Genomic DNA, 57,671 nt, shown 5'->3' with positions numbered 1-57,671 from the left:
GCGCACTTTATTTAAGGTGTTGCCTGAGTCGATTAAGTCTTCAACAATTAACACGTCACGGCCAGAGATATCAGACTGCACGTCTTTAAGCACTTTAACGTCGCGTGAGCTAGTGGTTGAATTACCATAACTTGATACTGCCATAAAGTCGATTTCAACATGGCCTTTGATGCGGCGACATAAATCGGCCATAAACACTACAGAACCTTTTAATAGGCCAACCATTAATAAGCGTTCACTGTCAGCGTAATGAGCATTAATGCGTTCAGCTAACTGGTCTAAAGTTTTATTGATTTCTTGCTCAGAAATCATCATTTCAATGGTGTGCTTCATAAATCTCTCAATTGTCGATGTCGTGTGACTGAGTACGTCCGTATCCCCAGCGACTCGTTAAGTCGTGTTCAATACCCAAATGATCAAGTATTCGGGAAACCATGAAGTTTACCAGATCTTGAACCGATTTGGGATTATGATAAAAACCTGGTGCCGCTGGCATGATGGTCGCACCATTGCGTGTAAGGCTTAACATATGCTCTAAGTGTATGGCACTAAAAGGAGTTTCACGCGGAACAAGGATTAACTGCCCACGCTCTTTTAATACTACGTCTGCTGCTCTTTCGAGCAAATTATTACTCATTCCAGTGGCGACAGCAGCTAATGTGCCGGTTGAACACGGACAAATCACCATTTGTTTTGGTGCCGCACTGCCTGATGCTGGCGGCGAAAACCATTCATCTTTACCTAACACCACTAATTCGCCTTTTAATGGCTCATCAGAATTATGCAGTTGTTCAAGTAATTGAGCCTTGGCTTTATCTGGATTTGCGCTCAGTTGTAACCCATGCTCGGTGGCTAACACCACACGTGCTGCGCTGGATACCATTAAAAAAACTTGGTAATCAGCCGCGAGCAAGCATTCAAGCAACTTAATACCATATGGTGCGCCAGATGCGCCAGTCCAGGCGAGACTAATTGCTTTGGCTTTTTTGGCATAGGCCATGTTGTACCCTCTATCGGCTAAAGCCGTTACGCTAGAGCCTTAATTATTTTCTGGTGAATACCATTAAAGCCACCATTACTCATAATGACCACGGTATCACCTTTATTGGCGGTGGTGGCTACTGTGTTAATAATGTCTTCTATATTGTTAAACACAGTCACAGGAAGTGGCGCATTAGCCATACTGGCATGAATGTCCCAACCAATATTGTCCGCTTGATATAAGTAGCCAACATCAGCCAATACCATCGAATTGGCCAGCGTATCTTTATGTACACCGCTTTTCATGGTGTTCGATCGCGGCTCTAGCACTACAATAATCTTGCCATTGGCATGATCACTGGAAGCCACTTTGGCCCTTAGCCCTTGCAAGGTGGTGGCAATAGCGGTTGGATGATGAGCAAAATCGTCATACACAGACACCCCATTGACGGTAGCCAATAATTCTAAACGACGCTTAGGTGGACTGAACTGTGTCAATGCCTCTATAGCATGGCTTGGTGCTACGCCAACATGACGTGCCGCAGCGATAGCCATAATTGCGTTTTCGATATTGTGCTGACCTATCAATGCCCAGTGTAATATCCCTTGTGACTCGCCCTTAAACAGCACTTCAAACACATGGCCGTCGTCGGCAATAGTACGCGACTGCCAGGCACTTGGTTCACCTTGGCTTGCTAAAGGACTGTCTGAATGATTAGCTATATCTGTGGCTAAGGTTGGCGATTTAGAATAAATTTCTTGTTCGCTCCAACAGCCCATATCAATCACTTGCTGCACAGCTTCAACATCGCTAGGCCAAATAACCTTACCTTCGCCCGGCACAGTGCGGATAACATGATTAAATTGACGTTGAATGGCTGCGAGATCGGCAAAAATATCGGCATGATCAAATTCAAGATTATTGATCACTAACGTGCGTGGATGGTAATGCACAAACTTAGAGCGTTTATCAAAAAAGGCACTGTCGTATTCGTCGGCTTCAACCACAAAAAACACTGAGTTACCTAAACGGGCTGACACGCCAAAGTTTTGCGGCACACCACCAATTAAAAATCCCGGCTCGTAGCCGCAGTATTCTAAAACCCACGCGAGCATGCTGGAGGTAGAGGTTTTGCCGTGAGTACCCGCTACCGCTAATACCCAACGGTCTTGCAAAATATGTTCAGACAAAAACTGCGGCCCAGAAGTGTATTTAATACCACGGTTTAATACCGCTTCTACACATGGATTACCGCGACTCATGGCATTACCAATAACCACTAAATCAGGTTGATTATCGCCTTCTTTGCCTAATTGAATGGGATCAAAACCTTGGATTAGCTCAATACCTTGTTGCTCAAGCTGGGTGCTCATCGGCGGGTAAACGTTAGCATCACTGCCGGTTACTTTGTGGCCCATTGCGCGGGCTAGTAGGGCTAAACCGCCCATAAAAGTGCCACAAATACCTAATATGTGTACGTGCATATTCAACTCTAATTGGTCCGTAATATGGCGGTTATTCTAATCTATTGCGCAACAGAATGTCAGTTAACAATGATTGAAATTAATCTAGGATCTGTTGCTAATACAAAATAAAAAACAGTCCCATACTGAGTACGGTTGTGAGTAAGGTGTTGCGGGTAACGTAAGCCAGCACTGTGGCCACCAGAGCACACGTTAAATAGGGGTTATATACACTAATAGCAAGTTGGCCTTCGGGCACAAACACAATTGGCGCTAAGATAGCGGTTAATACCGCTGGGGCTGAATAGCTTAAAAACGTTAAGGTATTTTTACTTAAACGAATAGGCAATTTAGGTTCTAACAACAAGTGTCGACTGATAAACACCACCGCCGCCATGGATAAAATAATCAGCCAGATCATAGCTTGTGATCCTTATTTGCGGTCACTGAAGAAGTAGATTCAGCGGTATTCGAATTAGCGATAACAGAATCAATGTTACTCGAATCAACTCTAGCCGAAACCACAACGTCTTCGTTAGTCAATTTGGCGTAAGTCATGCCTGCTGCCATGCCCGATATAGCCGCAATTAATAGCCCGGCTTGAATCGCAAATACTGCGCACACGACAGCTAAGGTAAGCGACACCAGGACACACACTAATATTGATGGCTTTTTTACTGTGGGGACTACGATGGCGATAAAGGTGGCAGCGATGGCAAAGTCGAGTCCGAGTTCGCCTAAGTTGTCGATAGACTGCCCTGCGACAATGCCAAGCAAAGTAGCAATATTCCAACCAAGATAAAAGGTTAAGCCGCCGCCCAAAGCATACCAGCGATCAAACTGATGTTGCACTGGCGAGTCGCCTTTATGAGCTTGATTGGCGATAGCAAACAGTTCATCTGTGAGTAAAAAACCTAAGCCTAAACGCCATTTAAGGGGTAAAGGGCTTATATGAGTGCGCATCGCCATGGCATACAGCAAATGTCGAGAGGTGATCAGTAAGGTGGTGATCAAAATGCTGCTAATACCAATACCGGCTTTTATCATACCGAGTGCAACCAACTGGGCACTACCCGCAAAGATAATTGCCGACATCGCTTGGCTTTCAACTGGCGTTAGGCCCACTTCCAGTGCAAACGATCCGGCGAGTATCCCCCAAGGGATCACCGCAATCGTCAGCGGCATAACGGCAAGCGCACCAGCTAAAAACGATTTAGTTTTGGTGGGGGTAACAGAAGTTAACTCAAGGGTGTCCACGTTATATCCTTATTGACTGATATTGTTATTCCCTCAAATACAGCTTGATAGGAAACAAGAAGATTAGCTTAACGTGAATAAGTTAGTAAAGCCCTTGAAATATGATCATGAATCTTACCAGGGTATCAGTTGATCTATAACGTTTTTAGCTGTGATTAATCGCTCGATGAAATATACAAGTATGAGCGTTATTCACTGGTTCAAAACATAGTATGTAGCATAGGTTTTAAATGCTAAATGCAGCAATACCCAACTCACTAACGCAGGCACTCATGTGTAACCACAAGCTTAACCACAACCAAGCAATAAAAAACCAATATTTAAATTAAAATCAATTACTTATAAAAAAATGACGACAAAAGAAGATTGCTAACAAATTTCCAAGATTGGTGGCAAGTAATTGATGCTTTAATACTGATTTAACCTGTTTTTAAGCGGTAATTATCACACCACTACATTAGCTCAGCCTTAAGTAACGTTTATGATAAAATGACTCACCTCATATTTTTTGCTATAAAAAACATTAAATATAGTATGTAGATTTTTATATTCATCATTTACATTTATCAAATAGTATTAGTCGCGACGATATTACCCAAAAACGTTTTGCACTTCTAAGTTGCAAAAAAACATATATTTTATATTCAAATTTAGTATCGAGAAAAAACAAACGCCAAATTATACATTTATGCAATTAACTAAAAGTCTCGCATGAACGACTTTTAAACAAGTAAAAAATATACACAAAAAGGAATTACATTAAATGTAATTCCGATACGTATTAAATTCGAGTATATAAATCGAAAAGTGAAAAACACATGTTGGATTAAATAACTAACAAAGCAACCTAGGCTATCGTGAACAATGTGATTGAAAATATCATTTATTAAAAAACACCAATAACCGCCTACACCAAAGCCAATTTTTACTCAATAAGCATTAAGAAGTAAAACTATCAAGAAAACTCATACTAAGGTCTAGATACAACACCCAAGTTCATATCAAAACATATATTTATAATGCTCATATAACTAAAACAACATCTGTATAGACTTTATTGTTAAACAAGCTCACTGGTTAACTCGCGTATCTGCTGTTTTAACCAAGTAGCATCTTCATTATCTGCATTGGGATGCGTCACCAATACTAACTTTAATGGTTCTACAACGTTAAAAAGACGATTCACTTCGTATTCAGATATCTGACAAGCATGTAAACCTGACTCCTCATCTACCATGTCGTAAACGGCCTTGTAAGGTGTTAATGCCAACGACTTACAATCAGAAAGGTAATCAAATAAAGAAGATACATTTGTAATAGTCATTTCAGTTTCAAGAGGTAGATTGTTGAGTTGACAATACTCTTGAAACGGATTGATTATTGGCGCTTGGGCTCCCATAAGCGTATTGATGTATGGATACTCGGCAATACTTTCTAAAGTGATTTCTTGCTTTAAAATGCGATGATTTTTACAACTTAACAAGTACTGTGACCCCATTTCGGCAAGCACTTCAACGTGTAACTTTTGATCAAAGCAATGAATTTCCTCAGGGCTTTTACAGCCACACAAGACAATACTATTAGGGTCGTTAGAAACGCTTTCTAGAGCATGTTTATCCCAATTGTTCACATTGATATGAATATCTTTATGATGCTCTTTAATTGAATGCATTAATGCACGTGGGTAAGCATGAGCAATCATTCCTGGCATCACTAATTCAAAATGTCGACTATGTGGCAATGAGGTACTATTCAGCCGATTGAAGTTTTTAGCACAGTCCACAATTTCTTTTGCAATAGGATAGATCCTCCCTGCATAATCGTTCGGTACCAATCCATATTTACGTCTAATAAAAAGCTCATCACCGAATAGCAATCTTGCTGAATGTAAACAACGACTAATCTTTGATGCTGGTACATCCAGTATTCTAGACACATGAGTAGCCGATTTGTTTTCGTACAAACTTACTAATATAGAAAGTGTTAATAAGTCTAATTTATCTAAGTCAATCTTCTTCATCACAGATACTCCCTTAGAGGTATTTAACATATCATATTATCGATTTATATAATATTTCATAACTTTATTTTAAGTATTTGATGATTACTTAATCCAGATCATAAAAATCAGTTATCAAAAACAACTCATTTTACAAAAACACTTTAAAGAGGGAATAGCTTAAGTATGATTACTACCGAGGTGACGATTAAGCTTGCACAAAAATTATAAAGAAAAATGTCAAAATGAGCATTTCAACTTCTGCAATATTCAATTCAGCATTTTAAAAAACTCTATTGTAAACTTAAATATTAATATAGTTAAATAAATACTTTTCTTAATTTAACATGCGAAAAATAACAATAAGATCCAAATCATAACTACAATCAAATAAATAATAATCACCTCACTTAATTGATTACGATCAATTAAAAATGAAAATACAAGGATAGTATTAATCGTACGTCGACGACGTACAGTTAATAAAACAATAAGTGTTTGGAGGTTGGTATGTTCACTTCAGTCTTTTTAAGTTATGTATTTATATACTCAGTTTTATTTATCGTTGTTCCATTTATATTAGTTGTTTTCATTATGACTTGTATAAAGTTCTTCAAAACTAATACAGAGGACCACACAGTTAAATTTAAAAAAATGCTTTTTGATACTCAAAGTTTTGACTTTTTAAAATCACTAAAAACCATGATTGGCGAAAAATATGACGTTTGTTGTAACGTTCCAATCGATACCGTGTTTGAAATGGATTCACAAACTGCTGCCGAAAATCATACACGACTCGATTATGTCGTCATTGACCATGATTCGTCAGAAGTGAAGTTAGTTATCTCTGATTTTAGTAATCAAGATGATGCTAACTCAAAAAGTTTGTTCGAAAAATTCAACATTAAATTAGTTGAAATGGCTCGAGGCAAACCTTGTGACATGCAAATGTTAAAACTATCCCTACCTGTATGAAGACCTTATCGGGTGACGACAAGCTGTTTTCACTCGATATTTTATCTTTTTAAATTCTGATCGCGAGGATTCATTATGTCCGTGAATAAATGGCTATTGCCACTCGGCATAGGATTGCTATCACTGTTTCTTAGCCAAGGCGCTCTCAGCGATGAACTTACTGGCAAAATTAACAATGATTCATGCATGAAATGCCATAAACGAAATGGAGCAATGCAGGGATATCATAGCCATGACTCATTAAAAATGAGTTGTAGCTCTTGCCATGGTGAAAAAGGCAATCATCCTAGAAAACCTAATGATTTGATGATGTTTTCTTCGGACAATGACATCCCTGTTACGGCTAAAAATGCTGTATGCCTTAAATGTCATACGCCAACAAAGTTAGCTGACGCAGAATGGACACACAACGTACATGCGCAAAAAACCAGCTGTACATCTTGTCATCAATTGCATCCTAAATTAGATCCGATGTTGGGGTTAAGTGCCTCAGATCGCAGCAATAAATGCCAAAATTGTCACTCGGTGCGAGGTAAGTAATCATGGAAAACTCAAGAAGGCATTTTCTTAAAAGCACCTGTGCATTGGTTGCAGGCGTGTCGGTATATCCACTCAGTGGCAAAAATGCCAATGCAGAAATGGAAGCCGATATAAACAACATAAAGTACGCTTTGTTACATGATGAAACCAAATGCATTGGCTGTAATGCCTGTGTTGAAGCATGTCGAGAAGTGAATCATGTCCCCGAAGGCGTTACACGACTAAGCATTGAAAGAACTGGACCATTTGGAGAATACCCAAATCAATTTTATCATTTCTCTCGACATTCTTGCGAACATTGCGAAGAGGCACCCTGCGTTTCTGTTTGTCCCACCGGTGCCGCCTTTATTAATAAAGAAACCGGTATTGTTGCAGTCAATGCAGATAAATGTGTCGGTTGCCAATACTGTATTGCAGCCTGCCCTTATGAAGTACGCTTTATTAATCCTGTGACTAAAGCTGCCGACAAATGTGATTTTTGCCGCGAAACGAATCTCAAACAGGGTAAACAACCTGCCTGTGTAGAAATATGTCCGACAAAAGCATTAGTGTTTGGCAATCTTAAAGATCCCGAGTCCGAACTGGTTGCACTATTGAAGGCTAATCCGACTGAGCGCTTTAAGCAACGTTTAGGTACCCGGCCTAAAATATTTCGCATTAAAGCGAAACTAGGGGAGATTATATTATGAGTGCTTTTCATTTTGATACCTTGGTTTGGCACTGGCCCATTGCAATATACCTCTTTTTAGCGGGGGTATCCGCAGGCGCCATGTTCTTCTCTGTTTTATTGAAACATTTTTGCCTAAAGGATAAAGCACATCAGTCTGGATTTATTATCGCTGCGTGTATTATTGCGGCAATTTCCGTGGTAGCAGGCTTGGGGGTGTTGGTATTAGATTTAACCAAACCTTTGGACTTTTGGAAGATCCTAGTGTTTTACAACCCTACATCGGTAATGTCGATGGGTGTGCTTATATTAATGCTTTATCAAGTATTTATGTATGCCTGGATTGTAATTACATTCAGAAAAATCATTGATGATTTTTGTGAACAACGTTTTCCGATTGTTTGTAAGCTAACACGCATTATCGCGCATTATGAAGCAGGTATAACCGGCTTACTGGTTATCTTCTGTGTATCGTTAGGTGCCTATACCGGCTTTTTATTATCCGCTCAACCTCACTTCCCTATGTGGAATACTGGCGTGTTACCTTTGCTGTTTTTGGTTTCAGGCTTATCTTCAGGTGCTGCGGCAACGTTATTAGGTGGTGTGTTACTCAAAGGCAACCCCAATGGTGCAGAAGTTCGTTTCATTCATAAAATAGAGATCCCACTGATTTTAGGCGAGATACTACTTATGTTCACCTTCTTCCTGGGTTTAGTCTTCAGTGGTGGCCAAAGCAAGGTGGCGGCATTCAATGCTGTCGGAGTAGGTTTTTGGGGCTTTATATTTTGGTTTGGGATTATGGGATTAGGATTATCGGCCCCATTAGCGATGAACTTATTTATGACCGCCACTTCAAAACGCAAGTTTGCCTATGTTGCCGGAACCGCATGTTTAAGCTTATTGGGGGTTATATTGTTGCGTAACTTCATCCTTTACACTGGTCAAATGGTAGTAAACTAGTCGCACTCTTAACGGTGATAGCACGCATTAGCAACCGTACTGTCACCGTATATCTAACAGAGACTAACTCGCTTGGCGTTACACCTATTTCATCACTTGCCATTACCGCCTAACTATTTTCGACCAAGTGAACATCAGCAATCATTAGAACAAAGTGATTAAAACAGCGTCGTTCAAACTCAGTCATATAAGCTAAGTCATTTAAGCTTCGCAATACTCCCTACCCCTTAGATCCGATATGAGTATTTTCAATTACAGCTGAGTAAATTGTCTAATTAAATTATGATACACATTATGCAAGTTATCTAATTCAGCACGATCGGTATGTTCAGCTTTAATCAAATTTTGAATGCTTTGATCGAGCTGATACAAGGTTTGACGTAAAGTCACATCGGCAACCATACTTTGCATCCATGTAATAGCTGCAATCCGCTGCCCTCGAGTTACCGCAGTCACTTTATGCAAACTACTCGACGGATATACTACAGCGTATCCTGCCGGTAATTTAATGTGTTGCTGGCCAAATTCGGTGGCAATAACTAACTCACCACCGTCATACTCTTCGGGTTCACTCAAAAATACCGTCATTGAGACATCACTGCGGATGACTTCTGCGGTATTAGGGATCCGCATAATGGCTGCATCAACATGATAGCCATACTCTTCGGTTTCGCTATAACGATTAAAGCACGGCGGAAATATCTTGTGCGGTAACGCCGCCGATACAATTTTAGGCGTTTCGCCAATACGCGCCAGTAGCTGATTAGCGAGTTGGCGCACATTAGCGTGTTGTGCATCTGCTTGATTGTTATTTTTAACCGACGCCGCCATCCCCATTGCGGTTTTACGACCGTCGCCCCACGGACATTCAGCCAATTGCTGACGATAAGCGCTGACGTCCTGTTTCGAGAGAATTTGTTCAATAACAATCATGCAAACACCTTTAATTAAAACTCATATGTCATCGATAATTTAGCATTACGGGCATCACCTAAGTACATAAATGAGCCAGAACGATAAGCTGCAGTCCAGTATTCTTCATTGAGTATGTTGCCCACGTTTATACGGAAAGTTAAATCCTCGGAGGCATTGTAACTGGCAAATAAATCAACTACTTGATAGTTAGGTACTACAATACTGTAACGGCTATTGTCGCTATCATATCCTGCAGCAGTGTCTGGTTGTCCACCATACATTTCACTTTGATAAGTGTAACTACCACCAAATACGAATGACTCTGTTAGCTCATAACGCAGCTGTAAATAAGCGCTTTCGTCTGCAAAATTACTCAGTACTAAACCAATGTTAGCTGGATTGTAAGACTCTAAAATTTCTGAATCCATTTTAGCTGCCGAGAATTGTATGCTGAGTTTGTCAGTAATATTGCCGACCATACCAAACTCGATACCTTTAACGCGGTTTTTACCTGTATTAAGTGTCCCCAAAGTTGAGTAGCTGTCGCCAACACTTTCCATTACATCACTTTTCGTGATTTGGAAAATCGATGCCGAAAACATCATTTTGTCGTCGAACAACATCCACTTGGTACCAAGCTCCAAGTTTTCAACCAATTCAGCGTCAGCTTCAGTTGCCTGATCTGGCGTACCACAAATACCACCATAACCACAGTTAGCCCCTAAGTCAGACTCCCCGCCATTGATGTTTGTAGCAGTACTGTAATTAGCGTAAATATTAGCATCTTCAGATAAGTCATAAACTAAGCCAATATTACCGTTGTACATGGTATCTGAATAGGCATAATCCACTTCGCCACCACGACCCGTTGTGTCGTTACTGTAATCAAAGCTGTCTTGTCTAAAACCAAAGAACAAGGCTAGCTGATCGGTTAATTCGACCGTATCCATTACGTATGCCGATACGGTTTCGATGTCGTATACAGCATCTGAGCCACCATCAACATAGCTGCGATTCATTAATTGGCCAATATTATCGACAGCATTTCCGTTAGCATCAATAATACAATATGACTCTGATACGCCACCGCGACCATTGGTTAAACAATTACCCTGATTGTTGTTGGTGATGCTATATACGCCGTTGTCGACATTTTCATCTGTATATTCAAGGCCAAATACTAACTTGTGATTAAAACCAAGTGCTTGGGTATTCCAAAATAGATTGAACTGAGTACTGACATAATCAACATCTTGATTACCTTGATGAGTACTCAACGTTAGAGTGCTAGCACCTGGTGCTGTTGGATCGGTAGCTGCACGCGTCGAGCCGCCCATACCTGTTGTAATGTAGCCGTTTTCGGTATGACCAACACGTGTCGCATTGTACAAAGTAATGCTGTCATTTAACTCATATTCGGTACGTAAGGTGAACGTGGATACTTTTGAATTTAAAAAGTCACCATCTTGAGCGTACACAGGAATATCTTTAATCGGCTCACGGGTTTCACGATCAAAATAACTGCCTAAATCTGGTACATCTTTCGCGTCTAGGTAGTAACCGTCGGCAGTAAATGACAATGCATCGGTGGCTTCGTACACACCTGATAACTGCACACCTTGACGTTCGCTCGTAATACCTTCGCGACCGGGCTTGTCTTCTTCAGCCGTTAATCCGTTAAGTCGCACTGCCACTTTTTCAGATATCGGTAAGTTATAGTCAACCGTTAAACGAGTATGATCGTCAGTGCCAACACCAAGATCGACGCGGCCAAAATCGTAAGCTACTGAGGCTTTTTTAGTCACACTGTTAATGGCACCGCCTGATGAACCACGGCCAGCAAATGTTGAACTAGGACCTTTGGTTATTTCAACACGCTCGGTAGCAAAACTTTCACGAGTGGTCATGCCAGGATCGCGTAGTCCATCAACAAACACGTCACTACGAGCTTCGTGGCCACGAATAATATAGCGATCACCGAACGCATTACCGTTTTCACCGGTACCTAGGGTCACACCGGCTTGGGCTGACAAAATGTCTTTTAAATCAGTATTACCTGACTCTTGAATTTGATCTTGAGTTAACACGGTAATCACTTGCGGCGTATCGACAAGTGCAGCCATCCGACGTTTATCGGCAGAGTTATTAAACATGTAAACCGAGTTTTGCACGCCATGAACACGAATTCGCTCTATAGATTCGTCCGTTTGCGCTGGTTTACATTTCGCCAATATATCCTTATCGCAAGTTTCATTTTTAGTATCTGCAGCATATAGCGCTGGGCTACTGAATACTAATGCTGCAGCTACCGCTTGAGCACCTAATGATAACTTACTGTAATTATTAGACTTCATGTTTAACATCATCCTGTTATTAATAAGCATTAACTAAATTTCATTTATGTGCTGCACTTTACATAAATGAAACAAAGATCGCAAATACAAATCATTATCATTTATGTAAATATTCGTGCGGAGTGCAATTTAATTAACAAAATATAGAAATAAACACACAGGTAGGCGTTATTAGTAACCGTTTGAATACCGCTCAGAAAGAGCGGCCTGGTCGAAATAAGTTAACTGACTTGATAAAGCTCTAACGGAAGTCCATCTGGATCGCTAAAAAAGGTATATTGTTTGCCGGTATATTCGTCAATACGTACAGGCTCAACCGAAATATTATTCTGCTGCAAATGAGTAACTACAACATCGATGTCATCAACTTTGAACGCTAAATGGCGCAAACCTTGAGCCTCTGGATAACTGGGTCTTGGCGGTGCGCCATTAAATGAAAACAGCTCAATTTGACTGCCATCGGGCAAACTTAAATCGAGTTTGTAAGAATCACGTGCTTGGCGATAATGTTCCGCAATAACTTTTAAGCCTAATATTTGGCTGTAAAACGCTTTTGAGCGTGGGTAATCGGCACAAATAATCGCGACGTGATGAATTCCATTTAGCATGGTTGTCCTTATAAACCTATTCTTTAAAAAACCTTTTAAACTAAACACTTAATGAAATGAATTATCAATAGTATAAAGGTAAAAAAATCCTGATAGCATAAGTCTATCAGGATTTTTATCTACTTGAAAAGTAGTCAGAAATCAGTCTAAATCTAATCGATTATCTTTAACGATAATCACTCAGACTAGATACCCACTTCACCACCATCGTTTTTACGGATCATCACAGTTGCCGCACGCGGACGCACTGTAATCCCTGCAGGTGTTATCTCGTCAGCTTTGTCTGAATATGGCCAGTTGCCAGGATGCTGAATATTAGCAAATACCGTTTTATAATCTGGCGTAATCGCAAAACCAGTAACCTCACAGCCATTAGGACCAACAAAGAAACGCTTAAGCTGAGTTTGGTTGTCTGCGGTCAACACTTGTTGTTTACCATCGGCATCAAGCATGCTTGATGGCACAATTGCCAACATTTGATCGTTGGTTTCTTCGGTGACTTCCGAGGCTCCATTATCAGTTTGTACCCACAAAATACCGCGCTGGTCGAACGATAAACCATCTGGGCTAGCAAACTGGTTTAAATCCGTTAAGCCAGATAAGTTGGTCTCGGCATCACCATCAGCTGGTGAACCAAACACAAAGATATCCCAAGTAAACTCTGTTGCAGTCTCACCATCATCCCAACGGATAATATGACCAAAGTTGTTATTTAATCGTGGGTTAGCAGGGTTAGTGCTGTCGGTACGTTTACTGTTGTTCGTTAAGGTTAAATATACAGTACCAGTAAATGGGTCTACGGTTGTCCACTCTGGACGATCCATTGGTGTTGCGCCCACTAAGTCTGCTGCGCCAGCTGTATTGATGATAATGGCTTCGAGTGAATCAAAGCTGTCTGCAAGAGTTTTGCCGTCAGTCGTCATGCCATCTAATGTCAATGGTAACCATTCACCGATGCCATCTTCACTGAACTTAGCTGCATATAAAGTCCCAGCATTCATGTATTTGTCGCCTACAGTTAGGCGATTAGTGCTATTTGCATCTGCAGGATCCCATGGAGCATCAGAAACAAACTTATACAAATATTCAAAACGTGAATCGTGGCCTGAATAAAATGAGATTGGTTTGCCTTCTTCAAGCTTACCAAACACACAACCTTCATGGCGGAAGCGACCTAATGCAGTGCGCTTAATCGCACGAGAATTGGGATTGTATGGATCAATTTCAACAATATAACCATAACCATTGGCTTCGTTACGATAATCGTTTGTGGCACTTGAACCTGTTGGCGTTATATCAAAACGAGAAAATTCATCTAAACGTTCCTCGTCATCACCAGCTAAATGGGTCCAACCATAACGAGTATCAGATGTTGAAATACCAATGCGGGTTTGATCTTCCGTTAAGGTGCCGTTATTAACAAAATAACCAGGCCAGTTTTCTTCACACGTTAAGTAAGTTCCCCAAGGCGTATAACCATTACCACAGTTATTTAACGTACCGCGCGTTTGGCTACCATCTGGTGAATAGCGGGTTTCAAGGTATGAGCTGTACGCTAATGGCCCTGCTATATCCATCACAGTTGCTGCAGTAAAACGGCGATTGTGGCGGTCATTTTCAACCACTTGCCAAATACCGCTAACTAATTTAATTCGTACAACAGAAACACCATGAGCATTGATTTCTTTACGTATTTCATCAATTACTGTGCGTTTGCCATCAGTGCTATACGTCGGACCATTTGGATGTAGAGCATCTTCATCTATGTATTCGTGGTTGATACACAATAAACCATCATCTGCGGCATCGTTAAGCGGAAAGAAATGCATGCCATCATGGTGCATCCCGACTGAGTTTTCTTGATCTACCGCGGTATTGCTGCCATCGGCTTTCCAGGCTGCGGCTTTGGTATTTAACGGCGTTCCCCAAGGTGCTAATACATAAGCTGAATACCCTGCAGGAATTGCTACTGCATCAGTTTTAGAACCCGCAATAGACTCAAAACCTAATACTGCTGAGCTTTTAAGCGGTGGAGTTGGCGTAACTGGTGCGGTAGGCGTTGTTGGCGTTTCTGCTGCGGAATTATTATCAGAACCACAAGCACTTAACCCGAACCCACCAAACGCAGTCATCGCACTAAGGCCTAAACCACGCTTAACAAAATTACGACGCGATAAATGATTTTCCATCACTTCATTGAAAGGTGTATTTTTGCTGTTGTTAAAACGAGTTGGATCAAATGTCGCCTTGCTCATAAATAGTCCTTAGATATGCTCTGAAAATAACTGATTAAATGTAGGTATAATTATTTGTCAGTTAAGATAAGCGTCTAATGTGACAACAAGGTACAAACTGGATGACAAAAATGTGGCAATAAAAAGACAATCACCACATCGCCAAATGTGATGATTTTCAGATACTCATTTTAATATTAAATAGGCGGCTAAATAACACATCACGATCCAGCGAATAAAATAGATTTTTAACGCTTTTTACCGTGAGATGCTGCCAACGCCTTTTTACGCGCTTGTTGTTTTAATGAAGACTTAGTGGTTTTACGGGTTAGCGGAGCAATCACATCAAGATCAGGCTCAAATCCCGCCAACCATTGTTGTGGTAAACGTCGATCTAAAAAGACTTCAAGTTTGATCAATAACGGTTCGTCATCAACACTGAGTAAAGTAATGGCTTGCCCAGGCTTACCTGCTCTGCCCGTTCGGCCGATACGGTGGACATAATCTTCAACTTGAAACGGCAATTCCATATTAACTACATAATTTAATTCGTTAATATCGAGTCCTCTGGCCGCAACATCAGTGGCAACTAACGCGGTGACATCGCCGGCTTTAAAGGCGGCCAATACTTGCTCGCGCACCGCTTGTGATAAGTCTGCGTGAAATGCTTCTGCTGCAACTCCCGCTTGTTTCATTTGCTTTACCAGTGCGTCGGTGCCTTGTTTGGTGCGACAAAATATTAAACTTTGTTGCCAACCTTCTTGGGCAATTAAATGACACAAGATGGCGCACTTTCGTTTGGCATCAACATTAAATACTCGCTCAACAATACCGCTGGCTGTAACATTGCGTTGGGCCACTTCAATCACTTGTGGCGATCGTAATAAACGGCGACTAAAACTGAGCATACGGTCATCTAACGTGGCTGAAAACAACAGAGTTTGCCGGGCACTTGGTAAACGCTTAAGTACTTCGACTATTTCATCTTTAAAACCCATGTCCAACATGCGATCAGCTTCATCAAATACTAAGTGAGTTAACTGCGACAACGACAATGCGCGCTTTCGTAATAAGTCCAATAAACGTCCTGGTGTTGCCACTAAAATATCAGTACCTGCAGCTAACTGTTGTATTTGCGCACCAATACTCACCCCGCCATAAACCATCACACAGCCAATATCACTGCCTTTAGCATATTGCTCGATACTCGACTGAACCTGTTGGGCCAGTTCACGCGTTGGTACTAACACTAAACAGCTAATGACGGCCTTGGTATTGGGGGGTTCTGGTGTTGTTGGTACTGTGCGCTTGCTTAAAATGTGGTGCAGTAAAGGCAAAGCAAAAGCGGCCGTTTTCCCCGTACCAGTTTGTGCCCCCGCCATCACATCTTTACCGCTTAAAATAATCGGAATAGCACGTAACTGGATCGGTGTAGGCTGCTGATAATTAAGCTCAACTAAACGATCGATCAAGATGGGATGTAGCGACAAATCTGCAAAAGACATAAAAACTCCAAACAGGTGGATGCGCAGTTTATCACGCTCATTCTGGTGAAAACAAAGGCTCTATGTTTTGATTATATGGATTGTGGTTAATGAAACTAGCCGTTTGATACGATGCTAAACACATCTTCAGTACAATGAACCTATTGTGACAGAAAATACTGAGTGAAATGAATCTGACATATACAGCTGAAGACATTAAAATAATCAGCAGCTTTATTCATTACAACGATGTTTTCACTAAATGTTGCAATGAGCTCGCGAAACGTTAAACTTCTTGCTAATGAGCGGTATTTTCAAGCCTGCCAAGCAAACTGAACTGGTTAACAATGTAGCATCTAAAATCAATGACACTGATGCAACAGAGACTAAAACATCTCAGGCTGAAAATACTGCCAAAAAGCATGCTAATAAGTGGCAGTTGAAGCGGTGGATCAGGTGATAAGTATTAAACTGCTAGCATATTAAACATTACCACGCCTAAATAAACGTAAATTATCTTTGCTAATTAGCTTGGGATATTGGGCGGTGACGTCGAAAAATCCATTTGAATACGCTAGTGCTAGTGACGCTTGGTTTTGCTTATCGATGTAAGCAAATACAGGGGTCGATATAAATTGCTTTAAAAACATTTCTAACGCTTTGGTAGCAATACCTTGGCCCCAATATTCACGGCCAATCCAATAGCCAACTAAACGCATTTGAGGATCAGATTTTGCTGCCGGGTCAGTATTAATCCATGATAGAACATTACCCACTAGCACATCATCTAGCCAAATACCTTGGGCGGTGGCTTTCTCATTGGCCAATATTTTTTGCTGCCAATGTGCATTAAAAGCCTTGCGTTTACGCGCTGGAAAATCAGCCATTTTATTCGCAATAGGGTCGTTCTCAAATTCAAACAATATATCTAAATCTGCTTCAGTAATGGGATGAAGAGAAATATTCATTTCGGGTTCGCCTTTTCTATGTTGTGTCACCAAGATCATTTATATTATAGATAACCTCAACTCTGAATAAGAGATGGGATAAATCGTTAAAAAACGGTTTTATTTCAAGTTTGTAATAACAAACTGGCCGCGTATTGCACTAACAAGGCATATTGACACATCAATAACTTGCCTATTATAAGTCGATACAGGGTAGATAGTGGCTCAAAGGGTAATTTGATAACCGTTTATTATCCAGCGCTGAGGTTATGTTTATTCATCGACGCACTATGACGATGAGTTGTCGTATCAACATGCATTTAAGGAACACAGGATGAACAGCATTAAAACATGGCAATGGTTAGGCTTTGCAGGCCTATTACCTTTTATTATTCTCAGTGTATTGGCATTCAATCATAGCCTATTAGCACCCGAAATGACTATGTTAGGGTTTGTTAGCTATAGTGCTGTAATTTTAAGCTTTGTTGCCGGTACACTTTGGGGCAAGGCAGTCATATTAACCTTAGATGACAATATAGCCAAATTACTGATTATTAGTAACATAATCGCTCTTGGATGCTGGATTGCACTATTAACCCCCTTTGTATTGTCCGCACTTATTCTGCTCGTCAGTGGTTATCTGTACTTACTTTATGTTGAATTTAAAGCTAAACAATTATCAACCACCACCAGCTATATCACATTACGCACAATATTAACCAGTGTCGCGGTAGTATGTCATATTGTGGTGATGCTGAGCCTCTTTAGTGTTTAATGCCATTGAATTAATTAAAAAGCTCATGCTTAATCGCATGAGCTTTTTTCTAGCTGACTCAAAGACACCTTATAAACCCACTATAAGCCAGTTTGACACTGCTCAGTTTGATTTATCATTGGCGCTAAAATAGGCATCATACCTTTAAGCACTTGTAATGGCAGTGCGGAAGTAAAGCTGAAATCGTCGGCTTTCTCTCCTGGCACAAACGCCGTTAGAGTTCCGAAATGATGATCGCCCAAATAAAACACAAATGTCGCAGTACGGTTTATTGCCGTTGAAGACACTTTACGACCATTACGAATTTCAGTCGCAATACGGTTATCACCTGTCCCGGTTTTACCGCCCATAACCACAGGTTGGCCGTTGTTATCTAGCAAGCTGCCTTTAAGCCTTCTGGCAGTTCCATTTTCAACCACATTAGCCAACGCCCGTTTAAGGGCGCGAGCGACTTCTTGATGCATCACTCTGGATACTGTTTGCTTGTTATTAGCCAATGTCACTTCATAGGGTGTATTTTCTGCAAACTGTAATTGGTCAATTCTCACAGTGGGATAACGATAGCCATCATTTTGAATAATACCCATTAGCTCCGCCAAGGCTGCAGGCCTATCACCGGAACTCCCTAAAGCCGAGCCTAATGATGGCACCATATAATCAAATGGATAACCCATTCTCACCCAGCGCTGATGAATACTTAAAAATGCTTCGACTTCTAGCATCACTTGAATTCGAACATCACGTGCATTTTGATGACGAGTTCTAAACAACCAACGATACACTTCTTGTAATTGTGGCTGCGCGTCATCTAATACTTGAGTCAATTCGGTTTGTGGGTAGTCATTTAAATAACGTAACACCCACAGCTCCAATGGATGAACCCGAGCAATATAACCTTGATCAGCTAAATTAAACTTTTCTTCGCCGTACTTGCTGTATAACAGATTAATTTGTTTATCGGTAAATTTTTGGCTCGGTAAACGCTCAGTTAAAAAGGCTGTTAACTCACGGACCCCGTCATAGGGTTTTAAATAACGATAAACGGCAGTTAGCTTTTGTTCCTGTTGCTGAATACCATCAAAAAACATATCAAGACGCTGTTCTGGCGTTAAGTGACGATACTTACGATAAAAACGTTTTACAAACGAACTGCCTTCCCGTTTAGCAAATGCTTTGAGGTATTCTTCTCGACGAGGATCTTTATCATTACGCAGTAACTGTGACACACTGCCTTCACTGTTATAACTACTGCTGTAATTAACAATATCTTGCATTAAGCGCACAAAGGGTAAGTTTATCGACTCTTGTAACGCTTGATATAAGGTTGGTACGCGGCTGTCTTCTTTCTTATTAAAATTGTTAAACACATGCAAACCGCCACCAGTGAAGAATCGTTCTTCTGGTGAGGCCGAATATTCGCGCTCAAGAGCGGCATCTAACATCCGGGTTAAATTACGGTCACGGGTAGTAATTAAATAATCGACCACCCAACGGGTAATTTTGTCTTTGCGCTCCACATCCACTTGGCGTAAATCAACCACTGTCATGGCTGAAAATCGCTGTTGTAACTCTGCAATTATATCTAAATATGTGGCTAGTACTCGCAGTTTCGCTGTCGAACCTAACTCTAATTTACTGCCCTCATTAATATCAAACGGCTGATCAATGCTGTCGGTTTGAATGCGGACGCGATTAGCACTATCGGTGCTTTCATATAAAGTAAAACTGTAGAGCACTTTGTCTAACTGCGGTACCGACAGTAGACGTTCTCCCAATAATCCTATGCGCTGTGCATTTGGCTCAAAAGCTAAGCTGCGTAAGTAATCACTAACTTGCTGCTGTAAGTCACCATGAAATGTACTCTTAATCGATAAGTCGTAGCGATCAAGATCAAACAAACTTAAGTCGAGCATGCCCGCGGTGCGGATTCTTACTGCATTAACCCCTTTATTGCTAGGCAAGTTAGTGACTGCCAACTTACTATTATTAAATGTTAGTTTTTGCTCAAGAGCAGACACCATCAATTGCGTTTCAATCAAGCCATCGCCACCCAATAAACGCAAATAACTGTCTACAAGCGACTCTAAATCATCATGACCTTGGCGTAAGTAATATGACGGCCGACGTTGAGCGATCATCAGCGCCACAATTTGACGAAACACCTCGCCACGCTGAGCACCATTTTGTGGTGTATGACGGCTCAATAGTAATTGGTTGGCCTGATTAAAATCAGTTTTAAACCAAGCCCATAAACCATCCCCAATACCATGGACTTCACCAAAACCGGGAGCCGATGATAATGGTACTGTGTTGAGATAATCTTGTACTATGCGATGCCGAGCGCCAACGGTGCTCTCGCCTTGCTGATACACTCGTACAATGGCCGAACCAATTTGCAATAATTTGTCTTTAATACTTAAGGTTAAGCCATGATTTGAATGCCTAAATTTTTCAATTTGGGTGGCTAAGGTACTACCACCAGCTTTAGACATATCAGCACCAAAAATATCCGCAACCTGGCTTGCTGCAGCCAACACAAATCGAGGCCAATCAACGACAGGATTATAGTTAGCTTCAGGGCTTAACATTTCTCGATTTTCAATAAACAACAAAGTGTTAACCACTTGATCTGGAATTTTATCTTGATCTCGATAAACACGTTTAGGGTACAAGAAGTCGAATACCGTCATGTCACGACAATCTTTTATACTTAACCCTGATTGGGCTTTTTCATGATACGGCGGGAAAAAACCTTTTTGGGTATAATCCATCAACATCGGCGAAAACGCGACTTGCTGAGTAATTTGGTAATTGCGCTCAATTAATCGAGCAATTTTCTTCGGTAATTGACTGTAACCATGGCGCTCATCAAACGGACCATATTGCGGATAGATGACCGCATCACTGCGATAATCTCGGGTTTTGTAGGTTAACTTACTGGCATATTGGTGCAAAAAATAAGATTGATAATACGATGTTCTTACCTCAAACTCGACCAAATAAGCGGTTGCTAATAATAACACTATCAACAGCCAACCCGCTTTACTGCGACGAACCGGTAGCGGTTTGGCGGGAGACGTTTTGGGCCGATAATTGTCAAACTGACTGTCTGTATTTGGACTAGACACGAACTCTCCATCTAACGCATAAGATCACAATAACGCACCATTTTATTTGTCGTTGATATGTTAAACACATCGCGGATGTATATTGTGTTAATTTTATCAGATGGGTAAAGCCATTAGATATAGACAAAATAACTAAATATTGTTTTTTAAACGTTTATTACCACAATATCGCTGTTTTGGCACAAGAAGCATTTATCAAGTCTAAGGATTGTTTTGGATAACAACATATCGCACACACAGTATCCTCCATTGCGACTAGGTTTGGCCATGTGGTCACAAAATCAGTGGCAACAAACTATCTACGGTAATAGCCAAGCTCACCGGCTAGCACGCTATGCAGAAATATTTAATAGTGTCGAAGGCAACACCACTTTTTATGCCATACCATCGTTACAAAACGTGCAAAATTGGTACGCAGCAACCCATGACAATTTTAGTTTTACCTTTAAACTGCCCAAGCAGATTACGCACGAATTACAGCTACAACATACAGGTCCTGCCTTGAAACATTTTTTCAACGTCATGGAACCTCTGATTACTCGCACTGGGATATGGAAAATCCAACTTCCCGCCAGCTTTGGGCCGCAATCGTTACCGCAATTAGCACAATTTTTAACTCAAGTTCCTCAAGGGTTAACTTATGGCGTAGAGGTACGTAACAGTGCTTTTTTTGCCAAAGGAGAAGCGGAACAAGCATTAAACCGTTTGCTTATCACCCATCATTGTAATCGAATTATTATGGACACTCGGCCGGTTTTTGCCGCCGCACCAACTACACCTGCCGTCATTGATGCTCATAAAAAAAAGCCCCGAGTACCTGTACACGCTATTGCTACCGCCAACAATCCAGTGGTGCGCTTTATTGGTCACCCACAAGATGAAGCCAACGTACATTTTTTCCAAAACTGGCTTAAACAGTTACCACTTTGGATAGCTCAAGGTAAGCAGCCTTATTTGTTTGTCCACACTCCAGATAATCATGCGGCACCGCAACTTGCGGTAGATTTATACCGCTTACTCCAACAGCAACTAACACACAGTGCATCGCCGCTGCCAGATATCAATTTATTACCGCAGCATCAGCACAGCACAACGCAAATGGGCTTTGATTTGTAACATTCACTTTTATCCAACACCAACAGCATACTAAGGCACAAATAGCGGTGAACAGAATATTGTATTTTATGATATTATTTGCGCCGATCTAGCTTAGCCATACCGCCCGTTTATATTGTTAAAGGAACCACTATGAGTGAATCTGCAACCCGTCTAAATAAGTACATTAGTGAGAGTGGTATTTGCTCACGTCGTGAAGCAGACCGCTATATTGAACAAGGTAATGTATTTATCAATGGTAAGCGTGCCAAAATTGGTGACGGTGTCGAATTCGGCGATAAAGTAAAAGTGAATGGCCATGATATCGCCCCTCGAGATGAAGCGGACTTAGTGTTTATTGCACTCAACAAACCTGTGGGTATTGTGAGCACTACTGAAAACTCCGAGCGTGATAACATTGTCGATTTTGTTAACCACAGCGAACGTGTATTTCCAATTGGTCGTTTAGACAAAGATTCGCAAGGATTAATTTTTCTTACCAGCAATGGTGATTTAGTTAATAAAATCCTCCGAGCCGGTAATAATCACGACAAAGAATATGTGGTCACCGTTAATAAGCCTATCACAGAAGCCTTCTTACAAGGAATGCGAGCGGGTGTGCCCATGCTAGGGGTCATCACTAAAAAGTGCAAAGTTGAACAAGTTTCAACATTTGTATTTAAAATTATATTAGTCCAAGGCCTTAATCGTCAGATCCGCAGGATGTGTGAACACTTCAACTTTGAAGTCACTAAACTTGAACGCCAATCGATTATGAACGTGTCGCTTAAAGGGTTGCCAGTGGGAGAATGGCGCGATTTAGATGAGCAAGAGCTCAGTACCTTAATGAAATTAATTGAGCATTCCTCGTCAGAGGTCAAAAACGCCCCAAAAAAAGCCAAGAAAAAGCCCACCCAAAGCTTACGAGATAAAATTGAAGGCCCTGAGCATTTTATGCAAAATAGAGGAGCTAAGCCTAAAAAGCCGACAGCAAACAAAGGTAAAGTTAGCCACTCAAGAAAACCGAAACGCTAAACTCAAGGGCTTGCAAAACTCACATTTACTACAGCATAAATGACATATCACTTAAGATATCTTCAGTCTGTAAATTAATCATTTTACAGTATTCAAAGAGGTTGTAATGCTGTAGAATTGAGATTGTACCAAATTTAAAAAAGCCAGTTTTATATAAAAAACAATTAATATAAGCACTTAGTGTTTGATTATGTATTTATAGAGATAAACATTTGATATGCATAATGTTGATCAAAATTAATACAGAATGGTTTTTTTATTTATGTTAGATATGCTAGAATTTTACCCGCTTTATTACGATAAAGACTGATAGATGACAGCAACAGGACGCTGTGTTTTTAAACAAGGAATGTGACATGTTCAACAATAACCTTCTAATTGTAGATTTCCCTGTCCTTCTTCATGGGCAATTTCAGCACCTTGCGAATCTGATCCAATTTAACTTAATTCCGACTAGTGCTAGTGATGCATTATCAGAATTATCCAACGCGTCTAGTCTGGAAAATGACACCAATATTATGGTTCATTATCTTGAAAATCCATTACAAGATATTGGCTATTTATGCGTCGAATTATTTAAAAATGATTTGCATATCGCATTTTGTCCTGCATTAAATGCGGAATTAGAAGTCATTCTTATTTCATCAGGATTTCATGGTGCAATCAGTGTCGATGACGATATAGCCCACCAAATACAAAGTATCAAAAAAGTACAAGATGGAGAAATCAGCTTCCATCCCAAAGCGGTATCCAAATATATCTTGCAAAGAAAGCGTATTCCATCATCAGGTAATCGCGCCAAAATACTTGCGGTCACCACCAAAAAAGAACAACAAGTCTTGTCACTCATACTGCATGGATTAACCAACGAAGAAATGGCCAAAGAGCTCAACATTTCGGTTAACACAGTCAAAATGCACGTCCAAAATATTTATAAAAAGACCAAGATTAAAAACCGCGGCCAATTATTTGCCTTCGCTGCTGGTTAGCTTTTTATAAATACTCAATAATATCAGCCTCATTGTATGAAAACCCCCATAGGTTCCGCTTATGGGGATTATCTATTTAGCCGCGACCCTATCTAGCTTAATCATATTGCCTTGTTTATCTTTAATGCTACTAACAGCAATAATGATAAAATCGATAAGTGATCAAACGCAAAAGAACCCACATACAAACATTAGACAATAGATCTACACTATCAGTTTTACTGCTCGTCTTCTTCCGCTTGCATGCGCTCAACATCTTGCTTGGTATAACCCATGGCTTCGGTTATATAACACATCTTCACCAGCTGAAACATTTGCACAAAAGAGCTAACCCGCCCAGCGTGCATTTGTACATTTAATAATGCCATAGTGGCACCTACTTCATCGCCGGGGGACACTGTAGCACTCAATTCAGATAACGACTGGTTATTAGCAGAGACCTCATCAATGAGGCTATTATATTCTGTGACGTTTTCTGGCGTATAACAGGTAGAGGTTTCAGGTAATTGCGATAGAAACTGCTGATACTCTTTGACAAACAACCTAGCCTGCACCAACGTCTGCTCAACGAGTGCTTGTAATTCTTGCACCTTGCCACTTTGGAATACAGCCGACGCATTGCCAGAATCCATGAGCTGATTAAACTCTTGCATCAAGACTAGCTGCTTATCGGATAGCACTTTTGCATCTTGTGCTATGGGTTTGGTTTTAGCTTCAAATGCATCAATAGCAGCTTGGTTACTAGCCAATGCAGCAAAACTCATTGTGGTAATGGCAGTAGTAATAGCCACCAGTAAGCTGGCTTTTTTCATCATATTCATCGATAACATCCTGTTAGTTGTTCGTTAAATAAGCCATTAAAATCGGTCCATTACAGCACTTAAAGTACAACATTAACCTGCTGTGAATGGTATAGCTGTAAGTTATAATTTATCTACCAATCACGGTTCATCGTAATAAAAGCTTTTGACATTAAAGCTGACTAACCCGGTAGCTCATAGAAACCAAATATCAATGCAACGGTGCCAAGTACAAGCAATGGAATGGCCAAAAGCAAAATCGCCGCGTTGAGTTGGTGATACGCTCTGACAATAAATAACCGACATATAAACCTTACATAGTAAACAATTGTAAGTTCCCCCAAAAAGGTAGCCTTGGCTACCTTTTTGCTCTTTGTATTTCTCATCCATTGATAAAATACATTTATAGACATTATTACTCAGCATATTAATACGGTGCAGACACACGTTAGGAAAGATAATCATATTAAGTAGATATTTTTTTTATTGGTAGATTTGGACTAAAGTAAAACAAGGCAATGCGATTTTGTGCGGAGAAGCAATGGATAGTTTTTTCAGTTTGATGAGCAACGCCGTGTTATTACTGGCTCTTGTGGTTATTTATGATGCAATTACGCTACAAAACATCGTTTCCCCAAAATATAAAGATGTCTTAAGTGGCATTTTTATCGGCATGATTACGGTGAGTTTAATGATCAATCCTTGGGAATTTCGTCAAGGAATTTTTTTTGATGCTCGCTGGATTTTATTGAGTTTAAGTGGTCTGTTTTTTGGTTTTATTCCGACATTGATTGGCTCTTTACTCGCTGCATGGTTTCGTATTTATCAAGGTGGTGCGGGGGTATTTGCTGGTACATTAATTATTTTCATCAGTTCTGCCATTGGCTTAGGTTGGCGATACTGGATTCAATCATCAAACAAGCAGATAAACTGGAAAAACTTACTACTAATGAGCCTGGTAGTAGAATTAGCCGCGTTATTCAATGTATTATTAATACCTGTTGCAGATAAATACGACATCATCCTCACTATCAGCCCTACCATACTTACAGTGTATACCTGTGGCTCCATGCTATTAGGATTACTGTTAAAACAGCATCAGCAAAGACAGCAATTAGCACAAGAACTGCAGCATAATAAATCCCTTCTTGAAACCGAAAAAAACCTATTACAAAGTATCATTGATGGCATTCCCGATATTATTTTCTATAAATCGATCGATGGGATCTATTTAGGCTGTAATAAAGCATTTGCTGAACTATTAAAACTCAAACCTGAACAAATTAAATATCATAAAGATAGTGACCTCTTTGATGAGCAACAAACAAATAAGTTTATCGAAGCAGACCGTTTTGTTTTACAGAAAAAACAACCATGGAGAAATGAAGAATGGATTACAACATCTGATGGTATTGCACACATATTTAGCACCCAGAAAACACCTTTTACAGACTCATTAGGACACATTAACGGCATTGTTGGGGTTGGACGAGATCTCGCCTATCGAAAACACATTGAAAAACAATTACGTCGCAGTGAAACAACTTACCGCAACATTATTAGTACTGCCCAAGATGGCTTTTTAATCACCTCACTTGAAGGCAATATCATTGAAGCAAATCAAAGCTTTGTAAATATGACCGGTTACAGCATGAAAGAGCTAATAAACATGCCCATTAACCAAATTGAAACCAGTAACCAGCATCAATTTTCTGATGAAAATATCGACAGAGCTAAGCGAAAAAAACGTTTACACTTCACTTCGCTTCATCGACATAAACAAGGCCATTTATTTCATGTTGAGGTGAATATTAGCTTTTGGGATAGTGATGAAGGAATGTTTTTCTGTTTTGTTAGAGACATATCAGAACGTATTAATGCCGAACAAAAGCTATTACGCAGTGAATCTAAATTCAGACAAATTTTTGAAAAAATCCCCGCAATATCCGTCCAAGGCTATGATAAAGATCGCTCGGTCATTTTTTGGAATCATGCCAGTGAAAAACTGTATGGCTATACCAAAGAACAGGCCATGGGTAAAAAACTAGAAGATCTCATTATTCCTCTGCCATATCGGGAGCATGTGATAAATAATGTTAACGCGTGGATAAATGATGGTATCCCGATCCCTGCGGAAGAATTACTTCTAAGGCATGCTGATGGCAGCAATGTTGCCGTTTATTCATCTCATGCATTAATGAACAATGCCGACAACGAAGCAGAAATGTACTGCATCGATATCGATTTAAGCGCCCAAAAAAAGGCAGAAGAACAAGCTCTCACTCTGTCACAAGCAATAGAGCAAAGCCCCATATCAATGATATTAACTAATATCGACAGCAAAATTGAATATGTTAATAGTGCATTTGAAAGGATTTCAGGCTATAGCGCCAGTGACGTTATTGGTCAGGATGCCAGTATATTGAAGTCAGGATTAACCCCTAAGTCACTTTATAAGGAATTATGGGATACCATTTCTAGAGGGGATGCGTGGCAAGGTGAACTGCAAAATAAAAAGAAAAATGGCGATATTTTTTGGGAACACGCACATATCGCACCTATTTTTGATAACGTTGGCGTCGCTAAACATTATTTAGCTCTAAAACAGGATGTGACTCAATATAAGCTGCAAGAAGAGCGAATAATTCAACAGGCTCACTACGATAGCTTAACAGGCTTGCCCAACAGACTACTCTCACTCGAGAGATTATCGCAAATGCTCAAAGATGCGTTTCGAAGCCAAAATAATGTCGCGGTATTATTTTTAGATTTAGACGATTTTAAAAAAGTGAATGATTCCTTGGGCCACTCTATTGGTGATGAACTATTAGTCCAAGCCGCTGCTCGATTAAAAAACACGATCTCAAATAATGATCTCGTAGGTAGGTTAGGCGGCGATGAGTTTATCATTATATTGGGCAATATTAACTCGCCCGCTGAAGTTGAAGTTATTGCCACTAAAATGCTCAAACGATTTTACCAACCTTTTGTGCTCAACAATCGTGAGTTAGTGTCTACCGTCAGTATTGGTATAGCTCTTTATCCGCATAACAGCGAAGATCCTAAAGAGCTACTTAGACAGGCAGATTCTGCCATGTATTATTCAAAGGACCGCGGTAGAAATACCTATAATTTCTATACCCACCAAATGGACCAGGATATAAATCGACGTCTAAGAGTTGAAGAGCAATTACGTAATGCTCTAAAACGAAAAGAATTCGAGGTTTACTTTCAGCCACTTGTAGAAATAAAAAGTCGTAAAATTATTGGTGCTGAGGCGCTTTTACGCTGGAAAAATGCATTACTCGGCCAAGTAACACCAGATGAATTCATTCCTATTGCGGAACAAACCGGACTGATCATCCCTATCGGTCAATATGTTATTGATATTGCATTTAATGCCACGAAAAAATGGCAGCAACAGTTTCAGCCTCAATTTAAAATTGCGATCAATGTTTCCCCTAAGCAATTTAGGGAAAATACCTTTATTGATATGCTTAAAATGCAGCTTGAGAAACACCAGATCCACGTCAGTTGTGTAGAACTTGAAATCACCGAAGGAGTATTACTTAATGGTGACCCGATTATCAATAGTAACTTAACCAGCATAAATGATATTGGTGTCAGCATCTCGATGGATGATTTTGGTACTGAATATTCGTCACTCAGTTATCTGCGTAGTTATCCGTTTGACACCTTAAAAGTAGATAAAAGCTTTATTAATGATATTACCGTTGACCCTGGCGATCTAGAACTTGTCGGGGCAGCGATCGCCATGGGACATGGACTTAACTTAAAGGTTGTTGCTGAAGGTATAGAAACTGAAGAACAGTATCATCTGCTACGTTCATTAAAATGTGATTATGGTCAGGGTTACTTATTCAGTAAGCCATTACCTAGAGCTGAATTTGAGGAACTGCTACAAACACAGGTAAAATCAGCTGATCAATAACATGTTTAATCATGCAAAAATCAAAAATACCTGTCAGCTCGCTGACAGGCATTAATAATTCGATTCGACAATTAAGCTATTTTCACTTAACTACTCACGATAATAAACAGCATGCTGCGTTAATTACCTGGCTAGCTTAGTGATTAAATTAAGCGGTTTTCACTTTCCAATTGACCGTTTGACCAGCAAAAAATGGCACGATAGGGCTACCGTTAGGTAAAATAATCTCTTCTGGTACTGTCCATTCTTGTTTGACTAACGTTACGGTACCTGTATTACGTGGCAAACCATAAAAGTCTGCGCCATGTAAGCTGGCAAAACCTTCGAGCTTATCTAAGACACCCAAGTTATCAAATACTTGTGCATATAGCTCTAACGCACTCCAGGCACTGTAACAGCCTGCGCAGCCACAAGCTGACTCTTTGCGGTGTTTTTCATGTGGCGCTGAATCGGTACCTAAAAAGAATTTACTTGAACCAGTCGCCACTGCAGCTTGCAATGCATGCTGGTGAATGTTGCGCTTTAATACGGGTAAGCAAAAGTTATGCGGACGAATACCACCTACTAACATATCGTTACGGTTTAACAATAAATGCTGTGGTGTAATGGTTGCGGCAACATTAGCAGAAGCATCGGCAACAAATTCAGCCGCCTCTTTTGTAGTGATATGCTCAAACACGACTTTAAGGCTAGGAATAGCTTCGACAATACGCGATAAGTAGCGATCGATAAATAACTTTTCACGATCAAAAATATCAATATGCGATTCGGTCACTTCGCCATGCACCAGTAATAACATACCTTGCTGCGCCATCACCTCAAATATTGGGAATAACTCATCTAATGCTTTAACTGCGGCATCGGAGTTGGTTGTCGCCCCAGCAGGGTATAATTTGCAAGCTACAACACCTGCCGCTTTCGCATCAATAATGTCTTGAGCGCTGGTATTATTGGTTAAAAATAGCGTCATTAATGGCTTAAAGTCACTTCCACTTGGACGAGCGGCTAAGATACGCTCCTTATAAGCCATAGCCATAGCAGCTGTCGTTACTGGTGGAACTAAATTCGGCATCACAATGGCGCGTTTAAATAATCTAGCTGTAGCCGGAACCGTCTCACCTAACATGTCCCCATCTCGAAAATGAAGATGCCAATCGTCGGGAGCGGTTAAGGTAATGTGCGTCATGTGGGTTCCTTGGCTTAAATAACATATTGTTAGCTGTTATTGTGCCTGAATTCGGATTTTCTTAATAGATGCATAATTTGAACGCAGACTTTTCTATATCAAAAAATCAGCCTATGCTGACGAATAGATCTAGGAATATGTCGCTATGCTATTATGTTAAAAGGACGTTTTTTATAAAGAGATGACATTGTTAACTAATATCGGATCAAAATTCCTGCTTAATACATGCCTTATTATCGCCAGTATCATGGCGATAATAGCGATTTCTGGCTGCGACAAAATGGTGGTAATGAAAACGCCTGATCATCTGCAGCGGCTGGTTAATGAGACGCTCATTGATGGCGTACTATCAAGCGATGCCAGCATAGCGGTGACATTAAGCAGAAGCCGTACATTATCGATATGGCAAGTTGCGACTGGCAAATTATTGCAGCAATGGTCTGACGATGACTTTGATGAAACCAATTACCTCGTGGCGTTGTCAGCGAATAAACATTACCTTGCGACGGCCAGTAAACACCAAATATCTATCTTTAACCTTAACACAGGAAAGTTAGACATACGTTGGTTCGCTCAGGGTTTCAATCCTGATGCCAGTATTTCGAGCCTTGCTCTGAGCCAAACAGGCAGTACTATTTTGGTGGGGATGAATGATGGCTCAATTACTGTGATCCAAAGGAGCAGCATGACAATGTCATTATTTAAACAACATAGCGCTGCCGTTAATCATGTTGAGCTATCCAATTTTGAACAACAAGTACTATCGACTGGGATTGATGGCGATGCACACATTTGGGCCACGTATAGCGGTGAATTAATAAGCAGCTTTTCTCGCCCGCAGCAGATCACTAGCGTGAGTTTTGATGAAGCCAATCGACGCTTGTTCATTGCCGATGCCCTCGACAATAATGTCATTATCGATACTCAAACCACGCAACCCATTAGCCAACTTGATTACCTTGAACGTTACCGCTATTTTCGACAGGCGTTGTTCATTAACCATGGTAAAAACCTAATTACTGCGACCTCAAAACAAAGTGTTATCTATTGGGATGCCGACTCAGGAAAAGAGCTTTCTCATTGGGACATTACCGCTTATAACGCTGGTACAACCGTATTTTCAATGGTGCTACAAACCAATGGAAAATTATTAACCCTAAGCTCAGACGGCGCGCTTGAAACCTGGAGTTTATGAGTGAGTATTGACTTGGAATTATCAATAATAAGTAGCAATCATAAGTAGCAATATTGTGGTTGTTTTGGCTAGCACTATGATGCAATAAACCTCGTATAAAATTAAATTTTGCTGGTGAGTTCAAAGATCTGTTTATATGTTAAATCGACATAAACAATAATCTTGCATGTACAAACTAAACTCAGTATATATAGCATATGCTATAAATGAGGTGCTAAATGGCAAGACCCAAAATCCCCCGAACCATATGTGCTCAATTAGCCAATATTTGCTTTAAGCCTAATGGTATTCCTATGATGCAATTAGAGCAGGTTCCACTTGCAGAAGATGAAATTGAAGCTTTGCGCTTAGTTGACTTGCTAGGAATGCAGCAGCAAGAAGCCGCTAAGTCGATGGGAATATCCCGCCAAACCTTGGCTAACTTAGTGAAAGGAGCTCGATATAAAGTGGTTGATAGCCTTATTTATGGCAAAGCGTTGATGACAAATATATCAACTAAATAGTACACACTGGTAACACGCATTGGCGTGTTTAGGTAAGTCTAATGCAAGCAGTATTAAAAGACTCTGGCCTCAAAATAACCACACAAAGATGTAAGTTACTTGAGTTTTTAACTCAAGTCGATGAGCAGCATTTGACAGTAGAAAATATCTATCAGGGGTTAAATGCTCGGGGAGAAGCAATTGGCCTTAATTCTGTATATCGAATTATGACCCATTTTGAGCGGGCTGGCCTCGTTGTTAGACGACTATTTGAATCTGAAAGTGCCGTTTATGAACTCAATAATAAGCCCCGCCATGATCATTTACTTTGCTTAACTTGCGGTAAGTTAATTGATTTTATCGATCCCTTGATTGAGCTGCGCTTAGGGTTAGCGGCAGAGCATCACGGTATGAGTATTCATCACCATAGCCTCAATATGTATGGTTATTGCTTTAATTGCCAACATGCACTTGACAAAAAATCAGATAAACAGAAAACCTAATAAATAGTCACTTCATTATTAATCAATTTTTTCTTGGAGACAGCTATGACTAAAATAGTCATTATTGGTGGTGTTGCCGGTGGTGCATCTGCAGCAGCAAGAGCAAGACGGGTATCTGAAACGGCTGAAATCATCATGCTAGAGCGTGGCGAGTTTGTTTCATTTGCCAACTGCGGTTTGCCATACCATATAAGCGGCGAAATCGAATCGCGCGACTCACTATTACTGCAAACACCAGAAAGCTTCAAGTCACGTTTCAATATTGATGTGCGTGTATTTAACGAAGTAATTGCTATCGACAGACAAGCAAAGCAACTTAACGTACGTAACCTTATTACTAATGAAACATATCTAGAGTCTTACGATAAACTATTACTCAGTCCAGGTGCATCCCCCATTAAGCCTCCAATCAGTGGCATTAATCATCATTTTGTTCATAGCCTACGTAATATTCCTGATATGGATAAAGTGTTGTCTACCCTTTTACTGCATAAACCTAAACACGCTACCGTGGTGGGTGGAGGTTTTATTGGTTTAGAAATGGTAGAAGCGTTACGCCATCTCGGATTAGAAGTGAGCTTGCTCGAACTTGCTGACCAGGTAATGGGGCCAGTAGATATTGAAATGGCCAATATGCTGCACCAAAAGCTTGTCGATAACGGGGTTGATTTACGCTTAAAAACAGGCTTGGCCGCTGTCAATGATTGCCCTATAAAACTCTCTGAAGCCGATAATACTGATGACTACGATAAACCTCTCTCTCCCCATTACCATTTGACATTAGACTTAACAGATAACAATACCTTAGCAACAGATTTAGTCATTCTCGCCATTGGTGTAAAACCAGAAACTCGCTTGGCCTCTGAGTGCGGTTTAGTATTGGGGCCGCTGGGTGGTATGGCGGTTGATGCTGGGATGCAAACCTCTGATGCTGATATTTATGCTGTTGGTGATGCTATCGAAACAGCTGATTTTGTGACTGGTAAGCCGACACTGATCCCACTTGCAGGGCCAGCAAACCGCCAAGGCAGATTAGCCGCAGATAACATGCTCGGGGGGAAGAAATTATATCGTGCGACTCAAGGCACAGCTATCTGTAAGCTTTTTGATATGGCCATATCCTCTACTGGATTAAATGAAAAAAGTTTACTCAAGCAAGCTATTCCTTATGAAAAAATCTATGTGCACACTGCCAGTCATGCCAGTTATTATCCAGGGGCGCATCCTATTACCTTAAAATTATTATTTTGTCCTGATTCTGGCCGTATTTTAGGCGCTCAGGCCGCTGGAATTGATGGCGTAGATAAGCGTATAGACGTATTGGCCGTGGCACAACGTGCGGGCATGACAGTGTATGATTTAGCCGACCTTGAACTGACTTACGCGCCTCCTTTTGGTTCTGCACGAGATGTGGTTAACCAAGCAGGCATGGTCGCTGCCAATGTATTATTGGGTGATGAAGCTGTTTGTCATGTTCAAGATCTACATCACTTGACTGCAACACAAATGATAGTCGATGTGCGAAATCCTGGTGAATTAACTGCCGTGGGCGCAATTGAGGGGGCGATTAATATTCCGCTACCAGAACTTCGAGATCGACTCAATGAGCTCCCAAAAGACAAAGAATTACTGGTGTTCTGCCAAGTCGGTTTACGCGGGCACGTTGCCTATTGCATGCTAGTCCAGCATGGTTTTAAAGTGCGCAATCTCAGCGGCGGCTATAAGACCTACCAGATGGTTAATGCGCATTTTTAGTCCATATAAAACGCTTAAATAAATACCTCAGCTAATGTGCTTATTCTGAAAGTGATAAAACAAAAACCAGCCTGTTGGCTGGTTTTTACTTTTTTATTAGGCGACTAACTCGACGGCTAGCCGACAAGTACAATTACGCTTGTGGGCGCATCGCTGGGAATAAAATCACGTCGCGGATAGTATGAGTGTTAGTGAATAGCATCACTAAACGATCGATACCAATACCTTGACCCGCTGTTGGCGGTAAACCGTGCTCAAGTGCGGTGATGTAGTCAGCGTCATAGAACATTGCTTCGTCATCGCCTGCATCTTTAGCATCAACTTGCGCTTTAAAGCGGTTGTCTTGATCTTCAGCATCGTTCAGCTCGCTAAAGCCGTTTGCCACTTCGCGGCCACCAATGAAAAATTCAAAACGGTCGGTGATGAAGTCATTGTTATCATTACGGCGTGCTAAAGGCGAAATATCCGCAGGGTAACCAGTAATGAACGTTGGTTGCATCAGCTTAGTTTCAGCGGTTTCACCGAAAATCTCTTCTAATAACTGACCACAAGTCCAGAATTTCTCTAGCTTGATGCCTAGGCTCGATGCTAAGTCGCGCATAAACTCTACGTCTTTCACTTGCTCGTAAGTCATCGCTTGAATAGTCGCATTGTCAGGGTTGTACTTTTGAATAGCTTCTAACATGCTCAAACGTGCATAGGGGCCACCAAAATCTACTGTGTGCTCGCCGTATGGCATTTGCGCACTACCCGTTAACTCAATGGCGATTGAACTGAGCATTTCTTCAGTTAAGTCCATTAAGTCTTTGTAATCAGCATAGGCCATATAGAATTCCATCATAGTGAATTCTGGGTTATGACGTGGTGACAAACCTTCGTTACGGAAGTTACGGTTAATTTCGAATACGCGCTCAAAACCACCGACCACTAAACGCTTAAGGTATAGTTCTGGCGCAATACGCAAGTACATGGCCATGTCTAATGCATTGTGATGAGTCACAAATGGACGTGCAGAAGCACCACCAGGAATAACGTGCATCATTGGGGTTTCAACTTCCATGAACTCTTTTTTGATCATGAAGTTACGAATGGCAGAAACCACTTTAGAGCGCATAATGAACGCGTTGCGCGAGTCTTCGTTAACGATCAAGTCAACATAGCGCTGGCGATAGCGAGTTTCTTGGTCGGTTAAACCGTGGAATTTCTCAGGTAACGGACGCAATGCTTTGGTCAGTAATTGATACTCTTCCATATTAACGTACAAGTCGCCCTTGCCAGATAAATGCAGCTGACCTTTAACACCAACAATGTCACCGATGTCTAAACCTTGATAACGCTCTTTTAAATCGCCTTGGACTGGCTTACCAGCATAAGCTTGAATACGACCAGACACGTCTTGAATCACTAAAAATGGACCACGCTTAGCCATAACACGGCCTGCAATGCTGGTTTGAAAAGCGAGTTCTTCTAACGCTTCTTTGGTCTGCTCACCATATTGCGCCTGTAACTCAGCCGCTTTATGGCTACGTTGCCATGTATTTGGATGCGCATTAGCAGGACAACTGGTGCGGATGTGCTCTAATTTAGCGCGACGTTCAGCAATCAGTTTGTTTTCATCTTGTACGTGTTCAGTCATGTTATATTCTCGCGTTTACTCGCCACACTTACATGGCGGAAAAAGTTAATTTAATTAAAGTCCTGATTTTAGGCTGGCTTCAATAAACTTATCTAAATCACCATCCAGCACTGATTGAGTGTTGCGGTTCTCAATCCCTGTACGTAAATCTTTAATACGGGCGTCGTCTAATACATAAGAACGAATTTGACTGCCCCAACCGATATCTGATTTTGCATCTTCAGCAGCTTGCTTATCGGCATTTTGTTTATGCATTTCTAACTCATACAACTTCGCCTTTAACTGTTTAAAGGCAGAATCGCGGTTTTTATGTTGCGAGCGATCGTTTTGACATTGCACCACAGTGTTGGTTGGCAAATGCGTAATACGTATCGCAGAATCTGTTTTGTTGACGTGTTGGCCACCCGCGCCTGATGCACGATAAGTGTCGATACGTAAATCGGATGGATTAATATCGATCTCAATATCATCATCAATTTCTGGATAAACGAACACAGAGCAAAAAGAAGTATGGCGTTTGCCAGATGAATCAAAAGGTGATTTACGCACTAAACGGTGGACACCCGTTTCAGTTCGCATCCATCCAAAAGCATACTCACCAGTGAACTTAATCGTAGCACCTTTAATACCGGCCACATCACCGTCGGTAACTTCCATTAACTCGGGGCTAAAACCATGTGCATCGCCCCAGCGTAAGTACATGCGCAGCACCATGTTGGCCCAGTCTTGGGCTTCAGTGCCGCCCGAACCAGATTGAATATCCAAGTAACAGTTTGACGCATCACTCTTACCAGAAAACATGCGGCGAAATTCGAGATCGGCTAGACGAGTGTCTAACACCTCAAGTTCTGCAGCTGCATCGTTAAAGGTTTCTTCGTCATCTTCTTCAATGGCAAGTTCAAGTAACCCTTCGATATCTTCAAGACCTGAGTCCATATCATCAATGGTTTTGACCACGACAACCAACGCAGCGCGCTCTTTACCTAATGCTTGCGCACGTTCAGGCTCATTCCACACTTCTGGGCTTTCTAGCTCGCGACTGACTTCTTCTAAGCGCTCACTTTTGGCAGCGTAGTCAAAGATACCCCCGAAGTAGCTCAGTACGTTCAGCGAGCTCTTTAATTTTGAATTTTACCGGATTAACTTCAAACATGAATATTCAACTTAAATTTAGCAGTTAACAAAAGGTGCAACGGCGCATTTTACCTCATGATAGGCGCTAAACCTAGACCGGAAGGATGATTATTAATAAACAAATGACGAATATATTTCACTGAATCAATATCAGAAAAACCATAACCGTGAGTGTAACGACTAAATGTACGCCATATTGTTGTATAACAACTTCCACAAAAGATTGAATAAGGATTCGGTTAAGAATTAAGCCTAGGAATGGCTGACTGATAATGCTAAAAAATACCCATAATAGTGAAAAAACACTTCAGATTATGACGAAAAAAAATGAACCCTTAAGGTTCATTTTCCAACCCAATAACAGTCACTATTATATTTTAAATTGACCGACTAACTTAGAAAGCGTCGAGCCTTCATTGGCCACCGTTTTGCTCATATCAGAAGCATCTTGACTGGCCGCTAATAGCGTATTCACAATCTCTTGCACTGAATTAATATTACGATTAATTTCTTCGGTTACTGAGCTTTGTTCGGTAGCTGCTGTAGCTATTTGAGTACTCATGTCATTAATGCTGGTCACTGATGAGGTAACAGCGCCTAAACTTTCAGAAATGGCCCTAGAAGACTCAACTGAACTTAAACAACTGGCTTGGCTCTGTTCCATGGCTTGTACCGCTTTGGTGACTAACTTATGCAGTTCAGACAGCATTTCATTAATTTCGACGGTACTGGTTTGAGTGCGACTGGCTAAATTTCTGACTTCATCAGCAACCACAGCAAAGCCTCGACCTTGCTCGCCAGCTCGGGCAGCTTCAATGGCCGCATTAAGTGCCAGTAAATTGGTTTGCTCTGCAATTCCACCGATCACACTCAGCACTGAGTTAATCTTTTTCGACTGCTCACTTAATGACTTCACATTGGCGGCGGCATTGTCAATTTGGGTCATCAAATTAGACACTTCAGTTAATGATGTATCGACACAGTCTTGCGCTTTTCCGACGTTATCAGAAGCCGCATGTGTTGCTTCAGCAACCATATTAGTATTATGAGCCACATCATGAGCGGTCGCAGACATTTCAGTAATCGCGGTCACAACCTGATCAATTTCATTGTTATGATTATAAAGCTGCTCAGTCATTGACACTGTTTGACCACTAATGCTTTGCGCTGCATGTTTAACCCTATCAGTCGCCCCCGCTACATCACCAATAATATTCTGTAACTTGTCAATGAACAGGTTAAAAGCACTGCCTAACTGGCCGATCTCATCAATGCTTGTTATCTCAAGACGTTTAGTTAAATCACCCTCACCTTTGGCGATATCATTTAATGAGCTAGCCATATTTTGGATAGGCACCACCATTCTATGGGCCATAATGACTACAGCAAAAGCAGTTATCCCTGTTAAACCCAAAGCAATTAATAAAAATAAGAATGCTTTTTGATTCATCTCTTCAGTTTTATAGGTTTCATAAGCCGCAATAGACTCTTCAATATCATCAATGTAAGCGCCAGAGCCTAACATCCAATGGGTATTGGGGACCATTACCGCGAAACCGAGTTTTTCAACTAACTGTTCTCTACCAGGCTTTTTGTAATAATAAGAAAAATTACCGCTCCCGGATTTAGCGGCATCTAATAGCCCAACAATAATTTTAGTGCCATTGGGATCGGCCATGTCAATTTTGTTTTGGCCTTCAAGTTCAGGCATAGTCGGATGAAAAATATTCATCCCCGCATCATCATAGATAAAAAAATACCCTGCTGTGCCAAAACGTAAGTCTCGCAATGCCGCATTAACATTACCTTTATCACCCAAAGAGAGTTCATATTCAACGACTCCCTGGGCAATCTGAACAGATTCTTTAAGTTGATTTTTGCGTTCTGAAATTAATTCACTGCGAAAATTATCAATATCTCTTTTCAGCGATGCACCTTCGTTAACGTAAAAAATGCTCAGTAATACTGTGAGGATCAACGTTAGCGGAATTAACGATAACCCCAATAGTTTATTGCGTAATGAAGATCTCAGCATAGTGGTAGCCTTTTGAAGGTCTTTTAAGATAATAGTCTACAAATATAATAGTCTATTTATTATAAATGGTTACATTAACAAACTATGACTACTCAAAAAAGTGCGGCCTATCGCAAAACGTACAATATAATAACCGTTTTACAACATAGACAACCCACTACCCATTGCTGCAAATCCTATGACTAACCATACAAGGCTTGGCTTAAAGACTTTTAATACACTAAAACCAATAATCACTAATGCCATGTCCTGCGGCATGATGACCGCACTTGTGAATACTGGCTGATAAAGTGCTGCCAGCAATAATCCCACAACGGCAGCATTAACACCTGCTAACGCACCCGCAATTGCAGGACGTTGGCTAATGCTATGCCAGCTTTTTAACCCCACCAGCATCAGTAAAAATCCAGGAAGAAAAATTGCCAGAGTGGCAACTATCGCCCCTAAAATAGGTGACTCTAACCATAAATCAGCGCCTAAGAAAGTAGCTAGAGTAAACATGGGCCCAGGGATGGCTTGTGCAAGCGCATAACCGCTAAGAAAACGATCGGCAGTAATGTATTCGCCAACACTGGTTTCAAGTAAGGGTAAAACCACATGTCCGCCACCAAAGACTAAACTACCGACTTGGAAGAATTGTGCAAAAATTTGTCCTAGGCTATCTGGTTGATTAATAAAATATAACGATGCCACTATTACTGTAATAAATAGCCCTAACCAAACATAATTAAGCTCTATCGGAGGGTTTTCTGGCGTAATACTGTCGCCTCGAGTCATCAACATGACTCCAACAATCGCTGCCACAATTAACACCCCAATTTGCATTAATAATGACGGCATTAAAATGATGGCAACAGCTGTTGCTGCCATAAGTATTTTAGCGGTTTTTCGTTGACAGAATTGGGTGAACATTGACAAAGTTGCTTCAGCAACAACCACGACAGCGAGTAGTTTTAAACCATGGATGGCACCCGCAACAGCAGTCAACTCGAGCCATTGTGCACTGGTAACGGCAAATAAAAACATCAATAAAAAAGACGGTAAGGTAAAACCTAAAAAGGCAGCAAGACCACCTAATAGACCACCACGATGATAACCAATTGCAAAACCAACCTGACTGGAACCTGGCCCCGGCATAAACTGACTTAGGGCAACAAAGCTTGAGTACTGTTTACTGTCTAACCATTGCTGATCGTCAACAAAGACTTTTCTGAAGTAGCCTATATGCGCTGCAGGGCCGCCAAAACTGATTAGACCTAATGCTAAAAAGCGAGTAAATATTTGCCACATTGTCCGAATACCTTTTTATAGTGATTAACAATGCTATGACAATGAGATGGCATTTTTATGACAATAAAAAAATGCCCCCATCACCATACATAATACTAATATTTATCAGCAACTTATATTTTCTCGTTAGGTAGAGTCATCGTGTAGTGCTACAAAGCTTAGTTGGAGAAAATAAACATTTATCAAATAATCCATTATTCGGCTAAATCGTATTACCTCAACTTGTCAGCAATAAAAACCACCAGCTTGCGATGAAATGCCTCAAATATTCTGAGCGTGGCTTACATGCTTTATATCAACTCAACGTTGAGATTAACTCGGCCTATTGCAGCAGCTCTAACATAACCAATACCTCAAAATGATCCGTATGAGGAAACATATCAAACATTTGTACTTTGGTAATTTCATAACCCGTAATACAGGCTAAATCTGTCATTAAGGTGTGTGGATTACAGCTAGAATACACAATGGCTTTGGGCGCAAACTCGCTCAATGAATCGCATAAGGTTTTACCTAATCCTCGCCGCGGTGGGTTAACAATAATAAGATCGGGTTTGACTTCAGCTGATTGCCCTTGTGCAAAATGGGTTGAATCAAGAGCACTAAAATCCACTTGTGTCAGCCCAAGTTTGCTGGCTGACAAGATGGCACATTCTATTGCTTCTGATTCAATCTCTATACCCGTTAAGCGAATTTGATGATCAGCACAATGCAACCCAAAACCGCCGACACCACAGAATAAGTCCCAAATATAGTTAGGTGTAAACTCAGTAACCCACCCCCTTGCAATCTGATACAACTGCGCCGCAACGTCAGGATTTGTTTGAAAAAAGCTTTTTGGCCGAATAAATAACGGCACATGATTCAGTTGTTCTTCTAAGCGCGTAGTTTCGGTTAAAAAGATTTCTCTTTCACCTTCTAAAATAGCCATATGAATCGGCTGAATATTAGCCGACACTAAGGTAATTTGAGGAAATTCTTGCAGTAACTGCGGTAATTCTCGTTCAATTCGCGCGATCGCGTTATCGCTACGCAAAACAAAACGCAGCATAAACTGGCCACTACTTTGACTACGAGTCAGCAAAATAAATTTGAGCTCACCTTTGGCCTTATCGACTCGATAAGGAGGCACACCCGCTTGCTGCACAAATCGCTCTAAACGGTGTAATAACAATTGCATATCTTTAGGGTATAACGAACAATCACATAAGCTGATCGGCTCCCCTTGTGGATTAACCAATCCTAAAATAGGCTCATGAGCGGCACCTAATACCACCATTTTGGCTTTATTACGAAAGCCAGATTCTGCACTTAATATCGGTGAAAACCATTGTTTAACCGACATGTCACGAAACAAATCCGTTAATTTTTGCTGTTTTACATTTACTTGCTCAACCATTGGCAGTTGAATATTGCGGCATGACAAACAATCGCCACGCTCAAAATAGTCACATTTCACAGCTGTTTGCCTCTCCAGAATTTAACATCATAAAAGCGTGATCACACAGTTGTTTGAGTTGCTGTAAGTCCTCAATAGTGCCACCCACTTTACAGCGCATTTGCTCAGGAATACTCAAGGCTTGTTGATATAATTGTTGGCCTTGCTCAGTAACATGTAGAACACGCACACGTTCATCTAATTCACTGCGACCACGGCTCACTAAACCTTTGCTTTCTAGGCGTTTTAACAAGGGCGTTAAGGTTCCAGAATCAAGGTGTAATTTTTCACCTAAGGTTTTGACACTAATTCCTGGCTCTTTCCACAACACCATCATCACTAAATATTGCGGATAAGTTAGTGATAACTCATCTAACAATGGCCGATAGGCGCGGATCATTGCATTAGTCGCACTATACAACGAAAAACACACTTGGTTTTCAAGTGCTAGCGGGTTTTGCACTGAAGGTAATTGAGATTCATTAAGCACTTTACTAGACATAGGTCAAACTCCACTAACCACTAATATGGGTTAATCATAACATTGGTTGTGCACAACCTATAATCAAAAAAGGCATCTCGCGTTATTTTTGATAAAAAATAATCAAGTCTTTGGGTTTTCGGCCGTTATACTTATACCATTGGTTTTTTATATTAAGGTTAATCATGTCACTTAGCATTAACTCACCTTCTTCAATGCCTACAACGATTGATTCAGGCAACAGCTTGAAAGTTGCCGTTATGGCTAAAGATCAGCAAAAAGCTGAAGGGCAAATGGCATTGCAACTCATCGAAGCTGCACTAGCACCAGCGCCGCAACCCGTAGGCAACAGTGGCCATAATATTAATACAACTGCATAATTTATTTGTAGCGTCCTAAAAACCCTAGTGAATATTTTTTATATTCCTAGGGCTTTTTTACGAACGACACACTGCACAAGAAGCTCATCAATAGTCGCGACTAAAGATTGGCTTATACCTGCGATGCGAATTTAGTAACGCAGCCATTTCAATGCGTCATCTTCATCTTCGAAATATTTAATCTCGCCCGCGATAAACCAACTACCGATTTTGGCCGCCCATTCTTGCCAATTTTTATTGCCCCAAATAGCCACTCTTTCAAACTCAGATTTGTGCTTTAATCCCAGTGACAAATCATCCCAAGCAGCGCGTAAATCCCAGCCCTCAAGTTCAGTGGCGTCGAGAAATAAACTCACTTTAGGTTGATTAACTTGGCTTAAAGCCCCTTCTAACATAGGGGTAATGACGAGATAGTCTTCGTGGGTTAGTGTGCCCGTTGCTTTTAATGTCACAAAAAACACATTTTCAATTCGGTTTATGCCTATTGATAAACCATGTTTCTTCATATCCATATCGTGGCTCCTTTAACATGCGATTACACATTTAACTGCACACGCCTATCAACAACGCTTATGCATGCTTACATTTTAAGCAATTATAAAATTAAGTATGTGCAGGGGCTGCACAAAAAACAAACAGAGTGATTGTAATTAATGTCAAACAGCATCATGTATAGAGCATGATTTGGGTGACAAAACCACGTTATAAATAACAAATTCAATGCGAATCACAGGACGATTTAATTAAACAACAATAGATTGAAAATAAAGACTTTTATCAGAAAATGGCAAGATGATGTACCATTATGAATCGATTATCAAACGGCCATCGTCTTTAGATAACTGCGAAAAAATCACGGCGGCTAACATAGTCATCACCCCGACTGTCACAAAAGTGAGCTGGAACGCCCCAAGTACTGTCGCGGCGTTATCGCTACCAATATTGGCACTAAAACCACCGAGTAAAGCACCGGCACAGGCAACTCCCAAACTTAATGATAATTGCCCGACTACCGACAATAGGCTGTTACCGCTACTGGCACTAGCATCATCAAGATCGATTAAAGTCACGGCATTCATTGCGGTAAACTGCAATGAGTTAATCGCGCCCATGAAGGCCAACACGCCCAGTAACAACCAATAAGGGGTGTGCTCGTTAACTAAGCCTATGCTCGCCAGCATCAATCCCAGAGCCAGTGTATTAGCGGTTAATACAAATCGATAACCTAAACGTTCAATAATGGGACGAGCCACTGATTTGGCCATTATTGCCGCAGCAGCCAATGGCAGCATACTCATTCCCGCCTGAGATGGTGAATAACCCAAAGCGACTTGCAGCAACAATGGCACCAAAAAAGGCAATGCACCACTGCCCAAACGAGCAAACAGATTACCAAACAGACCTATAGCAAATGTTCTGGTTTGGAACAATAATGGGGAAAACAGTGGCTGATCAATTCGCCCAGCTCGAAGCCAATAGGCAATTAAGCATGCCATGCCACCAAACAACAGCAACATCACTCGCAAGTGTGGCAGATGCAGTTCACCTAATCCTTCCATAGCAACGGTAATCAACAACATCGCCGCACCAAACAACAAAAAGCCTAGGGTATCGAAACGCGACCTTTCCTTACCACGAAGGTCAGGAATAAACCTCCAAACCGCATAACACCCCACAATGCCGACAGGTAAGTTAATCAAAAAGATCCAATGCCAAGTGAGATATTGCACCATCCAACCGCCCATCACAGGACCAATTAAAGGACCGAGTAGACCGGGGATGGTGATAAAGCCCATGATCCGCACCAACTCAGAACGCGGGTACGCCCGCAGCACAACTAGCCGACCAACGGGCAGCATTAACGCACCACCCAAGCCCTGAATGACTCTAGCGCCAATTAACATGTCCAACGAATGCGACAATGCACAAAGCAATGAACCAAAACTAAACAATAGGATGGCACCAAAGAAGATTTTCTTAGTACCAAAGCGATCTGCAATCCAACCGGAAGCGGGGATCAACAGAGCAACCGTGAGCATGTAAGCGATAATGACGCCTTGCATGCGCAGCGGATCTTCGTTTAAGTCATTGGCCATTGCGGGTAAAGCGGTATTGAGGATTGTCCCGTCAAGCGACTGCATAAAAAAAGCAATGGCAACCACCCAAGGTAATCCTCGAGCAGTTTGTGCATCAAGCAGTCGACTATCGGGCATTGAACCTCCATTTACCACATGAGTGTCGCGACACCAAGCAGTGCAAATAGCACGGCACAACCGCGATGAATAAGCTTCATTGGTAGTTTGTTCGCACTAAAATGACCTGCCAATACCACAGGGACATTAGCAATCAGCATACCCAATGTGGTGCCGATAACAACCCAGGTTAATGATTGATATTTTGCCGCTAAGACAACAGTAGCAATTTGTGTTTTGTCACCAATTTCGGCGATAAAAAACAAAATAAACGTCGCAGTAAAAGCACCTAATTTATAAAAACGGTTATCATCGTCATCCATTTTATCGGGTATGAGCACCCATAAAGCAATGGCAAAAAATGAACCGGCTACCAAATAGGTGGCCCATTGAGGATCAATCCAAGCAATGGCCCATTGACCAATCCATGCAGCAAGAAAATGGTTTAATAAGGTGGCAAGTAGAATGCCTAATATGATAGCCGTTTTATTACTGAATCTGACAGCGAGTAGTAAAGCCAATAATTGAGTTTTGTCGCCGATTTCAGCAATAGCAACAGTAAAGGTTGAGGCAAATAAAGCTTCCAATGTGATAATCCTAGGGGTAAATGACGACTAAGCACAGACCGCCGCATACCCCTTGATGCAGTGACAGTGCTTAGGTCTTGCATGGCGAAATCATTAACATCAATAATTTTGCCGTAAGTACCATGGCATGAGGCCAAGTATGTTGACACTTACTCCTAATCATATCGTGTCGATATGCTTAGGTTAGCTACTCCCCTAAAACGATGGGCATTATAGCTTATGATCAGATTTAATCAACGCATTGATACAGTAAAGAGCTTAACGCAGTACTGACGTAATGATACACTATTGCAAAATCATAGTGTAAAACCGTTTAGCTAAATGTTGAGTAATTGTTTATAAACGCAGCTGTTAGCCTATAACCATCAAAGATCCTTGCCTGCTCTGTCACCCTTCTGCTAATGTCCGACACAAATAAAATAATAATTAGACAGGACGTTTTCGGTGAATTTTAAAACTTTAGGCTCTATTTCGATTGTAGCAGGGACTGCAATTGGGGGTGGCATGCTTGCGCTGCCATTAGCAACAGCGGCATTAGGCATAATCCCAGCATTAATTTTACTCGTGGTCATTTGGGGCCTATCCGCTTATACCTCATTATTGATGCTAGAAATTAATCTTCACTCTGGTATCGGCGATAATGTTCATGCCATTACCGGTAAAACCCTGGGTAAAGTCGGCCAGCTAATCCAAGGAGGTTCTTTTCTCAGCTTATTGTTCGCTTTAACTATGGTGTATTTGATGGGAGGGTCGTCGCTATTAGAAACCCGTTTACAGCCCATTGGCATAAACATGAGCAACCAAGTGGCAGTCATACTGTTTACGGTTATTTTTGGCGGATTAATTGCCATTGGCGTAAAATGGATTGATAAAGTATCACGTATTTTGTTTACTTCTATGGTGGTGTTACTGGTCATTGTGGTGGCATTTCTATTACCCGACGTTAACCTAATCAGTGCATTAAACAATTATTCAACCGAAGTCGCTTCAGGCACTGCGCTGCAGCAATTATGGTTAGCAGCTATTCCTGTGGTGTTCACCTCATTTGGTTTCCATGTGTGTATTGCTACCATTGTGCGCTACTTAGAAGGTAATGCCGTTTCTCTTAGAAAAGTGCTCTTAATTGGCTCAACCATTCCGCTGATTTGTTACATTCTATGGTTATTAGTGACCTTAGGCTCTTTAGGTGGTGAAACAGTACATAGCTTTGGAGGTTCATTACCTAAACTTGTTACCGCCTTACAAAGCTTAGCCCAATCACAAATTATCAGCCAAGCTATTGATTTATTTGCTAACCTCGCATTAATTACTTCATTTTTAGGTGTCACCATGAGCTTGTTCGATTACATAGCCGAGCTCACGCGAGCCAACGACGATGCTGCTGGACGTGCAAAAACCTGGTTAATGACCTTTATACCACCTCTATTGTGCGCGCTTTATTACCCCGACGGCTTTTTTAAAGTCCTTGGTTTTGCTGCTATCCCATTGGTAGTGATGATCATCTTCTTGCCCATTGCAATGGCATTAAAACAACGCTCACAGCAATTGGGCGGTTATCAAGTATCTGGTGGTACTTTAGGGCTTGTTGTCGCAGGTTTACTCGGTATATTAATTGTTATTGCTCAGTTAATAGTGGCATTAACCTAAATGAACTAACTGATTAACCGGATTTGTAAGCGAGTTTTTCAAACGCTTTTAAGATGGTTAAACATTTGTTAAAGTCAGGCTTAGCCTGACTTTTTTGTTTTATGGACTACCAACATTAGCCATGATGAAACAAGAATTAAGCAAAAAATTAGAGACAACAGCAATAATATTCATCGCACGCTAAACCCTAAACGGAATTATATAATGAAAAAATGGTTATTAACTGTCGCTATTGCAGCCAGCTTTGGCGCGTCGGCAGATGAAGGGATGTGGCAGCCACATCAACTTCCCGCAATGGCTGATGAGCTTAAAGCAAAAGGCTTAGAGATCAGCGCTGATTCAATTTCTAAATTGACTGAGTTTCCAATGAATGCCGTGATCAGCCTTGGTGGTTGTACCGCTTCATTTGTATCGCCTAAGGGCTTAGTGGTCACCAACCACCACTGTGCTTATGGCGCAATTCAGTACAATTCAACTCCTGAAAAAAACTTGCTTAAAGATGGCTTCTTAGCAAAAACCTATGCCGAAGAATTACCTGCTACACCGGGGTCTCGTATTTTCGTTACCGAAGCCGTAACTAAGGTAACCGATAAAATTACCGCTGGCCAAATGGATAAAGTAGGCAATGACTTTTATAAAGGTATTGAGCTACAAGAAAAAACCTTAGTTGCTGAATGTGAAAAAGAAGATGGTTACCGTTGCCAAGTTTATAGTTTCCATGGTGGCCTAGAATATTATTTGGTTAAACAGTTAGAAATACGCGATGTGCGTTTAGCCTACAACCCAGCCGCTAGCGTGGGTAAATACGGTGGCGATATCGATAACTGGATGTGGCCACGTCATACCGGTGACTTTTCGTTTTATCGTGCTTACGTATCAAAAGATGGTAAGCCTGCTGATTTCAGTAAAGATAACGTTCCCTATGAGCCAAAAAGCTTTTTAAAAGTATCAGCTAAAGGCGTTAGTGATGGCGATTTCGTCATGGTTGCGGGCTACCCTGGCCGTACAAATCGATATCGCACTGCAGATGAAGTTAAAAATCAATTTGGCTGGGCTTATCCGCAGGGTAAAGAGCTGCAAGAAAGCATGATTGATATCATCAAACAGACTGCAGCAGAGGGCAGCGATGAGCGAATTAAATACGAAAGCTTAATTGCTGGCTTAGCAAATTATGCTAAAAACTTTACCTCTATGATTGAGTTTTATGGTAAATCATCCATGCTTGCTGAGCGCGTAAAAGTTGAAACTGATTTAGCTAACTGGATTAACCAAGACAAAAAACGCCAGCAACAATATGGCAAAACCTTATCAAGCTTAGAAAAACTGGTCGCTAAGAGCCAACAAGATCAGCAGCGTGATATGTTGCTAGGCTATATTGGTTACACCACTATGGTGACCACTGCGCGTAATTTATATCGCTTAGCCCATGAAAAAACCTTAGCGGATATGGAACGTGAACCAGGTTATCAAGACCGCGACATGACTAACTTTACCTCAAGCATGGAGCGAATTGATCGCCGTTATGCAGCCAGTGTAGATAAAGCACTTCTCGCAGACTTACTTACCCGCTATGCGGCATTACCTGCAAAACAACGTTTAGCATCGTTAGACAAAGCCTTTGGTATTAGCGATAAGTTTGACGCTAAAGCATTGGACAAAACACTCGACAATATGTATGCCAATACCAAGCTAAATGACAAAGCGACTCGCTTAGCATGGATGAATAAATCGGTTGCAGACTTTACCGCATCAAATGACCCATTCATTCAGTATGCGGTACAAACCTTTGACGCCGATATGGCGCGAGAAAAACAGCAAAAGCAGTTAGAAGGTGAATTAATGAAAGTGCGTCCACAGTATATGGATGCGATCATTGCCTATAACCGCGAGCAAGGTAAACCTGTGTATGCTGATGCGAACTCAAGCCTACGTGTGACTGTCGGCAATGTGAAAGGTTACTCACCACAGGATGGATTAGTTGCGGTGCCGTTTACGCGTTTAGAAGGTATTTTGGCTAAAGACACGGGTATAGATCCATTTGATGCGCCAGCTAAAGAACTTGAGCTAATTAAGCAAAAACAATACGGCGACTATTATGTTAAAGCGATTGACTCTGTGCCGGTTAATTTCTTGTCAACCTTAGACACTACTGGCGGTAATTCAGGTTCTCCGACCTTAAATGGCCGCGCCGAATTGGTCGGTTTACTGTTTGACGGCGTGTACGAGAGTATCATTGGTGACTGGGGATATGATCCACAAACCAACCGTTCAATCCAAGTAGATAGTCGTTATATGCTTTGGGTCATGCAGTATTTAGATAATGCTGACAACTTATTAGCTGAAATGGACATTGTTAAATAATGACCATTTAACCCTATGCTCAGTTTACTGAGCGTTGAAGACTCAATAACTCTGCGGCCGTTAATGGCCGCATTGTTTTTTCTGCTAGATCATCAAGACACACATCAAGTAACTGGGTGCGAATTAAATCTACTACCTTATAGCCTAGTGCCTGACACATACGGCGTATTTGTCGATTTAACCCTTGGGTTAAGACTATGTTAAATCTATCTTCATCCGCCGCAGGGCTCAATGCTCTAATATCACAAGGTCGTGTGTGCACATCGCCATATTGCACACCTTGAGCCATCATCAGTAAAAATTCTGGCTTAATAGGTTTATTCACTTGAACAACATAGGTCTTCGGATGATAAAAATCAGGATGCATTAATGCTTGAGTTAATTGACCATCATTGGTGAGTAATAATAATCCGCGAGAATCTTTATCCAAACGCCCAGCGGGATATAACCTTGGCGATTCGGGCAACACATGCAGTAAGCTATGGGGATCATCGGCTAATAAGCGGCAATCAATCCCAACAGGTTTATGATAGATAAAATACTGTTTGGGTTGCACCGGCAAAATCGGTTGACCATCAACCAAAACCGTTACCGCTTCAGACAGTTTGACTCGATCGCTATGCTGGGCTAATTGATGATTAACGCTCACTCGGCCACTGTCAATCAGTCGTGCGGCTTGGCGTCTTGAAGCCACACCACACACAGCTAAATAGTGGCTTAGTCGCATTGATGTCATAAACGATGCTCAAGTAATAATACCCAGTAACAAACGGGATTAGATTAATTTATACAGGTTATTTTGTTGCGTTCTAATGGTTTTTAGCAAGCTTAATCCTAAGCAAACACACCATAAAATATTTGCTTGGGTTAATGACCACATGGATAAGGACACCACACAATATTGAGGGAAATCGGCTGAACACTCGCTAAAATCAAGCTGACTCCAATCAAGCAGCATCAGCAATACAAAGCCACTACATAAGGAAATAATGCTCAAGGTAAGCATTCGTTTGGTCATCGTGCTGCCTGGTTTGAAATAATCCACTAAGCAAATACTGTGCAATACCAGAGAGCTGAGTAAATAAAGCGTCGACACTTTGCGATGTAACTCTAAAAAGTTAATCGGAAATACACCCATTAATACAATACTGAACCCCACCACACCACCAAGAACAGCGATATAACGGCTGATTAAATCAGGGAAAATATTAAACACAGCGACCATCGCCAGTAAGAAACATGAACCACTTGCTAGCAGTGATAAATTAAACACCACAGCAAACGATGAATTCATATAGTTTCCAAGGGCGTCAGGGCGGATCATTAACATCTCTATGCTGATGCTATCCACTTTAGCAATGAGCGCACTTGCGACACCAAAAGAGCCGATAACTGCCGCCGCCAATGACATAAATACAATCACTAGATGTAAATCATAATTACGGACTCTACTTGTCACTGTTCGATACTTATACAAAAAATGGGTGCGGGATATTAACGCGTAAAGTACAAAAGTAAAAGCCGATAATCAATAGCCCCATAAAACAATGCCCAATCGTTTAAGATTGGGCATTGTCGACTCCATAGCTGACGTTTACTTGCTTGAGCCAATGAAGCCAGAGGATTATTGAGCGTATAGCCGATTAGACTCGTTTACGAAAAATCACGATAATCACAGCAATAACGGCCAAAATCATACAGTACCAAGCATTAGATACTGCCACTAATGGACTAATGGTAAACACCGAGGCAATTAATAATGCTTGGGCACCATGGGGGATTAATCCCTGAATGATACAAGCAAAAATATCTAAAATACTCGCCGCGCGTTTTGGCGAAACGCCATGTTTTTCAGCAAGCTCTTTAGCAATATCACCCGTTACCACAATCGACACGGTATTGTTAGCCACGCAAGTGTTCGTCGCGGCAACAATAGCGGCCATTCCTAGCTCTGCCGCGCGGCTTGAGGCTTCACCATTAGCTTTAGAAAAACGACGGATTAAGGCTTCAATTTGGTTACTGACAAAGATTAATCCACCTTGTTGCTGCATTAATGCCGCTAAGCCACCCACTAACATCGACAGAATAAAAATTTCCTGCATATTAGTAAAGCCAGTGTAAATATCATTACCAAATTGGATAACACTATAATCAGAGCTCAGCACGCCTGTCACGCCAGCTAATACTATTCCGAGGGACAAGACGACAAATACGTTTAACCCGGCCACAGCCAACACCAGAATGGTTAAATACGGTAATACTTTTAAGATTTCGATGTCCTGAGCTGCAATATCTGCTTGGCCCTGACCAACAAACGAAAAAGCAATCAAGGTGAGGATCGACGCTGGGATCGAAAACACTAAATTCTCTCGGAACTTGTCTTTCATTTCACAACCTTGAGTACGCGTTGCCGCAATCGTGGTATCAGAAATAATCGATAAATTGTCACCAAATAATGCGCCCGACATGACTGCTCCCGCCATTAAGGCATAATCGATTTGCGCTTGATCAGCCACGCCTAATGCCACAGGAGCTACCGCAGCAATCGTGCCCATCGATGTGCCCATCGAGGTTGCAATAAAAGCGGCAATAACGAAAAAGCCCGGTAGCAATAGATTAGATGGAATAAACGATAAGCCAAGTGCAACAGTAGCATCAACACCACCAGTGGCTTTAGCCACTGCAGCAAAAGCCCCCGCTAATAAATAAATTAAACACATAGCAATAATATTGCTGTGGCCAATCCCTTCAATAAAGGTTTCTATCGCATTATTGATGCGCTGTTTTGATAACAATATTGCCAATACAATGGCAGGTAAAATAGCAATCACACTGGGTAATTGGTAGAACGCATAATCAATGCCCTGACTTTGAAAATATAAGCCAGCGCCAATGAATAATCCTAAAAACAAAAATAATGGTAATAATGCCACAAACGATGCAGGGCTATTTGGCTCCGTGGTGGCTGATGAAGTAGCTTTAGTCAAAGTGATCTCTCTTTATCTTAACGAATTGGGATTGTCGGATGAGAAAAGCGAGTACGACTCAATCTCGGTCATCGGTGATTATTTAACAACACAGTGAATGCTGCTAAATATTGCAGTCGCATCATAACAAGTTGTGCCAAGAATAAGAGAACTCTTCACCACTGTCAATCTAGACGTCTAGACTTCTTTGCTTCCGGAGCGTTTTTTATTCTAAACCTCAAAAAATGCTACAAATATTTTACATAAACATAATCAATTTATCGATTAATCGCTATTTTTACAGCAAAAAATTGATTTACGTTAATATTGCCCTTTGGCTGATTTGTTATTGTGAAAGTTCTCACTGAACGATTAATTGACCTATTCCATGACTGTAAATCGTTAAGTTACCGGCTAGCGATAACAGCCGCGACTTCATCATCATAGGTGAAATATGCAGCACAAACCCGATAGGATCAGCGCGATGAAGCAACTCATTGCCCAAGTAAAACAGACTTTTCCATTAGATTCAGCTGATATCTTTCGTTGTGGTCCAGCCAATACCTGTGTTGGTTGCCCAAAAAAACTATTGGAGCTTGTTGATGCGGAACTCACCTACTGGGAATCAGCGATTAACCAAGGCATAACGCCTTCATTTGGTGATATCAGTCGCTTTGGTAAATTGTGTAGCAATGTCAGTCGTGGTTTAAAACGCAATAATATTCCAATCCAAGAGTAAATAACCGCAAACAAGTTAACAAAACCCGAGGCGGCATAATAACAAAAAGCCCACGAGAAGTGGGCTTAGTCAACTTGAGTAACTCACTCGGTTATTCGTCAGTATCACCTAATGATAATAACGTCGCATTGCCGCCAATTGCGGTAATGTTATTGGTACGAGTTTTTTCAGTTACAAAACGGGTTAAGTAATGTGGACCACCGGCTTTAGGGCCTGTACCCGATAATCCTTGACCACCAAATGGCTGCACACCAACAACGGCGCCAATTTGGTTGCGGTTAATATACACATTACCGACATTGACTTTATCAGCAAGGTTTAACGCATGGCCTTCGTTACGGCTATGGATCCCCAAGGTTAAGCCAAATCCGGTACTATTGATTTCATCAATCACTTTGCCTAAATCAGCCGCTTTATAACGGATAACATGCAAAATCGGTCCAAAATGCTCTTTTTCAAGCATTTTTATCGAATTGATTTCAACCGCTGTCGGCGCAACAAAATGGCCCTTTTCAGTACCAGCAGGTAACTCAAGTTTATTTATCAACTTACCTACTTGGCTAATATGATCAATATGAGCATCCAAGTTAGCTTTGGCGGTCGCGTCAATCACTGGGCCTACGTCTGTTTTCACAGAACTTGGGTTGCCAATGACTAACTGCTCCATGGCGCCTTTCATCACTTCAATGACGCGATCGGCAATATCTTCTTGCAAAAACAATACTCGTAATGCCGAACAACGCTGACCTGCACTGGTAAATGATGACGATACAACATCATTTACCACTTGCTCTGGTTGTGAGGTTGAATCAACTACCATGGCATTTTGACCGCCAGTTTCAGCGATCAATGGAATAATTGCACCATCGCGATTAGCCAAGGTACGGTTAATCAATTTAGCCGTGCCAGTGGAACCGGTAAAACACACACCGCCAATACGTTCATCAGCAGTGATTGCAGAACCAACCACAGCGCCAGTTCCTGGAAGGAATTGCAACACATCGGTAGGAATACCGGCTTGATGTGCCAGTTGCACAGCGCGATAACCGATTAAACAGGTTTGCTCTGCAGGCTTGGCAATAACAGTGTTACCTGCAGCAAGGGCTGCAGAGACTTGGCCTAAGAAAATAGCGAGTGGGAAGTTCCATGGGCTGATACACACAAAAATCCCGCGACCTTGTAAAAACAGTTCGTTTAACTCACCTGTTGGGCCTGGAAGCAATTCTGGCTGGGCCATCATTTTCTTAGCTTGAACGGCGTAGTAGCGACAAAAATCGACTGCTTCTCGAACTTCATCAATGCCGTCTTGAATACTCTTACCCGCTTCACGAGTACATAACACAATCAGTTCTTCGCGATTTTCTTCGAGTAAGTCGGCCAACTTTTGCAGTGCATTGGCACGCGTTTCAACCGCAGTACGAGCCCAACCACCAAAAGCAGCATCAGCACTCGCAATGGCTTGCTCAATGGCATTAGCATCAGCAAAAGCAACAGTACCTACCGTTAATGAGGTGTCGTATGGGCTGACCACAGTTTGCACTTCGCCGGTTAAGGTTTTGCCATTGACCAGCGGGCCTGCGGTCCACTGGGTATCGCTAAATGTATCTAGTGCAGCAAAAAATGGCTCTGACTCAGAAATAATATTCATGTTTAATCCTTTAGAGTTTTTACGTTCTGCACCAAAAATATCAGCTGGTTGAACAATTTTACGATTCGCTAAGCTCTTGTAGCCCAATAATGTCACCAGTGGATGAACCACTAAACTCTCAATTGGCGTATTAGGGTCAACAAGTTTATGCACAAATGAGGTATTGGCACCATTTTCCAGTAAGCGACGGACTAAATACGGCAGTAAATCTTTATGAGCGCCAATGGGGGCATAAATACGCACAGCCTTAGCACCGCTTTCAGCTAACATAGTGTCGTATAGCTCTTGGCCCATACCGTGTAAACGTTGAAATTCGTATAAGCGATCGCCCGCCATAGCATCAATGCTAGCGACGGTTTGCGCATTATGGGTGGCAAATTGTGGATAAATAGCACCGCGAGTGGCATCAGACAACAAATAGCGTGCACAGGCTAAATAAGACACATCAGTGCCCGCTTTACGGGTGTACAGAGGGTAACCAGCTTCGCCAGCTTGTTGGGCCCATTTAAGCTCGCTATCCCAGTAAGCACCTTTAACCAAGCGAAGTGGAATTTCATCACCTTGATCTTTAGCAAGACGTGTTAACCAGCACAACACAGGTAAACAACGCTTAGAATACGCTTGAACCACAATGCCCAGTAACCCCCAACCTTTGGCAGCTTCTGACTGATAAAGTTGCTTAAACAACTTTAACGACAGCTCAAGGCGGTCAACTTCTTCTGCATCAATAGAAATACCGATATTCAAAGCGCGGGCTTGGACAATTAATTTAACTACCGAGTCGTATAGTTCTGTTAATACGCGGTCTTCATTAGCGACTTCATAACGAGGATGCAATGCTGACAATTTAATAGAAATTGTCGGTCTTGGAGCGTTGCCAACATCATATTGCTGTGCACCTAAATCATCAATAGCGTTGCTATAATCCATAAAGTACTTGAGCGCATCAGTGGCCGTTAACGCAGCTTCACCAAGCATGTCATAACTGTGGGTATAACCTAACTTACGTTTAGCTTCGCTGTTTTTAAGGGCTTCTTTAACATCGCGCCCTAGCACAAACTGCTTACCCATGATCTTCATCGCCGCTAGCATAGCTTGACGGATCATTGGCTCACCAACACGATTAACGAGACGTTTGAGTATGTGACTTGGCGAACCATCAGTATTGCGATCTAACTTAACCAGTTTACCGGTTAACATTAAGCCCCATGTTGAAGCGTTAACCAATAACGAATCACTTCGATTAAGATGTTCATCCCACTTGGCACCAGATAACTTGTCTTGAATAAGCGCATCAGCAGTTTCTGCATCAGGAATACGCAGCAAGGCTTCTGCCAAGCACATTAAGATAATGCCTTCTTTCGTTTCTAAGCTGTATTGCTGCAAAAATGCATCAATACCGACCATAAGGCCTTTCTTCTCAAACTGACGAACTTTACTGACGAGTTCATGGGCACGGCGTGTGACTTGTTCAATATCTTGTTCAGACGAAGGCACAAGCTTAATTAATTCAGACAGGTATTGCTCTTCATCGACAATATAGTTGTTGGTCACTGCAGTAAACAGTTCCTCAAGAGTGGCATTGTCATAGCAACCGCCCAGTACTTCACTCGCTTTGAACATAGTATTCGCTTCCATCTAGGTCAGGTTAAGGATGGTTATTATCGTTATTGAATGGACACTGTATTCACGAATTATTTATTTTGTATACAATGTACGATCTAATTTTCGGCGATTATACATTCAAAATGTGAACTTGGACACTGTAGTTAAATACTTGCTAATGATTGTTTGATTACGTTCACTGAAATGAATGAAAAAAATGTGTTACAGAAACAACAGAAACTAACTAAGTATTTGTTAAACAATCATTAAATAAAAATAAACCTAACTAAATATGAATAAATTTTATCGACAAAAAACACCATAAAAAAAGGCCAACGTTTGAATCGTTGGCCTTTTTTAGCAATCAAATTTATCACACAAGTGTTGTCATCTTATCCATGACAATCTGATGATTATTGGAGACATTACATCCAGCGACTTTTTTGACGGCGCTGCGGACGAGGCAAATATACCAATACAATACCGATTAAAGCCCCGATACCTGCTATTAATCCACCTTGTTGCCACATGTAGTATCGTTGATTATCAGCTACTTGCTTTACTTCTGACTTAGCGACATCCCGTTCTTCAATCGCTTTGGCTAACTCAGCGCTTAACCCAGTCACCTTTGCGTTCGCCAGCGTTAAATACTCTTCGGTACTTTCAGTATTTTGCGTAATATTATTTAATTGCTCATTAGCTTGTTTTAGTTGCGCTTCCATCTCTGGAAAACGTTCACGAAAACTAGGCTGATCGGTTACTAAACTGGTTAATACCCAACCTTCACGACCTTTATGGTCGATAATTTGAGTGAAGTCACCTTGGGTATCACCTAATAAAGTAATAGGTTGGCCCGCTTCAACACTGCCGATAATACGAAATTCAGTACCCGGTCCACCGTGGATATAGGTAAACACATCATCAGAAATGAAGCGCGTTGGCCCTTGGGCTGCAAATACGCCATTTGGCGCCAGTAAAAATATAAGAATTGAAAGTACTCTTAACACGGTATTTATCCAAACTCAGAAAACTTATCGTCATGCTATTTATTAAATGCTCTGAATGCAAGAAGGAAGTCATACGACTTCCTTCTTAAATACATTCAGCATTCACATTTTTGCTAATACTGCATGGCGTCTTCGTTATATTAACTAAAGATATTTTTAATAATAAAGAAGAACACAATAGACAGTGCAGCACCTGCTGGCAGGGTAATAACCCAAGACACCACGATGTTACGCACCACACCAAT

The 57,671-nt window shown here is 41.2% G+C and carries 47 protein-coding genes and 1 riboswitch (2 of these 48 running past the window's edge); of the genes, 17 read left to right on the top strand and 30 right to left on the bottom strand.

All coding sequences use genetic code 11. From position 1 onward, the window contains the following. The 6 genes from hpt to H5114_RS15715 all read right to left on the bottom strand — a co-directional run. Positions 1-333, bottom strand: the 5' portion of a protein-coding gene (gene hpt, locus H5114_RS15740) for a hypoxanthine phosphoribosyltransferase (RefSeq protein WP_124017377.1). It extends 198 nt beyond the left edge of the window; only the first 333 of its 531 coding nucleotides appear in the window; its start codon is at positions 331-333; the stop codon falls past the left edge of the window. Positions 334-340: 7 nt separating this feature from the next. Next, positions 341-1,000, bottom strand: coding sequence for a flavin prenyltransferase UbiX (locus H5114_RS15735; protein WP_124017376.1), 660 nt, complete (start codon positions 998-1,000; stop codon positions 341-343). A gap of 26 nt (positions 1,001-1,026) precedes the next feature. Then, positions 1,027-2,466, bottom strand: coding sequence for a UDP-N-acetylmuramate:L-alanyl-gamma-D-glutamyl-meso-diaminopimelate ligase (gene mpl / locus H5114_RS15730; RefSeq protein WP_182723425.1), 1,440 nt, complete (start codon positions 2,464-2,466; stop codon positions 1,027-1,029). Positions 2,467-2,563: 97 nt separating this feature from the next. Continuing rightward, positions 2,564-2,866, bottom strand: a complete 303-nt coding sequence (locus tag H5114_RS15725; RefSeq protein WP_124017374.1) for an AzlD domain-containing protein — start codon at positions 2,864-2,866, stop codon at positions 2,564-2,566. Continuing rightward, the gene (locus tag H5114_RS15720; protein ID WP_310736397.1) at positions 2,863-3,702 is read right to left on the bottom strand and encodes an AzlC family ABC transporter permease; all 840 of its coding nucleotides are present in this window, start codon (positions 3,700-3,702) and stop codon (positions 2,863-2,865) included. Before H5114_RS15720 ends, H5114_RS15725 begins: the two co-directional genes overlap by 4 nt. 1,060 nt (positions 3,703-4,762) lie before the next feature. Beyond that, on the bottom strand, positions 4,763-5,722 hold the full coding sequence (locus H5114_RS15715) for a LysR family transcriptional regulator (protein ID WP_182723424.1): 960 nt from the start codon (positions 5,720-5,722) through the stop codon (positions 4,763-4,765). Positions 5,723-6,211: 489 nt separating this feature from the next. Between H5114_RS15715 and H5114_RS15710 the strand changes: the two genes are divergently transcribed. The 4 genes from H5114_RS15710 to nrfD all read left to right on the top strand — a co-directional run bounded on the left by H5114_RS15710 (position 6,212) and on the right by nrfD (position 8,843). Then, a complete protein-coding gene (locus tag H5114_RS15710; RefSeq protein WP_182698618.1) occupies positions 6,212-6,676 on the top strand; it encodes a hypothetical protein in 465 nt (154 codons plus the stop codon). Between the two features lie 75 nt (positions 6,677-6,751). Beyond that, positions 6,752-7,216, top strand: a complete 465-nt coding sequence (locus H5114_RS15705; protein WP_182723423.1) for a cytochrome c3 family protein — start codon at positions 6,752-6,754, stop codon at positions 7,214-7,216. Positions 7,217-7,218: 2 nt separating this feature from the next. Next, positions 7,219-7,905 (top strand): 4Fe-4S dicluster domain-containing protein, encoded by a 687-nt coding sequence (locus H5114_RS15700; RefSeq protein ID WP_182723422.1) that lies wholly within the window; start codon positions 7,219-7,221, stop codon positions 7,903-7,905. Beyond that, a complete protein-coding gene (gene nrfD / locus H5114_RS15695) occupies positions 7,902-8,843 on the top strand; it encodes an NrfD/PsrC family molybdoenzyme membrane anchor subunit (RefSeq protein WP_182698616.1) in 942 nt (313 codons plus the stop codon). Before H5114_RS15700 ends, nrfD begins: the two co-directional genes overlap by 4 nt. A 252-nt stretch (positions 8,844-9,095) precedes the next feature. Here the strand turns inward: nrfD and H5114_RS15690 are convergent, their stop codons facing one another. The 6 genes from H5114_RS15690 to H5114_RS15665 form a co-directional block, all read right to left on the bottom strand. After that, a complete protein-coding gene (locus tag H5114_RS15690; protein ID WP_182723421.1) occupies positions 9,096-9,776 on the bottom strand; it encodes a Fe2+-dependent dioxygenase in 681 nt (226 codons plus the stop codon). A 14-nt stretch (positions 9,777-9,790) separates the two neighbouring features. Beyond that, a complete protein-coding gene (locus H5114_RS15685; protein WP_404948361.1) occupies positions 9,791-12,121 on the bottom strand; it encodes a TonB-dependent receptor in 2,331 nt (776 codons plus the stop codon). Between the two features lie 212 nt (positions 12,122-12,333). Continuing rightward, positions 12,334-12,720 carry a VOC family protein gene (locus H5114_RS15680; RefSeq protein WP_124017366.1) on the bottom strand — a complete coding sequence of 129 codons (387 nt, stop codon included), beginning with the start codon at positions 12,718-12,720 and terminating at the stop codon, positions 12,334-12,336. A gap of 185 nt (positions 12,721-12,905) precedes the next feature. Then, positions 12,906-14,975 (bottom strand): PhoX family phosphatase, encoded by a 2,070-nt coding sequence (locus H5114_RS15675; RefSeq protein ID WP_124017365.1) that lies wholly within the window; start codon positions 14,973-14,975, stop codon positions 12,906-12,908. A 227-nt stretch (positions 14,976-15,202) separates the two neighbouring features. Next, on the bottom strand, positions 15,203-16,459 hold the full coding sequence (locus tag H5114_RS15670; protein WP_182723419.1) for a DEAD/DEAH box helicase: 1,257 nt from the start codon (positions 16,457-16,459) through the stop codon (positions 15,203-15,205). A 461-nt stretch (positions 16,460-16,920) separates the two neighbouring features. Continuing rightward, positions 16,921-17,406, bottom strand: a complete 486-nt coding sequence (locus tag H5114_RS15665) for a GNAT family N-acetyltransferase (RefSeq protein ID WP_182723418.1) — start codon at positions 17,404-17,406, stop codon at positions 16,921-16,923. Positions 17,407-17,719: 313 nt separating this feature from the next. On the opposite strand from H5114_RS15665, the gene H5114_RS15660 reads away from it, so the two are divergent. Next, positions 17,720-18,160 carry a DUF3429 domain-containing protein gene (locus H5114_RS15660; RefSeq protein WP_124017362.1) on the top strand — a complete coding sequence of 147 codons (441 nt, stop codon included), beginning with the start codon at positions 17,720-17,722 and terminating at the stop codon, positions 18,158-18,160. Between the two features lie 80 nt (positions 18,161-18,240). On the opposite strand, the gene H5114_RS15655 is transcribed toward H5114_RS15660, so the two are convergent. Further along, on the bottom strand, positions 18,241-21,288 hold the full coding sequence (locus tag H5114_RS15655) for a transglycosylase domain-containing protein (protein ID WP_182723417.1): 3,048 nt from the start codon (positions 21,286-21,288) through the stop codon (positions 18,241-18,243). A gap of 267 nt (positions 21,289-21,555) precedes the next feature. Here H5114_RS15655 and H5114_RS15650 point away from each other — a divergent pair, with 267 nt between their 5' ends. From H5114_RS15650 to H5114_RS15640, 3 genes are all read left to right on the top strand, one after another. Further along, complete coding sequence (locus H5114_RS15650; RefSeq protein ID WP_182698611.1) at positions 21,556-22,404, top strand: DUF72 domain-containing protein; 849 nt, start codon at positions 21,556-21,558, stop codon at positions 22,402-22,404. A gap of 132 nt (positions 22,405-22,536) precedes the next feature. Then, positions 22,537-23,418, top strand: a complete 882-nt coding sequence (gene rluF / locus H5114_RS15645; protein ID WP_124017359.1) for a 23S rRNA pseudouridine(2604) synthase RluF — start codon at positions 22,537-22,539, stop codon at positions 23,416-23,418. Positions 23,419-23,774: 356 nt separating this feature from the next. Then, positions 23,775-24,407 carry a response regulator transcription factor gene (locus H5114_RS15640; RefSeq protein WP_124017358.1) on the top strand — a complete coding sequence of 211 codons (633 nt, stop codon included), beginning with the start codon at positions 23,775-23,777 and terminating at the stop codon, positions 24,405-24,407. Positions 24,408-24,625: 218 nt separating this feature from the next. Here the strand turns inward: H5114_RS15640 and H5114_RS15635 are convergent, their stop codons facing one another. Then, the gene (locus tag H5114_RS15635) at positions 24,626-25,228 is read right to left on the bottom strand and encodes a hypothetical protein (protein WP_182723416.1); all 603 of its coding nucleotides are present in this window, start codon (positions 25,226-25,228) and stop codon (positions 24,626-24,628) included. Between the two features lie 520 nt (positions 25,229-25,748). On the opposite strand from H5114_RS15635, the gene H5114_RS15630 reads away from it, so the two are divergent. Further along, the gene (locus tag H5114_RS15630; protein ID WP_182723415.1) at positions 25,749-29,159 is read left to right on the top strand and encodes a PAS domain S-box protein; all 3,411 of its coding nucleotides are present in this window, start codon (positions 25,749-25,751) and stop codon (positions 29,157-29,159) included. Between the two features lie 148 nt (positions 29,160-29,307). Here H5114_RS15630 and pyrC read toward each other — a convergent pair whose 3' ends face one another. Beyond that, positions 29,308-30,345, bottom strand: coding sequence for a dihydroorotase (pyrC, locus tag H5114_RS15625; RefSeq protein WP_182723414.1), 1,038 nt, complete (start codon positions 30,343-30,345; stop codon positions 29,308-29,310). A gap of 289 nt (positions 30,346-30,634) precedes the next feature. Between pyrC and H5114_RS15620 the strand changes: the two genes are divergently transcribed. From H5114_RS15620 to H5114_RS15605, 4 genes are all read left to right on the top strand, one after another. Beyond that, a complete protein-coding gene (locus tag H5114_RS15620) occupies positions 30,635-31,540 on the top strand; it encodes a WD40 repeat domain-containing protein (protein ID WP_259395311.1) in 906 nt (301 codons plus the stop codon). 218 nt (positions 31,541-31,758) lie between these two features. After that, entirely contained in the window at positions 31,759-32,043 is a 285-nt protein-coding gene (locus H5114_RS15615; RefSeq protein WP_182723413.1) for a DUF134 domain-containing protein, read from the top strand. Between the two features lie 41 nt (positions 32,044-32,084). Beyond that, positions 32,085-32,525, top strand: a complete 441-nt coding sequence (locus H5114_RS15610; protein ID WP_182723412.1) for a transcriptional repressor — start codon at positions 32,085-32,087, stop codon at positions 32,523-32,525. A gap of 45 nt (positions 32,526-32,570) precedes the next feature. Next, positions 32,571-34,280, top strand: coding sequence for an FAD-dependent oxidoreductase (locus tag H5114_RS15605; protein ID WP_182723411.1), 1,710 nt, complete (start codon positions 32,571-32,573; stop codon positions 34,278-34,280). 133 nt (positions 34,281-34,413) lie between these two features. Here H5114_RS15605 and lysS read toward each other — a convergent pair whose 3' ends face one another. From lysS to H5114_RS15575, 6 genes are all read right to left on the bottom strand, one after another. Further along, complete coding sequence (gene lysS / locus H5114_RS15600) at positions 34,414-35,916, bottom strand: lysine--tRNA ligase (protein ID WP_124017351.1); 1,503 nt, start codon at positions 35,914-35,916, stop codon at positions 34,414-34,416. A 54-nt stretch (positions 35,917-35,970) separates the two neighbouring features. After that, positions 35,971-37,069, bottom strand: a protein-coding gene (gene prfB, locus H5114_RS15595; RefSeq protein ID WP_165870142.1) for a peptide chain release factor 2 whose coding sequence is annotated in 2 segments (ribosomal slippage) — positions 35,971-36,993 and positions 36,995-37,069 — 1,098 coding nt in all. Because the reading frame shifts where the segments join, the coding sequence is not laid out codon by codon here. Positions 37,070-37,420: 351 nt separating this feature from the next. Beyond that, on the bottom strand, positions 37,421-39,085 hold the full coding sequence (locus H5114_RS15590; RefSeq protein ID WP_124017349.1) for a methyl-accepting chemotaxis protein: 1,665 nt from the start codon (positions 39,083-39,085) through the stop codon (positions 37,421-37,423). Between the two features lie 138 nt (positions 39,086-39,223). Beyond that, complete coding sequence (gene chrA / locus H5114_RS15585) at positions 39,224-40,375, bottom strand: chromate efflux transporter (RefSeq protein WP_182723410.1); 1,152 nt, start codon at positions 40,373-40,375, stop codon at positions 39,224-39,226. Positions 40,376-40,697: 322 nt separating this feature from the next. Continuing rightward, the gene (rlmC, locus tag H5114_RS15580) at positions 40,698-41,774 is read right to left on the bottom strand and encodes a 23S rRNA (uracil(747)-C(5))-methyltransferase RlmC (RefSeq protein ID WP_259395314.1); all 1,077 of its coding nucleotides are present in this window, start codon (positions 41,772-41,774) and stop codon (positions 40,698-40,700) included. A 49-nt stretch (positions 41,775-41,823) separates the two neighbouring features. Beyond that, entirely contained in the window at positions 41,824-42,315 is a 492-nt protein-coding gene (locus tag H5114_RS15575; protein WP_124017346.1) for a MarR family winged helix-turn-helix transcriptional regulator, read from the bottom strand. A 164-nt stretch (positions 42,316-42,479) separates the two neighbouring features. Between H5114_RS15575 and H5114_RS15570 the strand changes: the two genes are divergently transcribed. Continuing rightward, positions 42,480-42,674, top strand: a complete 195-nt coding sequence (locus tag H5114_RS15570) for a cytoplasmic protein (RefSeq protein ID WP_124017345.1) — start codon at positions 42,480-42,482, stop codon at positions 42,672-42,674. A 131-nt stretch (positions 42,675-42,805) separates the two neighbouring features. Here H5114_RS15570 and H5114_RS15565 read toward each other — a convergent pair whose 3' ends face one another. The 3 genes from H5114_RS15565 to H5114_RS15555 all read right to left on the bottom strand — a co-directional run bounded on the left by H5114_RS15565 (position 42,806) and on the right by H5114_RS15555 (position 45,453). Further along, the gene (locus tag H5114_RS15565; protein ID WP_124017344.1) at positions 42,806-43,186 is read right to left on the bottom strand and encodes an STAS/SEC14 domain-containing protein; all 381 of its coding nucleotides are present in this window, start codon (positions 43,184-43,186) and stop codon (positions 42,806-42,808) included. Positions 43,187-43,477: 291 nt separating this feature from the next. Next, complete coding sequence (gene mdtD / locus H5114_RS15560) at positions 43,478-44,887, bottom strand: multidrug transporter subunit MdtD (protein ID WP_182723408.1); 1,410 nt, start codon at positions 44,885-44,887, stop codon at positions 43,478-43,480. An 11-nt stretch (positions 44,888-44,898) separates the two neighbouring features. Then, complete coding sequence (locus tag H5114_RS15555) at positions 44,899-45,453, bottom strand: TMEM165/GDT1 family protein (protein ID WP_124017342.1); 555 nt, start codon at positions 45,451-45,453, stop codon at positions 44,899-44,901. 98 nt (positions 45,454-45,551) lie between these two features. Continuing rightward, positions 45,552-45,661, bottom strand: a riboswitch (yybP-ykoY riboswitch). A 236-nt stretch (positions 45,662-45,897) separates the two neighbouring features. On the opposite strand from H5114_RS15555, the gene H5114_RS15550 reads away from it, so the two are divergent. Next, positions 45,898-47,100 carry an aromatic amino acid transport family protein gene (locus H5114_RS15550; protein WP_182698603.1) on the top strand — a complete coding sequence of 401 codons (1,203 nt, stop codon included), beginning with the start codon at positions 45,898-45,900 and terminating at the stop codon, positions 47,098-47,100. A gap of 204 nt (positions 47,101-47,304) precedes the next feature. Then, complete coding sequence (locus tag H5114_RS15545; RefSeq protein ID WP_182723407.1) at positions 47,305-49,461, top strand: S46 family peptidase; 2,157 nt, start codon at positions 47,305-47,307, stop codon at positions 49,459-49,461. Positions 49,462-49,480: 19 nt separating this feature from the next. Here the strand turns inward: H5114_RS15545 and H5114_RS15540 are convergent, their stop codons facing one another. The 3 genes from H5114_RS15540 to H5114_RS15530 all read right to left on the bottom strand — a co-directional run bounded on the left by H5114_RS15540 (position 49,481) and on the right by H5114_RS15530 (position 52,448). Beyond that, on the bottom strand, positions 49,481-50,188 hold the full coding sequence (locus H5114_RS15540; RefSeq protein WP_182698640.1) for a 23S rRNA pseudouridine(2604) synthase RluF: 708 nt from the start codon (positions 50,186-50,188) through the stop codon (positions 49,481-49,483). A gap of 48 nt (positions 50,189-50,236) precedes the next feature. Continuing rightward, positions 50,237-50,920 (bottom strand): hypothetical protein, encoded by a 684-nt coding sequence (locus tag H5114_RS15535; RefSeq protein WP_182723406.1) that lies wholly within the window; start codon positions 50,918-50,920, stop codon positions 50,237-50,239. Positions 50,921-51,104: 184 nt separating this feature from the next. Beyond that, the gene (locus H5114_RS15530) at positions 51,105-52,448 is read right to left on the bottom strand and encodes a Na+/H+ antiporter NhaC family protein (RefSeq protein WP_182723405.1); all 1,344 of its coding nucleotides are present in this window, start codon (positions 52,446-52,448) and stop codon (positions 51,105-51,107) included. Positions 52,449-52,881: 433 nt separating this feature from the next. Here H5114_RS15530 and H5114_RS15525 point away from each other — a divergent pair, with 433 nt between their 5' ends. Further along, the gene (locus tag H5114_RS15525) at positions 52,882-53,166 is read left to right on the top strand and encodes a hypothetical protein (protein WP_182723404.1); all 285 of its coding nucleotides are present in this window, start codon (positions 52,882-52,884) and stop codon (positions 53,164-53,166) included. Between the two features lie 91 nt (positions 53,167-53,257). Here the strand turns inward: H5114_RS15525 and putA are convergent, their stop codons facing one another. The 3 genes from putA to H5114_RS15510 all read right to left on the bottom strand — a co-directional run. Next, entirely contained in the window at positions 53,258-56,452 is a 3,195-nt protein-coding gene (putA, locus tag H5114_RS15520; RefSeq protein WP_182698598.1) for a bifunctional proline dehydrogenase/L-glutamate gamma-semialdehyde dehydrogenase PutA, read from the bottom strand. A gap of 392 nt (positions 56,453-56,844) precedes the next feature. Next, positions 56,845-57,426 (bottom strand): TIGR04211 family SH3 domain-containing protein, encoded by a 582-nt coding sequence (locus H5114_RS15515; RefSeq protein WP_182723403.1) that lies wholly within the window; start codon positions 57,424-57,426, stop codon positions 56,845-56,847. 140 nt (positions 57,427-57,566) lie between these two features. After that, positions 57,567-57,671: the 3' end of an inorganic phosphate transporter gene (locus tag H5114_RS15510; protein WP_182698596.1), read on the bottom strand. Its footprint extends 1,164 nt past the window's final position; only the last 105 of its 1,269 coding nucleotides appear in the window; its start codon lies beyond the right edge, outside the window; its stop codon occupies positions 57,567-57,569.

Origin of the sequence: Shewanella sp. SR43-8 (assembly GCF_014163775.1) — a bacterium.
GTDB classification, from domain to species: domain Bacteria; phylum Pseudomonadota; class Gammaproteobacteria; order Enterobacterales; family Shewanellaceae; genus Shewanella; species Shewanella vesiculosa.
The sequence above is the reverse complement of the archived record's forward strand: the minus strand, read 5'-3'. Positions and strand labels throughout refer to the sequence as shown.

What these genes read in the sequence shown, in the direction of transcription:
- H5114_RS15735 (WP_124017376.1), bottom strand. Translation starts at nt 1,000, where the DNA reads ATGGCCTATGCCAAAAAAGCCAAAGCAATTAGTCTCGCCTGGACTGGC.
- mpl (WP_182723425.1), bottom strand. Translation starts at nt 2,466, where the DNA reads ATGCACGTACACATATTAGGTATTTGTGGCACTTTTATGGGCGGTTTA.
- H5114_RS15725 (WP_124017374.1), bottom strand. Translation starts at nt 2,866, where the DNA reads ATGATCTGGCTGATTATTTTATCCATGGCGGCGGTGGTGTTTATCAGT.
- H5114_RS15715 (WP_182723424.1), bottom strand. Translation starts at nt 5,722, where the DNA reads ATGAAGAAGATTGACTTAGATAAATTAGACTTATTAACACTTTCTATA.
- H5114_RS15710 (WP_182698618.1), top strand. Translation starts at nt 6,212, where the DNA reads ATGTTCACTTCAGTCTTTTTAAGTTATGTATTTATATACTCAGTTTTA.
- H5114_RS15705 (WP_182723423.1), top strand. Translation starts at nt 6,752, where the DNA reads ATGTCCGTGAATAAATGGCTATTGCCACTCGGCATAGGATTGCTATCA.
- H5114_RS15700 (WP_182723422.1), top strand. Translation starts at nt 7,219, where the DNA reads ATGGAAAACTCAAGAAGGCATTTTCTTAAAAGCACCTGTGCATTGGTT.
- nrfD (WP_182698616.1), top strand. Translation starts at nt 7,902, where the DNA reads ATGAGTGCTTTTCATTTTGATACCTTGGTTTGGCACTGGCCCATTGCA.
- H5114_RS15690 (WP_182723421.1), bottom strand. Translation starts at nt 9,776, where the DNA reads ATGATTGTTATTGAACAAATTCTCTCGAAACAGGACGTCAGCGCTTAT.
- H5114_RS15685 (WP_404948361.1), bottom strand. Translation starts at nt 12,121, where the DNA reads ATGTTAAACATGAAGTCTAATAATTACAGTAAGTTATCATTAGGTGCT.
- H5114_RS15680 (WP_124017366.1), bottom strand. Translation starts at nt 12,720, where the DNA reads ATGCTAAATGGAATTCATCACGTCGCGATTATTTGTGCCGATTACCCA.
- H5114_RS15675 (WP_124017365.1), bottom strand. Translation starts at nt 14,975, where the DNA reads ATGAGCAAGGCGACATTTGATCCAACTCGTTTTAACAACAGCAAAAAT.
- H5114_RS15670 (WP_182723419.1), bottom strand. Translation starts at nt 16,459, where the DNA reads ATGTCTTTTGCAGATTTGTCGCTACATCCCATCTTGATCGATCGTTTA.
- H5114_RS15665 (WP_182723418.1), bottom strand. Translation starts at nt 17,406, where the DNA reads ATGAATATTTCTCTTCATCCCATTACTGAAGCAGATTTAGATATATTG.
- H5114_RS15660 (WP_124017362.1), top strand. Translation starts at nt 17,720, where the DNA reads ATGAACAGCATTAAAACATGGCAATGGTTAGGCTTTGCAGGCCTATTA.
- H5114_RS15650 (WP_182698611.1), top strand. Translation starts at nt 21,556, where the DNA reads ATGTGGTCACAAAATCAGTGGCAACAAACTATCTACGGTAATAGCCAA.
- rluF (WP_124017359.1), top strand. Translation starts at nt 22,537, where the DNA reads ATGAGTGAATCTGCAACCCGTCTAAATAAGTACATTAGTGAGAGTGGT.
- H5114_RS15640 (WP_124017358.1), top strand. Translation starts at nt 23,775, where the DNA reads ATGTTCAACAATAACCTTCTAATTGTAGATTTCCCTGTCCTTCTTCAT.
- H5114_RS15635 (WP_182723416.1), bottom strand. Translation starts at nt 25,228, where the DNA reads ATGAATATGATGAAAAAAGCCAGCTTACTGGTGGCTATTACTACTGCC.
- H5114_RS15630 (WP_182723415.1), top strand. Translation starts at nt 25,749, where the DNA reads ATGGATAGTTTTTTCAGTTTGATGAGCAACGCCGTGTTATTACTGGCT.
- pyrC (WP_182723414.1), bottom strand. Translation starts at nt 30,345, where the DNA reads ATGACGCACATTACCTTAACCGCTCCCGACGATTGGCATCTTCATTTT.
- H5114_RS15620 (WP_259395311.1), top strand. Translation starts at nt 30,635, where the DNA reads ATGAAAACGCCTGATCATCTGCAGCGGCTGGTTAATGAGACGCTCATT.
- H5114_RS15615 (WP_182723413.1), top strand. Translation starts at nt 31,759, where the DNA reads ATGGCAAGACCCAAAATCCCCCGAACCATATGTGCTCAATTAGCCAAT.
- H5114_RS15610 (WP_182723412.1), top strand. Translation starts at nt 32,085, where the DNA reads ATGCAAGCAGTATTAAAAGACTCTGGCCTCAAAATAACCACACAAAGA.
- H5114_RS15605 (WP_182723411.1), top strand. Translation starts at nt 32,571, where the DNA reads ATGACTAAAATAGTCATTATTGGTGGTGTTGCCGGTGGTGCATCTGCA.
- lysS (WP_124017351.1), bottom strand. Translation starts at nt 35,916, where the DNA reads ATGACTGAACACGTACAAGATGAAAACAAACTGATTGCTGAACGTCGC.
- H5114_RS15590 (WP_124017349.1), bottom strand. Translation starts at nt 39,085, where the DNA reads ATGCTGAGATCTTCATTACGCAATAAACTATTGGGGTTATCGTTAATT.
- chrA (WP_182723410.1), bottom strand. Translation starts at nt 40,375, where the DNA reads ATGTGGCAAATATTTACTCGCTTTTTAGCATTAGGTCTAATCAGTTTT.
- rlmC (WP_259395314.1), bottom strand. Translation starts at nt 41,774, where the DNA reads ATGGTTGAGCAAGTAAATGTAAAACAGCAAAAATTAACGGATTTGTTT.
- H5114_RS15575 (WP_124017346.1), bottom strand. Translation starts at nt 42,315, where the DNA reads ATGTCTAGTAAAGTGCTTAATGAATCTCAATTACCTTCAGTGCAAAAC.
- H5114_RS15570 (WP_124017345.1), top strand. Translation starts at nt 42,480, where the DNA reads ATGTCACTTAGCATTAACTCACCTTCTTCAATGCCTACAACGATTGAT.
- H5114_RS15565 (WP_124017344.1), bottom strand. Translation starts at nt 43,186, where the DNA reads ATGGATATGAAGAAACATGGTTTATCAATAGGCATAAACCGAATTGAA.
- mdtD (WP_182723408.1), bottom strand. Translation starts at nt 44,887, where the DNA reads ATGCCCGATAGTCGACTGCTTGATGCACAAACTGCTCGAGGATTACCT.
- H5114_RS15545 (WP_182723407.1), top strand. Translation starts at nt 47,305, where the DNA reads ATGAAAAAATGGTTATTAACTGTCGCTATTGCAGCCAGCTTTGGCGCG.
- H5114_RS15540 (WP_182698640.1), bottom strand. Translation starts at nt 50,188, where the DNA reads ATGCGACTAAGCCACTATTTAGCTGTGTGTGGTGTGGCTTCAAGACGC.
- H5114_RS15525 (WP_182723404.1), top strand. Translation starts at nt 52,882, where the DNA reads ATGCAGCACAAACCCGATAGGATCAGCGCGATGAAGCAACTCATTGCC.
- putA (WP_182698598.1), bottom strand. Translation starts at nt 56,452, where the DNA reads ATGGAAGCGAATACTATGTTCAAAGCGAGTGAAGTACTGGGCGGTTGC.